We start from the raw sequence: 57,671 nt of genomic DNA, 5'->3' as shown, positions 1-57,671 counted from the left end.
ATCGTTTCTACAAGGCTGCCCAGAAAGTACTGCAGAATTCGGGGAATAATCAGCTGACAGCTCCTGAACCTGCCCAGGTTCAAAACAGCCATGACTTTATCTTTGTAAAGACCGAACATAAGATTCAGAAGATATACCTTAATGATATTTTATACATTGAGGGGCTAAAGGATTATATTTCAATTTTCACCAGAACCGAACGGATTATCACCCTTCAGAATATGAAAAAGATGGAGGAGTCTTTGCCTTCAAAGTCCTTCATCCGGGTTCATAAATCTTATATTATAGCTTTGGGTAAAATTGAAAGTATCGAAAGAAGCCGAATTCAGATTGGTGATAAAATCATTCCAATCGGTGATACTTACCGCGAGTATTTCTTCAAGCAGATTGAGGATAAAAATATAGGTTAAGCCTCAATCAATAGCTTTTTTAATAGCCTGCTCAGCAATTGAAACCAAATCTTCAATAGACTTTCCCGGGGGTTCAATGGGTTCCAGCACTTCCCAGCTCATTTTTTCGCCAAAACTTAGGGGGAAAGAGCCGTATTGTACAAATTTCCAGGAGCCTTTGATGGCAATCGGTACAATTAATGCGTGCGGTACTTTTTTAAGGATGGTCGCAATTCCACCTATTGCAAATGGCTTAAGCTTTCCGTTTCTGGAGCGTGTTCCTTCCGGAAAAATTACTGCCGACCAATTGTTGACCTTCATCCGCTCGGACAGTCTTAATATTTCTGCAACTGCCTGCTTACTGTCCTTCCTGTCAATATTAGCTCCGCCGCCATATTTCAAATTGAATGATACGCTTGGTATTCCTTTTGTAAGCTCTATTTTTGAGATAAACTTTGCATGATTCCTTCTCAAAAACCAGATCAGCGGAGGTATATCGTACATACTCTGATGATTGGATATGAAAATTATCGGCCGGTTCTCGGGCAACTGAAAAGGGTTTTTGAAACTGATCCTGCTACCCATAGCGTAATAAGTACTCAGGAGAAGTAAATTCATTAAATCAACAGACTTCTTATGTGCTTTATATCCGCCAAGTTTTAAAGAGAGCCATTGAACCGGATGGAAAACACATAATATCAAACCAAATAATAAGTAGTGTAGCGGACTGAAAATATAGCCTAAAATTTTATTCATTGATTCTTTGTTGAATAGGTTCAAAATTAAAGTTTAACCTTTAATTAGCATCAGCTTAAGTTTCAAAATTGCAGCAACACTTATTGAGTCTGTAATTTCACCATTCATGACCATTTGAAACGCTGTTTCGAAAGGCATTTTTCTAACTGAAAGTTCCTCACTTTCTTCAGGGCTTGATTCGCCGAAGCTGAGCTCCCGGGCGAGATAGATAATCCCCAGTTCATCACTTACTGAATTGGAGAGATGGATTCTTTGAATTTCAGTCCAGGAATTTGCAGTAATTCCTGTTTCTTCAAGTAGTTCTCTCCTTGCTGATTCAAGCGGATCGGTTCCTTCCGGACAGCCTCCTTCCGGTATTTCCCAGCTATATTTTTTAAGAGGAAACCTGTATTGCCCAACAAGCCAGGTATTGTTATTCTCATCGAGCGCAATGATGCCTATCGCAAGGTTTTTAAAATGCACTTCTCCGTAAATACCTTTGCCTCCCCCGGGATTGATTACCTGATGTTCAGTGAGACTGATCCATGGATTTTCATAGATTTTTTCACTTGAAAGTATTTGCCATGGATTAATATCGAATTCATTCATCAATACAATGTTAAATAAAAAAGCCTTCTCTCCGGTAAAGGAAACAAGGCTCTTTTGATATTTTTTGGCAGATTAAGCCAGATTGAACGCTTTTTTCACCTGATCTGTATAATCTAATTTTTCCCAGGTAAACAATTCAACTTCAACAGTTTTGCTTTCGCCGTTTGTTCCTGCGAAAGTTTTGCTTACCACTTCACTCTGACGGCCCATGTGTCCATAAGCAGCAGTTTCAGAATAAATCGGATTACGCAGTTTTAAGCGGGTCTCAATTCCGTAAGGAGTCATGTCAAAAATTGCAGAGATCTTTTGAGCAATCTCTCCGTCATTTAAACCAACTTTAGCAGTTCCGTAAGTATCTACAAAAATTCCCATCGGATCTTTTACACCAATAGCATATGAAACCTGTACAAGAATTTCATCGCATACTCCGGCAGCAACAAGGTTTTTGGCAATGTGACGGGTTGCATAAGCAGCTGAACGATCCACTTTGGAAGGATCTTTACCTGAAAATGCTCCACCTCCATGCGCACCTTTACCCCCATAAGTATCAACTATGATCTTACGGCCGGTTAATCCTGTGTCGCCATGCGGTCCGCCAATAACGAATTTACCGGTTGGATTGATATGATATTTGATAGCATCTGTAAATAATGCCTGAAGTTCAGGTTTTAACTGAGCCTTAACTCTTGGAATCAGAATTGAGATGATATCATCCTGAATCTTCTTTTGCATGTTTGCTTCAGTATCGAAGTCGTCGTGCTGGGTCGATACTACAATTGCATCAATACGAACCGGCTTATGGTCATCACTGTATTCAATAGTTACCTGTGATTTAGCATCCGGACGAAGATATTTGATTGATGAGTTTTCTCTGCGAAGTGCAGCAAGCTCAACTAAGATCTTATGGGCAAGATCAAGAGCCAGCGGCATATAATTCTCAGTTTCGTTTGTTGCATAACCAAACATCATACCCTGGTCACCTGCACCCTGATCCTGCTTCTTAACACGGTCAACACCCTGATTAATATCTGCAGACTGCTCGTGAATTGCTGAGATAACACCGCATGAATCGGCTTCAAACATATATTCAGACTTGGTGTAACCAATTTTACGGATTACATCACGGGCAATTCTCTGAACATCAAGATAAGTCTGCGACTTTACCTCACCAGCTAAAACTGCAAGTCCTGTTGTTACTAAAGTTTCGCAGGCAACTTTGGAATCGGGATCCCAGGCTAAGAAATTATCAATTAATGCGTCCGAAATTTGATCAGCCACCTTATCCGGGTGTCCTTCTGATACTGATTCTGATGTGAATAAATATGGCATAGTGATTTAATTAATTATTTAAAAAAGTAATGACCAGTAATTTAAAGCAGAATGAAGTGGAAAGAAGATTGATCGGAGTAAAAATCGGCAAATTGTTTTAGCACTTTTTTTTACGTGGTTGCAATCAACGCAAATCGATCCACTTTTTTGCATGGCAAAAGTAGGATAAATTTTAAGTTCTAAAAAAAAATAAGAGTATTTTTGGAGCCAAAATCTAAATTTAGTTGAAAAGAAAAATTTTATTCGTTATCAATCCAATTTCAGGCGGGAAGACCAAATATAATTTCCCGGAAAAGGTTAATAAATATCTGGATAACAGCAAATTTGACTCTGAATGTGTCTTTACAGAATATCATGGTCACGGATCTGTTATTGCAAATGAGGCGCTCAGAAATGGGGTCGATATTCTTGTTGCAGTAGGAGGCGATGGAACAATAAATGAAGTGGCATCTGTAGTGGAAGGAACCGATAAAATAATGGGGATAATACCATTTGGATCAGGGAATGGGCTGGCCAGATCTTTAGGGATCCCGCTTGGCGATGTGCAGGCTATAAAAAGAATAAATGAGCTTCATACCAGTAAAATTGATTCAGGCACATTTAACGGCAGGAAATTCTTTAATATGGCTGGTATCGGATTTGATGCACAGATCAGTGCACGTTTTGCTGAAAATGTTAAGCGCGGTCTCAGTAGCTACGTTAAAATAGCTTTCTCAGAAGTTTCCAATTATCGTTCCCAGCATTATCGTCTTTTGATAGACGGGAAAGAATATAAGCATCAGGCCTTTATGATTAGTGTTGCCAACTCATCGCAATACGGTAATAATGCACATATTTCTCCTTTCGCCTCCCTGAATGATGGAATGCTGGATATTTGCATCTTAAAACCATTCCCTCTGTATAAATTTCCTGCATTAGCGCTTAGAATGTTCAGAAAGAATACACATAGATCAAACTATCTGGAGATCATTCAGGGCAGTAAAATTACTATTATCAGAGAGATTGCTGCAGCAGTTCACCTTGATGGTGATCCCTTTAATATGGGAACCGAGTTGAGTATTGGAATCAACCCTAATTCATTAACTATACTTAATTAATTCTATGTCTAAAAAAAACAAGGGCCTTCAGGGAGTTGTATATTCTACAGATCCTGATTTTGAATATATCTCTGATGATTCCGCAACAATGGAAACTTTGGAGCCCCGTTTTCAGGATTTGAGGGTGCAGCTTGACAGAAAACAACGGGGCGGTAAAGCTGTGACTCTGGTTACCGGATTTATAGGTACTTCAGATGACCTTGAAATTCTGGGAAAAAAATTGAAACAAAAATGTGGTGTAGGTGGATCGGCAAAAGATGCTGAGATTATTATACAGGGGGACTTTCGTGAGAAGGTTATGAATATACTCATCGCAGACGGGTACAAAGTAAAAAAAATTGGTTCCTGAATATTTAACAATTTATCATTATACCCCTATAATATGGCTTAAACTACATTTTCTATCAAAAATGTAGTCTTTTTACCTGTTAGTTATTAAGCCTTTTTCTTTGACTTATGTTAGAAATTCTGATTCTGAAATTTTAAGCAATCAATTAAAATCAGGAAAAATTCTGATACCTGATCTCTGGCATTGCAATTGTATCAAATTTTAAACATTATGTAAAAAGTACTGATAATTAATTAGTTATGAATAAAATTGACAATGCTTCGGCTGATTAAACATTAAAATAACATTGGAAATTTGCAATTGCAATAAAAAATAGTTTTCATTGTAAAATGATTGCCTGGTTTGAGAGCAATCTTCTTTTAGAACAGCATGTTTCTTGCTTAATTCTAGGGATGGCTTTGACAGGATTGAATTAATAGAATTAATAAATTCACAAATAATTTTTTATTAAGTCGAAAATTTTATTTTTGTTATCCCGATTAAATCGGGAGACACAAAATTGTATTTAAATTAATTTAGAGTAATATTTACTAACAATACCAAACAAAATCAATTAACTTATATTTTTCAACAACTAAAAACTAAAATTTAAAAAAATGGCGAACGCACCAAAACCAACAACAGCTAAAAAGGAAAGCTCTGGTTCAAGCATTTTTGCAAGTATGTCTATCGTGATGTGTATTCTTGTTGGAATACTATTATGGAAATTCGTAATGGGAGATCCTGCAAACTTTGAAGGTGGAGATCCTGAGAATGGTCACCCGCTACCTGGTAACTATTTCGGAATGGTTTACAAAGGAGGATATATCGTTCCTCTTCTGATGGGATTATTATTAATGGTTGTTGTGTTTTCTTTCGAGCGTTTCTTTGTTATTGGAAAAGCTACCGGAAAAGGAAACGTAGACACTTTTGTTAAGAAGATTCAGTCTCTTATCGGAGCTGGTAATGTTGATTCAGCAATTGCAGAATGCGATAAGCAGGAAGGTTCAGTTGCTAACGTAATCAAGTCTGGCCTTAAGAAATACAAGGAAATGGAAGTTGAGGCTAAAATGGATACTGAGCAAAAATGTTTGGCTATTCAGAAAGACATCGAAGAAGCAACTGCTTTGGAAATGCCGATGTTAGAGCAAAACTTAACAGTAATTGCAACTTTGGTATCAATTGGTACATTGATGGGTCTGTTAGGTACAGTAACAGGTATGATCAAGGCATTCGCGGCATTGTCAAGTGCAGGTTCTCCTGACCAGGCAGCTCTTGCAAACGGTATCTCTGAAGCGCTGATCAATACTGCAACAGGTATTGCTACTTCAGCTATTGCAATCGTTATGTATAACGTATTTACTTCTAAAATTGATAAATTGACGTATGCTATCGATGAGGCAGGTTTCTCAATCGTTCAAACATACGCAAGTACTCATAAATAATAGGTTTTGAAAAATATATTCCGGGTTTATGGAAAACCCGGTTTTTTTTCATCTCTATAGTAAATAGTTTATAATTTAAAAAGAAGCAATGCCTAGAATTAAAGTTGCCAGAAAAAGTACAGCTATCGACATGACAGCTATGTGTGATGTGGCGTTTTTGTTGCTTACCTTCTTTATCCTGACAGCAACAGCTCGTCAGCCAGAAGCACTCCCTGTTGATACTCCGGCATCAACAGTAAAGTTCAAGCTGCCTGATTTGGATATAGCAACACTGACTGTTGGTCAGAAAAAGGTGTTTTTTGGAGTACCGGGTCAACCGATCCGTATCCGCACCCTGGAATTGATGGGCGAAAAATACCAGATTCAGTTCTCTGACGAAGAGAAAAAGCGTTTCTCACTAATTGAGAGTTTCGGAGTACCAATTGGTAATCTGAAGCAGATCATCATGATGAAAGGTGATGAGCGTAATAAAGCCGGATTACAGCCAGGTATTCCTACTGATTCTGTAGGCCAGCGTCCATCTGAATTGCACGATTGGTTGTTATCAGCCCGTTATGCCACTAAAGAGCTTAACAATGTTGATATGCGTGTCAGTATTAAGGGTGATGCAAGGGAAGAATACCCTTCAATCAAGAAAATATTGGGAATCCTTCAGGATCAGAATATTAACAAATTTAGTCTGATTACCTCTCTGAGGGCAGGCGAAGAATAAATCGTATAATTAATATAAAACACGATGGCAGAATTAGACACCTCCGGCGGGGGTAAGGGTAAAGGCGGGAAAGTTAGAAGTAAGAAGCAATCAACACGTGTGGATTTAACCGCAATGGTGGATTTGGCTTTCCTTTTGATTACCTTCTTCATGCTTACCACTACACTGGCTAAACCTCAGGCAATGGATTTGGCCATGCCTGATAAGGAAAAACAAGATCAGCAGGAATTGACGATTGCTGATAACAGAACAATGACCATTTTACTCGGTGCGAATAATCGTATTGAGTGGTATATGGGACTTGTTGATAAACCCCTAACTCCTCCCCAGGTTGATAATTATGGAAGGAATGGAATCAGAAAGGCTTTAATTGAAAATGCTAAGAAAGTTATAGCTACTACTGGTGATCCAAGTAAAGGATTAATCGTTTTGATCAAACCGAGTGATCAGTCAAATTACAGAAATTTTGTGGATATCCTTGATGAAATGAAGGTTACCAATATTGACAGATATGCGATCGTTGAGATCTCTGATCCGGATATTGCTTTGTTGAAGCGTGATGGAATCTACAAGTAATAGTTTAAAACAAGTATTAACCCTTTAAAAAAGTATAGTATGTTAGGGTCTAAAATAGATTTATTCAACCCGCAATGGCTGGATGTTGTATTCGCAGGGAGAAATAAAAGCTATGGGGCGTATGAGTTGAGGAAATCAAATTCCAAAACTACAAGCCGCGCAGTGATTATTGGTTCTATACTCTTTATTTTAGTGGTTTCATTACCGCTGATTATAAGATATATCTCCGGAATCATGCCAGAAGAAGAAAAGGTGAAAATCACCGAAGTGGTTCTTCAACCTCCACCTCCAATTAACAAAGAAGAGTTGCCTCCGCCTCCACCGGAGCCACCAAAGCCTAAAATTGATCAGATTAAGTTCCCTCCTCCTGTAGTTGTTCCGGCAGCTGAAGTTAGGGATGAAGAGCCTCCTACAGTTGAAGAGCTGAAAGTTGCTGACCCTGGTCAGAAAACTATTGAAGGTGATCCAAACGCTGATATCGTAATTGATGAGCCTGTTGGTGAAGCTCCGAAAGAAGCTGAAGTTGTTGAGGATAACAATATCCGCGATTTTGCGAGTGTTGAGGTTCTTCCTGAATTCCAGGGTGGAATGGCAGGATGGGGTAAGTATCTTCAGAAAAACCTGAAATATCCTCCAATGGCTCGTGAAAATAATATCACAGGTCGTGTTATTATGAGTTTCGTTGTAGAGAAAAATGGCCAGTTAACTGATATCAAAGTTCTAAGAGGTATCGGTGGTGGTTGCGACGAAGAAGCTATCCGTGTATTGAAAAATGCACCAGCATGGAAACCAGGTATACAAAATGGTCGCCCGGTAAGGGTTGCCTATACAATGCCTATATTCTTCCAGTTGGCAGGACAATAGTATTGATGTCATCTTTTAATAAAGAGCAGAAAAAACAGAAATCGCCCGCAAAGCGATTTCTGTTTATTTTAGGGCTGGGGATGTTCTCCCTTTACTTTGCATTAGGGATTGCGATTATTTTTTGGAAAGATTTTCCATTAAATCTTGAATTTAAGTACAGAATTGCTTTTGCAGTTCTTCTGGTAGTTTATTCTTTTATCAGATTTGTAAGATTACTTCGTTCTAATACCTGATATGAAAAATTTAAAGCCAATATTTTTTACGGTATTAACCCTTATACTTCTTTCGTGCAGAAATGAAAAAGAAGTAAAAGAGCAATCTTATACCAGCGGTAAGGAAAGCATTCTTGTTGATGAATCTTTTGCTCCTATACTCGAAGATGAAGAATATATATTTGAAAGTGCTTATCCCGATGCCAGTCTTGATCTGATCATGAAATCTGAAAATGAATTATTAAATTTGTTTTTAAGCGATAGTGCTCAGGTTGCGGTGTTGTCAAGGCTGCTTACAAAGGAAGAAAGTAAATATTTTGAGTCTAAGAACATTAAAATCCGGATTAATCGTTTTGCGATCGACGGAATAGCACTTATTTCGCATAAGTCATCCATTGATTCTACTGTTGATGTAGCTGATATTATCAGTAGACTGAAGGGACAAAACTCAGCAATTAAAAGTCTGGTTTTTGATAATGCGAATTCAAGTACAATCAGATATTTTAAAGATCTGGCAGGAGTTAAGGAAATACCTTCAACAGGTATTTATGCTCTTAAATCCAATAGTGATGTACTTAAGTATATCAATGATAACCCGGGGGCTATTGGAGTGGTTGGTGTCAACTGGATAGTACAGCCACCGGTTGAACTTGAAGGTATAGTTGAGAATTTAAAAATATTAAGTGTTAGGAATGTAAAGGGTAAACCGGGATCGGATGCTTATTATAAACCTAATCAAAATGACATTGCTTTGGGACTTTATCCATTGACACGGTCATTATATATTATTAATTGCGAGGGAGGAGCTGGTTTAGGCACAGGTTTTGCTTCGTTTCTTGCAGGAGATCGCGGACAGAGAATTGTACTTAAATCAGGATTGTTGCCTGATAGTATTCCTTCCCGTGAAATAAATATTGTAAATTAAACTAAAAATTGAATAAGATGAACAAGGCAGTTAAGATAACCCTGGGTTTGATATTAGTTGGTTCAGCAGTTTTTGCTCAGAGTTTAACTGATGCCAGGAAGGCTATTGATGCAGAACAGTATCAAAAAGGTAAGGCTATTTTAAATTCATTAACCAGTTCTCAGCCAACAAATGCTGAAAACTTTTTCTATTTAGGTAACCTTTACCTCACTACATCATCAATATATATCAGACCTGATTATATTGATTCAGCTAAAACCGCATTCAGCAAAGGGATTACAGCTAATGCAGAATATGCATTAAACTATGTTGGATTGGGTGCAGTTGAGCTTGCTAAAAAAGGAAGCCCAAAGGCAAACTTTGATAAGGCTATTTCTCTGACAAAGAAAAAGGATCACATGACTGACCTTTACATTGGAAGAGCTTATGTTAATGCCCCAACTCCTATGATTTCAGAGGGTTTGGTGCATCTTGAAAAAGCCAAAGCTTTAAATGACAAAGACGCTCAGCTATATTTAGTGCTTGGTGATGCATACCGCACGCTGCAAAAAAATGGTGAAGCATTCAGTGCATACAGAAGTGCATTTGATCTGGATAAGACTTTCCTGAGATCTAAGGTAGAGTTAGGAAAGATTAATAAAATGTCTAAAGCATTCCCTGAAGCAAATGAGGAGTTTAACAGTGTAATAGCACTTGATGCTAATTATGCTCCGGCATATCGCGAATTGGCTGAGACTTATTATTTATGGGCATGGGAGTCTAAAAAGGAATATGCTGATCGTATGCAGAAAGCATTACAGTTTTATGAGAAGTATATGGATCTTACTGACCGTTCATTAGATTCCCGCTTACGTCATGCAGACTTCCTTTTCTTAGCGAAGGATTTTAAATCTCTGGAAAGAGAAGCTAATGAAATGGCAAAACTTGATAAAGTAAATCCAAGAGTATTACGTTATCTGGCTTATTCTGCTTTTGAAAATGGAAATTTTGCTTCAACTGCACAGGCCCTGAAAGAATTCATTTCTAAAGTAGAGCCTTCACGTATAATTCCTCAGGATTATCTTTACCTGGGAAGAGCCCAGATGAAAGATACTACCATGTTTACAGAAGGTATGGCTAATATTACTAAGGCGGTTGAACTTGATTCAAGTAATGCAGTTGTAATGAGTGAGATTGGTCAGAGCTTATATAAAGCCAAAAAATATGTTGAAGCTGCTAAGGCTTACGAAATAGCTATTAAGAATCCTGAAAGAGCGCTTCTTGACTACTATTGGTTAGGTATGTCATACTACTTTACCTACGGTGCTCAGAAAGCAGCTAACCTTAATCCTCCTAAAGATCTTCTTGTAAAGGCAGATACAGCTTTCAGTTATCTTGTTCAGCGTTCTCCAACAACTCAGGCTGGCTGGCAGTATCGTGGCCGCATTAATCGCTTAATGGACGATGAGAACGATAGTCAGGGTTTGGCAGTGCCATTCTATGAAAGATATGTAAATCTTGTTACTGTTGAAAAACCTGAACTTGCAGCTAAGAGTTCGGTTGGTCTGATTGAAGCATATAATTATTTGGGCTCTGTTGCCGCAAGAAAGGATGGCAATAATGTTAAGGCTAAAGAATACTTTGATAAAGTTCTTGCATTAGATCCTGCCAACGTTACTGCTACACAGGCTGTAAAGGCGATTGACGGAAGTAAATAAAATTAAAAAATATAAATAAGAGAAGCCTCTGAACATTGTTTAGGGGCTTCTTTTTTTTATATTTGCGTCGTAAAACTTAAAAATGGAAGCACAAAGTACCTCCCTTAATTATTTGCCTATAATTTTTCAGATTCTCGTGGCATTAGGTTTTGTTGTTATGACGATGTCTATTACGCACTTAATCGGGCCTAAACGTAAGACTTCTGATAAACTTGTTGCTTTTGAATCAGGAATTAAGTCAGTTGGTAATGCACGTCAGCCATTTTCTATTAAGTATTTCTTAGTAGCCATTTTATTTGTCCTTTTTGATATTGAGGTAATTTTCATGTATCCATGGGCCGTCAATTTCAGGGAATTTGGTGTAAATGGGTTGATTGAGATGTTTGTATTTATGGGAACGCTTCTCCTGGGCTTTATTTACATCATTAAGAAGAAAGCACTGGACTGGGAATAGCATTTAGACTGTTTCTAAATAATGGTTTAAGGAATTGAAAGCATTTAAATTCATAAATTTGGGCTCATTTCAGACTAGTTTGAATTGGGCTTTTTCTTTAGAGAGACTATGAGTGAAGTAAAATTAGTAGAAGCGCCTCCGGGTATTGAAGGATCGGGTTTCTTTGCAACATCTTTGGATAAGGTAGTGGGGCTGGCAAGATCACATTCCATGTGGCCTTTGCCTTTTGCAACTTCCTGCTGTGGAATTGAATTCATGGCAACCATGGGATCGCACTATGATTTTGCTCGTTTTGGTTCTGAAAGACCAAGCTTCTCGCCCCGTCAGGCAGATCTTTTGATGGTTATGGGAACCATTGCCAAGAAAATGGGACCAGTATTGAAGCAGGTTTATCTTCAAATGGCCGAACCCCGTTGGGTTATAGCTGTTGGTGCCTGTGCAAGCAGCGGTGGTATATTTGATACATATTCAGTAATGCAGGGGATAGACGAAATTATTCCTGTTGATGTTTATGTGCCGGGTTGCCCTCCACGTCCTGAAGCAATTATTGATGGCTTCAATAAAATACAGGAACTCGTAAAGAATGAATCACTTCGCAGAAGGGATTCTCCTGAATATAAAGAATTACTAAGTAGATACGGAATCCAGTAATGGGCAAGCTCAGCAATCAACAGGTCATACAAAGTATAACTTCAGCATTTGGAGACAGAATTTCTGTTCCTGCTGAACCTTTTGGCTTACTTACATTTGAAACAAGTGCTGAGAATATCAGCGAAGTGCTCCGTTTCCTCAAAGAGGATAAGGACCTGAAGTTTAATTATCTGACCGATATTACAGGAATTCATTTTCCTGAGCAGGAACTGTCAATTGGTGTAATTTATCACCTTCACAGCCTTTATAATAATGTTCGTGTCAGAGTTAAAGTGTTTATTGACGGTAAGAACCCGCATATACCAAGTGCCACCCCTTTATGGAATGGCGCTAACTGGATGGAACGTGAGACCTATGATTTCTTCGGAATTATGTTTGACGGACATCCGGATTTGAAAAGAATATTAAATGTAGATGAGATGGAGGTTTTTCCAATGCGCAGAGAGCATCCGCTTGAAGACCCGAATCGTGTTGATAAAAAGGATTATTTCTTCGGAAGATGACGAATCACCCTATATTCACAGATAACGACCCTCAGAAGGAAACAATCACTCTGAATCTTGGTCCTACTCACCCTGCAACTCATGGTGTATTCCAGAACGTACTGGAAATGGATGGCGAGCGGATTGTAAGTGGTGTTTCTACTATCGGTTATATTCACCGTGCATTTGAAAAAATTGCAGAGCACCGTCCTTTTTACCAGATTACTCCTCTTACTGATCGTCTGAATTATTGTTCGTCTCCTATCAACAATATGGGATGGCATATGACGGTTGAAAAGCTATTGGGCATTGAAACACCAAAGCGTGTAGATTACCTGAGGGTGATAGTAATGGAACTTGCCCGTATTTCTGATCATCTGATCTGTAATGGTATTTTGGGTGTAGATACCGGTGCATACTCTGGCTTCCTTTATCTGATGGAAGAAAGAGAACATATCTATGAGATTTATGAAGAAATCTGTGGTGCACGTCTGACAACAAATATCGGACGTATTGGCGGATTTGAACGTGATTTCAACGACATTGCCTTTGCCAAGATCAACAGATTTCTGGAAAAATTCCCTCCGATTCTGAAGGAGTTTGAAACATTGTTTAACCGAAACAGAATCTTCATTGAACGTACCTCAGGTGTAGCTACTGTAGATCCTGAAACCGCTTTGAATTACAGCTGGAGCGGACCGATTCTGCGCGCAACCGGTGTTGATTATGATGTCAGGGTCAATGAACCTTATTCTTCCTATCAGGATTTTGATTTTGAAATTCCGGTAGGCACCAGCGGTGATGTTTATGATCGTTTTATTGTTAGAAACGAGGAAATGTGGCAGAGTCTGAGTATTATCAGACAGGCTATGCAAAAACTTCAGAACGAGCCTAAGGGTGTTTTTCATGCGGATGTTCCTGAGTTTTACCTGCCTCCGAAAGAACAGGTATATAATAATATGGAAGCCCTGATCTACCATTTTAAAATTGTAATGGGCGAGATCGATACTCCCAAAACTGAAGTTTATCATGCAGTGGAGGGTGGTAACGGTGAATTAGGTTTTTACCTTGTAAATGACGGGGGCAGATCGCCGTATCGTTTGCATTTCAGAAGACCAAGTTTCATCAACTACCAGATGTATGCCCCGATGAGCGCAGGTATGTTATTATCTGATGCCATCATCAATATGAGTAGCTTGAACGTAATTGCAGGAGAATTAGATGCTTAGTGTAACTGAACATAAGGAAATTGAATTTTCATCAGACCTGATTAAACAGTTTGATGAGATTGTAAGTCGTTATCCTCAGGGAAAACAAAAATCAGCATTACTGCCGGTACTTCATTTGGTGCAGGCTGAATACGGCTGGGTTAGTCCCGAGGCCATGGATAAAGTTGCTGCTTACCTTCAGATCAACCCGATCGAAGTTTATGAGGTGGCTACTTTTTATACCATGTTCTTTCTTCGTCCGCAGGGTAAATATGTACTCGAAGTCTGCCGTACAGGCCCGTGTTGTCTGGTAGGTGCAGAAAAGATCATGAACCATATTGAAAAAACTCTGGGTGTAAAAGAGGGAGAGGTTACTCCTGATGGTAAATTTAGCTGGAGAGGTGTTGAATGTCTTGCTGCCTGTGGAATGGCTCCTGTATTGCAAATCGGTCCGGAATACACTTTTTATGAGAATCTTACCGAAGAGAGCGTTGATAAACTGATAGAAAATTTAAAAAATAAGATATGAGATATCAGATGAGGGAAATGATTTTATATCAAATCTGTTCCCCAATCTTAAATCTCAGTTTCATATCTAAATAAGCATGGCGCGCAAGTTATTATTTGAGAATATTAATGTACCGGGTATCCATACTCTGGAGGTTTATCGTCAGCATGGCGGATACCGGTCGGTAGAGAAGGCTTTAAAGACCATGACCCCCGAGGCTGTGGTTGAGGAGGTTAAGACCTCGGGCTTACGCGGTCGCGGAGGTGCGGGTTTTCCTACCGGCATGAAGTGGAGCTTTCTGGCAAAGCCTGAAGGGAAAGAGCGTTACCTGGTATGTAATGGTGATGAGTCTGAACCGGGAACGTTTAAAGATCGTTATCTGATGACCCATATTCCTCACTTACTGATTGAGGGAATGATTGTTGCCAGCTATGCACTTGGGGCTAAAACATCTTATATCTATGTGCGGGGCGAGATGATGCCACAGATCCGTATTCTTGAAAGAGCAATTGCTGAAGCAAAGAATGCAGGATTATTAGGAAAAAATATACTGGGATCGGGTTACGACCTTGAGTTATATGTACAGCCGGGTGGTGGAGCTTATATCTGCGGTGAGGAAACTGCATTAATTGAATCTCTGGAAGGTAAGCGTGGTAATCCAAGGATTAAACCACCATTTCCTGCTATTTCAGGTTTATATGCATGTCCTACAGTAGTAAATAACGTGGAAACCATCGCAGCAGTTGTTCCGATCATTAATGACGGTGGTGAAGAATACGCCAAGTTTGGTGTTGGAAGAAGTACAGGTACTAAACTGATTTCTGCTTCAGGTAATCTGAAGAAGCCCGGAGTATATGAGATTGAACTCGGACTTCCTGTTGAAGAATTTATTTACTCAGAAGAATATTGTGGTGGTATTGCAAATGGCAAAAGATTAAAGGCGGTTGTTGCGGGGGGATCTTCTGTACCAATTCTTCCGGCTAATCTGATCCTCAATACCATTAATGGCCAGCCGCGTTTAATGACGTATGAATCACTATCCGATGGCGGATTCCAAACCGGAACTATGCTTGGTTCAGGTGGTTTTATTGCTTTTGATGAAGATCAGTGTATTGTAAGAAATACCTGGAACTTCTCAAGATTTTATCACCATGAGAGCTGTGGTCAGTGTTCTCCATGTCGTGAGGGTACCGGATGGATGGAGAAAGTGCTTCACCGCCTGGAATATGGTCATGGCAAAATGAGCGATATCGACCTGCTGGTTGATGTATCGAAAAAGATTGAAGGAAATACAATTTGCCCTTTGGGTGACGCAGCTGCCTGGCCTGTTGCCAGTGCAATCCGTCATTTCAGGGATGAATTTGAATGGCATGTAAACAATCCAAAGGAAGCGATGGAGCGGAATTATGGATTGGCAAAGTATGCAGATCCATTGCCAAAACTGGAAGAGGTTGCAAGTCAAAATTAAAAATTAAAAAGTCAAAAATTTGGACGGAAAGCCCTTTGATATTAAGCACAGGTGTTATCATTTTTCAAAAGATATCATTTCAATTATATCTGAGGCACAAATAGAAAAAATACATTTTTCAATATTTGACCAGCTTTTAAGGAGAGGAGTGCTACATCAATTGGAGCCGATGTTGTTGAAGGAAAGTCCGGTAGTTCAAGAAAGGATTTTAAGAATTTTTATACAATAGCCTTAAAATCTGCAAATGAAACAAAATATTGGATTTGTCTTATTAGAGATATAGGATTATCAAAGGTTGATAAAGAAGAATTAGATAGTTTATTAAAAGAAGCTGACGAGATTTCAAAAATTATAGCTGCAATTATTATTAATCTTAATAAGTAGTTTTGACTTTTTGAATTTTGACTTTTGAATTTTAAACAATGAGCGAAAAAGTTAAAGTTACAATAGATGGAATAACGGTCGAAGTAGAACCGGGAACAAGTATTCTCAATGCTGCACGTCAGATTGGAGGAGATATTGTTCCTCCAGCTATGTGCTATTATTCTAAACTTGAAGGAAGCGGTGGTAAGTGCCGTACCTGTCTGGTGAAAGTGAGTAAGGGGTCTGAAAAAGACCCGCGTCCCATGCCAAAATTGGTTGCATCCTGCCGTACAGGTGTAATGGACGGCATGGAGGTGCAAAATATTACTTCGCCTGAAGTGATTGAGGCAAGAAAGGGTGTTGTCGAGATTCTTTTGATCAATCATCCCCTGGATTGCCCTGTTTGCGATCAGGCCGGTGAATGTCATTTACAGGATCTTTCCTTTGAACATGGTGTTGCTGATACCCGTTATGAGTTTGAACGCCGTACTTTTGAAAGAATTGATATTGGCGACAAGATCCAGCTTCACATGAACCGCTGTATTTTATGTTACAGATGTGTTTACACTGCAGATCAGATCACGGAAGGACGCGTGCATGGAGTTTTAGGCCGTGGTGACGCTTCTGAAATTTCAACCTATATCGAAAAGGCAATTGATAATGACTTCTCCGGAAACGTAATTGATGTTTGTCCGGTGGGAGCTTTAACAGATAAAACTTTCCGCTTTAAGAACCGTGTTTGGTTTACAAAGCCGGTAGATGCACACAGAGATTGTCCGAAATGTAAAGGAAAAGTAACCTTATGGTATAAAGGAGAAGAGGTTTTGCGTGTTACCGGCCGTAAGGATCAGTTTGGCGAGGTTGAAGATTTTATCTGCAATACCTGCCGTTTTGAAACAAAAAATACAAGTGATTGGGTAATTGAGGGGCCGCGTCATATTGCGCATACTTCTGTAATTTCCGCTAATCATTATGAAATAGCTCCGACTCCTGTGATCAAAAAGAATCAGGTATTGATCGAAGCCAATAAAATAGAATTTGACAGAGCAACTAAGGTCTGATGGAACTAGCATTTATAATAGAAAAATTTATTTTAATTACGGTCATATTTTTGATCACCCTGACTATTGCAGCCTATTCAACACTTGCTGAGAGGAAAATTGCAGGGTTCCTTCAGGACAGGGTTGGACCTAACAGAGCTGGACCGGGGGGGATGTTTCAGCCGCTTGCCGATGGTTTAAAGATGTTTTTTAAGGAAGAAATTATTCCGGCAGAGTCAAGTACTACTCTGTTTATTCTCGGACCTTCTCTTGCTTTGTTAACGGCATTAATTGGTAGTGCGGTTATTCCATGGGGAGAAAGTGTTCAGATTGCCGGTACTCTGGTTAGTTTGCAGGTAACGGATATCAATGTGGGGATTCTTTATATTTTTGGTGTTGTATCCCTTGGTGTTTACGGTATTATGATTGGTGGATGGGCATCTAATAATAAATTCTCTTTGATGGGTGCAATACGTGCAGCATCTCAGAGTATCAGTTATGAGATTCCGATGGGCTTATCTATAATTGCATTGCTGATGACCACAAATACCTTAAGTATGAAGGAAATTGCTGAGCAGCAGCATGGCATCAACTGGAATATTTTCTATCAGCCGCTTGGATTTCTGATTTTCCTGGTTTGTTCATTTGCAGAAACTAACCGTACTCCGTTTGACCTTCCGGAATGTGAAACTGAGCTGGTTGGAGGGTATCATACCGAATATTCCGGATTCAAAATGGGAGCATTCATGTTTTCAGAATACATCAATATGTTTGTTTCATCAGCGGTAATGTCTACTCTTTATTTCGGCGGTTATAATTATCCCGGAATGGATTGGGTAAACAGTATGGCTGGTCCATTGTTCGGCCCGCTTGTTGGAATGGCTGTACTGATTCTGAAAATATTTGCATTTATATTCTTCTTTATGTGGGTGAGGTGGACTGTTCCGCGTTTCAGATATGATCAGTTGATGAATCTTGGATGGAAAGTACTGATCCCTCTGGCAATTGCTAATATTGTAATTACCGGTATTGTGATCACGATTATTGATAAACTATAAAAGCTTGTCCTGAAGAGGAAAGAAAAAAATTATAAATAAAAACCCCTTTTAGGAGGATTTAGGGTCTATGGAACCATTAAGTAACAGGAAAAAAGTTTTAGAACAGAAACCGATGAATTTCTGGGAGCGTTTATATCTCCCTGCAATTTTTCAGGGTATGGGAATTACTTTCAGGCATATGTTCAAGAAAAAAGAAACTGTTTTTTATCCTGAAGTTCAGCGTGAGTTTTCCGAGAATTGGAGAGGCATGCATTCGCTGAAAAGGGATGAGCAGGGTCGCGAGCGTTGTACTGCCTGCGGATTATGTGCACTTTCATGTCCGGCTGAAGCTATTACCATGATAGCCGCTGAAAGGCAAAAAGGTGAAGAACAGCTGTACCGCGAAGAGAAATATGCAGCAGTATATGAGATCAACATGCTGAGGTGTATTTTCTGCGGACTTTGTGAGGAGGCATGTCCTAAGGAGGCTATTTATCTGGATGGACCTATTGTTCCTGCTGATTACTTAAGAAAAGACTTTATTTACGGTAAGGATAAATTGGTTGAAGAACCAATGAAGTTATCATAAGCATTTTCTGACCTGATAAAATAATATTTGGGAAAGCCGGATCCTGTTAAAATTTCGGCAGAAATTATACCTTTGCCCCGATTCGGAGTGAAGATTAAAATATAGTATAAATGAGTATATCTCTTTTTTATTTAGTTGCTTTATTATCCATATTCTTCGCCCTTATGGTGATTTTTTCGAAGAATCCGGTACATAGCGTGCTTTATCTTATTGTCACATTCTTCACCTTTACCATTCATTATATTTTATTGAATGCACAGTTTCTGGCAATAGTTAACTTCATAGTTTATATGGGTGCGATCATGGTTCTTTTCCTGTTTGTGCTCATGTTGCTTAATCTCAATGAATCTTCTACTGAATACAGATCCAACATCATGAAAATGGTTGGATTAATAGCCGGGATGTGTCTGGTGATTACACTGGTTGGATCTGTTAAGGCATTAAATGCTTCTGATCCATTGGTGCTTCAGACTCAGGATCTCGGATTGGTTAAAAATCTTGGTAAAGTTTTGTTCAGCAAATTCTTATTGCCATTTGAAATTTCATCTATACTCCTGCTTTCAGCAATGGTTGGAGCGGTTTTATTAGCTAAAAAGGATATTAAACAGGTATAATAATGGAAAATTTAACTCAGACACTTCAGGGCGTTCCTTTAAATCATTATATCCTGCTTAGTTCAATCATCTTTACCATAGGGGTTATTGGTGTTTTGATCCGTCGTAATGCGATCGTAATTTTCATGTCAGTTGAGCTGATGCTTAATGCAGTTAATTTATTGCTTACAGCATTTTCAGTTCATCATAATGATCCTTCAGGACAGGTATTTGTATTTTTTATTATGGCATTGGCCGCAGCAGAGGTGGCGGTAGGTTTGGCGATCATTGTGATGATCTACAGAAATACTAATTCTACTGATGTAAATATTTTGAATAAACTTAAGTGGTAATAGCGAATTCTGAGTCAGGCGAAGATTTTTTGAATCTAAATCTGATCAGGACAAATAGAATATAAGAATGATAAATTTAGTCTGGTTAGTTCCATTATTTCCACTTTTAGGATTCCTTATTAACGGTTTAGGGCGTAATACGCTTTCGAAAACCATTATTGGTTTTACGGGATGTCTTGCAGTACTTGCTTCATTTGCTGTGAGTCTGGGGATATTCTTTGAACTGAACTCTTCAGAGGCAAAATCTTTTCTGATCCCGGTATTTGACTGGATCAGTGCGGGTAATGTAAAAGTACCGTTTTCATTTCTGGTAGACCCTCTGAGCGCATTAATGTTGCTTATTGTAACAGGTATAGGCTTTTTGATCCATGTTTATTCAACCGGGTATATGCATCATGACGCAGGTTTCGGGAAGTTTTTCTCATACCTGAATCTGTTTATATTCTTTATGCTTCTTCTGGTACTTGGATCTAACTACGTTGTTATGTTCATAGGCTGGGAAGGCGTAGGACTATGCTCTTATCTTCTTATTGGATTTTGGTTTACCAATTCATCTTATGCAAGTGCTGCAAAAAAGGCATTTGTGATGAACCGTATCGGAGATCTTGGATTCCTTATTGCAGTATTCCTGATTTTTACAACGTTTAACAGTGTAGAATTCGCTAATGTATTTCCGCAGGCAGCTGCCATGGCTTCCGGCGATTCAATGTTGATTCTGATTACCACCCTGCTCTTTGTTGGAGCAGTAGGTAAATCTGCACAAATTCCATTATTCACCTGGTTGCCTGATGCAATGGCAGGACCAACTCCTGTTTCAGCTCTTATTCACGCTGCAACCATGGTAACTGCGGGTATTTATATGATCGCCCGTTCAAACATTCTGTTTACTCTTGCACCTTCAACATTGGGGTTAATCTCAGTTATTGGTTTGGCTACTTTATTCCTTGCAGCTTCAATTGCGCTTTCTCAAACTGATATTAAAAAGGTTCTGGCTTATTCAACAGTGTCTCAGCTGGGGTATATGTTTTTAGGTTTGGGTGTAGGCGCTTATACAGGAGCTTTCTTCCATGTAATTACTCATGCATTTTTTAAAGCATTATTGTTCCTTGGAGCAGGTTCTGTTATTCATGCAATGAGCAATGAGCAGGATATGAGAAATATGGGCGGACTAAAAAAGAAACTTCCGGTCACTTTCCTGACTATGATGATCGGCACGATCGCTATTGCAGGTTTGCCGCCTTTCTCAGGCTTCTTTTCAAAAGATGAGATTCTTGCGCATGTTTACGAGCATAACAAAGTATTCTGGGTAATAGCGGTTGTTGGTGCCATGTTCACCTCGTTCTATATGTTCAGAATGATGTATCTGACTTTTAACGGCAGTTTCCGTGGTACCTCAGATCAGGAACACCATTTACATGAATCACCTTCCTCAATGACTATCCCTCTGATTGTTCTGGCAGTTTTATCTGCAGCAGGAGGTTTAATTGGTATTCCTGCCGTTTTAGGTGGTGGTCACTGGCTGGCTTCATTTCTGGCTCCGGTATTTGAAGCTTCGAATGCCAAAGCCGGTCACCTTACTTTAGATCATACAACTGAATATATCCTGATGGCTGTTTCAGTTACTGCCGCACTTATTTCTATGCTTTATGCTTACAGCCGTTACGTAAAGCAGGGGCATGTTCCTGCTGATGACAGAACAGAACGTGGTACGCTTTCCCGTTTATCATACCATAAATTTTATATCGATGAGATTTATGATTCATTAATCAGCCGCCCTTTGGATTCATTATCTGCCTTCTTCTACAGAACAGTGGATAAGCTGGGTATCGATGGAATAGTAAACGGCTTTGGTAAGGGTGCGGTTGAGGCTAGTAAGGGTTTCAGACTGCTTCAATCGGGTATGGTAGGCTTCTATATTTTGATGATGGTTGCCGGAATTATAGCATTACTGGTTTATAGTATGTACAAACTTTAATATTAAGGAGTAGAACGAATTAAATGGAAATTTTACTATTACAGCTTTTTATTCCGCTGATTGCTGCACTAATCATACTTGTGGCGGGTAAATCCGCAGCAAGAGGTCTTGCTGGTGCCTTCTCTTTAGTATCACTGCTTATCACGGTTTATCTTTATCTGAATTTTATTCCCGATGCAAGTACTCAGTTTCTTGTAAATATGGCATGGATACCTCAGTTCGGCATACACTTTAAAGCCGGAGTTGATGGTATCAGTATGGTGCTGCTGCTGTTAACTAATATTCTTATTCCGCTGATAATTTTATCGAGCTATAAACAGGATATCAAAGATCAGAGTGCATTTTATGCATTGATATTATTCATGCAAAGTGGCTTATTGCTTGTATTTACCGCTCTGGATGCATTTCTTTTCTATGTTGGATGGGAAATTGCCCTGATCCCGGTTTACTTTATTTGCGCATTATGGGGTGGAGAAAATCGTATACGTGTAAACCTTAAGTTCTTTGTCTATACTATAGCAGGTAGTCTTTTGATGCTGCTTGCAATTATCTATCTGCATTTACAGACTCCGGGTAACAGCTACGATATAGCTGAATTCTACAAACTGGAGCTTGATGCTGCTACGCAGTCATGGATATTCTGGGCTTTCTTTATTGCCTTTGCAATAAAGATGCCTGTCTTTCCTTTCCATACCTGGCAGCCTGATACGTATACTGAAGCACCTACCGCCGGTACGATGCTGCTTTCAGGTATCATGCTTAAAATGGGTATTTACGGAGTAATCCGCTGGTTAATTCCGGTTGCACCGCTTGGTTTCAATGCCTGGGGCGAAACAGCATTAATTCTTTCCATTATCGGTGTTGTTTATGCTTCAATAATTGCCTTTACCCAGAATGATATTAAGCGTTTAATAGCTTATTCCTCAATAGCGCACGTTGGACTCATTTCAGCGGGTATTTTTGCCTGGAATGTTCAGGGTGTTCAGGGAGCAATGATACAGATGCTCAATCACGGGATCAACGTAGTTGGTATGTTTTTCATCGCTGATATTATTATACGCAGAATGAACACCAGAGAACTCAGTGATATGGGTGGTATTGCCAAACCCGCACCTGTACTAGCGATTACATTTCTGATTGTACTTCTGGGAACAGTAGCATTGCCATTAACCAATGGTTTTGTTGGCGAGTTTCTCCTGCTGATGGGGATATTTAATTATAATATCGGATACTCTGCCATAGCCGGTTTAACCATTATACTTGGTGCGGTATATATGCTCAGAATGTATCAAAAAGTAATGCTTGGCGGGGTAAACATCAGAACTTCTGCCTTCAGCGATCTCGACACGACTGAAAAGTCAGTGCTGATCATCATTTCAATTCTTATCCTATTCATCGGGGTTTACCCCCAGCCGGTTCTGAATATTTCAGAATCAGCTGTTATTAACCTGTTAGATCAGGTCAACCAAAAGATTTTAGTTAAATAAAAGCATGAACGCATTAATAACCCTATCTGTTTTAGCCATTCTGGTTCTTTACTTAGGCTTGTATAAGGCAAAAAATGCTTTGTTACCGGTTACTTTGCTCGGACTGGCAGCTGCACTGGCATTCAGTGTCATTGAATGGAATTCAGGATCTGCCCCAATTTTTAGTGGAATGATGTTGTTTGATAATTTTGCTGTCGCATTTACTTCGATTTGCATTATTTCAACAATGTTGATCCTTCTTATCTCTAAAGATTACTTTGAACATATTTCAGAGCATGTAGCTGAATATTATACAATTATATTGTTTGCCCTGATTGGTATACTGGTTATGGTTTCGTTCCATAATCTTTCAATGCTGTTCATCGGTATAGAGATTATGTCTGTGAGTTTATATATTCTTGCGGGCATCCGTAAAAATGATTTTAAGTCGAATGAAGCCGCCCTTAAATATTTTCTGATGGGTGCTTTCTCAACAGGTTTTTTATTGCTGGGCATTGCCTTCCTGTATGGTGCAACAGCCAGCTTTGACCTTGCAGCAATTAAAGAATACGTAGTAGCCAATCCATCGGGTATTTCTCCTTTGTTTTATAGCGGACTGGTACTGATGATTATCGGACTCAGCTTCAAGATTGGTGCAGCTCCTTTTCATTTCTGGACTCCCGATGTGTATGAAGGCTCGCCAACACTTATTACTGCTTTTATGAGCACTGTTGTCAAAACTGCAGGTTTTGCTGCATTTCTCAGACTGTTCATGATGTGTTTTGCGCCATTGCATGATTACTGGATGCCAGTGCTTTTAGTGATTTCAGTTCTTACGCTTTTCATCGGAAACGTAACTGCGTTATATCAGCAAAGCTTTAAGAGAATGCTTGCATTCAGCAGTATCTCACATGCAGGCTATATGCTTTTTGCATTGGTGGCTTTAGGCCCTCTTTCAGGCAATGCCGTCTTTGTTTATGCCAGTGCATATTCCATAGCTTCAATTATTGCTTTTGCAGTGCTTATCCTTGTTAAACGTCAGACCGGATCTGATACATTTGACAGTTTTAATGGTTTGGCACGGAAAAATCCATTTATTGCATTTACTCTTACCGTTTCGATGCTTTCACTGGCTGGTATTCCTTTAACTGCCGGATTTATCGGAAAATTCATGATGTTCTCTACAGCACTTACTGAATATCATATCGTTTTGGTTGTTCTAGCAGTTGTTAATGCCGTAATTGGTATTTTCTATTATCTGAGAGTAATTGTAGCGATGTATTTTAAATCTGCTGAGCGTAACGAGGTTCAATCATCCTCTTATTTCAACTTTGTACTTGGTTTGTCGGCAGTGCTTACAATTCTTGCAGGAGTATATCCTGCTCTGATATCCAACCTTTTCTAAGTTATTTCAGCTTAAAATATTGTAGCTTTACGCATATATAAATTATGCACGAGATCTGGGATTACCTTCAACATCTTATTGATCCGGTAAAACTACTGCGGGAAGGAGGATTTTACCTTCTCCTTTTTGTTGTTTTTGCTGAGACGGGGTTGTTTTTCGGCTTTTTTCTTCCCGGAGATTATTTGCTGTTTCTGGCGGGGATGTTCGTAGCTACAGATAAGCTGGATGTTTCTATCTATGTGCTGTTAGCCGGTTTGATGACTGCTGCAATATGTGGTAATTTTGTCGGATATTGGTTTGGAAAGAAGACTGGTCCGGTACTTTATCAGAGGAAGGATACCTTGTTTTTCAAAAAAAAATATCTAAGGTCAGCCGAAATCTATTATAAAAAGCAGGGAGCTTTTGCATTAATCATGGGTAGATTTATACCTATTGTCAGAACTTTTGCGCCAATTATTGCAGGAATCGTTAGGCTTGATTTTAATAAATTTGCATTTTATAATGTAACAGGTGCTTTTCTGTGGGTTACATCCTTAACTTTGCTTGGGTTCTTTCTTGGCAGAAGTTTTGAAAAGGAGATCAATGATTATCTGCTTTACATTATCGTAGGTTTTATATTGATTACTGCAATCCCGCTTATTGTAACCTATTTAAAGCGAAAGATAGGAAAAGATTCAGGTGAAGAAGAAGAGTTAAATCCTTAATAAAATGAATAAAGATCACCCCTGGCATAGTGTTTCTCCCGGAGATAATATCCCCTCCATCGTTAATGCGATTATAGAAATCCCTAAAGGTTCTAAAGCAAAGTATGAGATAGATAAAGATTCAGGACTTATTCGTCTTGACCGTGTGTTGTTCTCTTCTGTAATGTATCCTGCAAATTATGGGTTTATACCACAAACTTATTGTGATGATAAAGATCCATTGGATATATTAGTTTTATGTTCAGTTGATGTGTATCCGATGGCAATTGTTGAGGCAAAAGTTGTAGGTGTAATGCACATGGTAGATAATGGTGAGCAGGATGATAAGATCATTGCTGTTGCCAAAAATGATATGTCTGTGAATTATATTGAAGATCTGAAGGAACTACCTCCGCATACCATGACGGAAATCGTCAGATTTTTTCAGGACTATAAAGCACTTGAACACAAGAACGTCAGTATTGAGCATTTGCTGGGTAAGAACTATGCATATAAGGTTATCAAAGAAAGTCTTGAATTGTATAAGTCTACTTTTGTAAATTTATAATCACTATGGGCCTCGCACTGTTTTTTACATTTTTCCTTGTTTTTTTAAACGGTTTTTTTGTTGCTGCAGAATTTGCTTTGGTGAAGGTTCGTGCCTCACAGATTGAGATTAAGGCAAAATCAGGTAGTCGTGTAGCTAAAATTGCTAAACACATGACCCAGCATCTTGATGGGTATCTGGCCGCCACTCAGCTGGGAATTACCTTGGCATCTCTTGGCTTAGGTTGGGTAGGTGAAGCCGTAATGACAGACATTGTTACACGTTTCTTTCATCTGCTGAATGTAGATATGTCGACAGGGGTAGCCACTAATATAGGTCATGTACTTGCATTTGCCACAATAACAGTGATGCATATTGTATTTGGAGAACTTGCACCAAAATCACTTGCCATTCAGAGACCGATAGGAACAACAATGAGTATTGCCCTGCCACTTCATTTTTTCTATTTGATATTCAGACCATTCATCTGGTTGCTTAACGGATTTGCCAATTTTATCCTTCGCTTATTGGGTATCAGCACAATCGGTGGGCATGAAGCGCATCATAGTTCCGAAGAATTGCAATACCTGTTGGATCAGGGTAAAGAAAGCGGCGCTCTTGAAACTAATGAGCATGAACTGATTAAAAATGTATTTGACTTTAATGAGCGAGTGGTTAAGAATATCATGGTTCCCCGAACCAAAATTTCAGGAATTGAAATTGGGACACCACATAAAGAATTATTGGATGTCATTATTCGCGAAGGTTATTCCAGAATCCCTGTCTATGATGAAACAATAGACAAAATTGTAGGTATTGTTCATGCAAAGGATATTCTTCCATTGCTGGCAGAAAATAAGGAATGTATTCTTAAGGATATTATCCGTAAGCCATATTTTATTCCTGAAACCAAAAAGATTAATGATCTGTTAAGTGAGCTTCAGCTGAAGCGCATTCAAATTGCTATTGTTCTTGATGAATTTGGAGGAACGGCAGGTATGGTTACTCTTGAGGATATTGTTGAAGAGCTGGTAGGTGAAATTCAGGATGAATATGACGAAGAAAAACCTATCGTAGAGAAAGTTTCAGATACTGAATTTATTATTGATGCTACTGCCTCAATTTACGATGTAAATGAATACCTGCCTCATGATCTTCCGGAAGATGGTGATTATGATACAGTAGCAGGTTTGGTAAGTGAAATTTTCGGAAAGATTCCTGAGGTTGGTGAAGCGAGCGATTTTAACGGGTATATCATTACTATTCTTAAGAAAGCAGATCAGAATGTTGAATCTGTTAAGCTTGAGATGGTCATTAATAGTTCAGACGCTGTAGATATTCATTAACACTGACCCCGGCTTATGCATATTTTCTATACGCCAGATATTCAGTCGGAAAAATATACTCTGAGCGAAGAAGAAAGCAAGCATTGCATCAAAGTACTCAGACTTGATACCGGATCAAAGTTGAATCTGGTAGACGGTAAAGGGGGTTTCTATGAAGCTGTAATTGTGGATCCTCATCCCAAAAGAACAGGTCTGAAAGTAATTTCTCATTTGAAAAATTATGGGAAGCGAAATCATTATCTGCATATCGCAGTTGCCCCCACTAAAAATATTGAACGGATTGAGTGGTTTCTTGAAAAAGCAACTGAGATTGGGATTGATGAAATCACCCTGGTCATTTGCGATCGTTCTGAACGCCGGGATGTTAAAACTGAACGTTTGAATAAGGTAATTGTTTCGGCAGTTAAACAATCTATTAAAGCCTATTGTCCTAAATTAAATGAGCCTGTTCGTTTTTCAGAATTAGTTTCGAAGAACCCCTCATCACAGAAGTTCATTGCACATTGTATCCCTGCTAAGAAAAACTCATTGAAAGAGGAGATCAGCTTAAATTCTGATTATCTTGTATTGATCGGGCCGGAAGGTGATTTTAGTCAGGAAGAAATTAATCTGGCATTAAAGAATAATTTTATTCCGGTCAGCCTTGGAGATTCAAGGCTTCGAACTGAAACCGCAGCCCTTGAAGCTTGTTTTGAGATCAATTTTTTAAACCGATGAAACTATCATGATTTTGCCAAAACCCGCAGAGGGTATGATTATTAAATCATGATCGCCATGCCTGCCGGTAGGCAGGCCTGCATACCGGCAGGTAGGTTCATCACCTTTTAAAAACAAAAAATAAACGGATGAAAAGTCTGAAGAGTAGTTACTTTTTTCTTTCTGTGTTTGTTCTCTCAGGGATATTCCTTTCATTTTATGCCCCATCTTATAAGATTGCCAAGTTAAAATACAATGGAGGTGGCGACTGGTATGCAAACAGGACGGCATTGCCAAATCTGATAAGCTTTTGCAATTCAAATCTCGGGACTAATTTTGATAAGGAGGAAGCAGTTGTTGAGGCAGGAAGTGCAGAACTATTCAATTATCCTTTTATTTATCTTACGGGGCATGGGAATATTGTTTTTTCTGATGCAGAAGCACAGAATTTGAGGAAATACCTGATCGGGGGTGGATTTTTGCATATTGATGATAACTATGGGCTGGATAAATTTATCCGTCCTCAGATGAAACGCGTTTTTCCGGAGCTTGACTTTGTTGAACTTCCGGTAAATCACCTCCTCTACAATCAAAAATTCAAATTTCCGAACGGCCTTCCCAAAATTCATGAGCATGATGCCAGGAGGCCGCAAGGTTTTGCTTTAATATATCAAGGCCGGATTGTTTGTTATTATACATTTGAATCGGATCTTGGAAATGGCTGGGAGGATGCCGGTACTTATCCCGGTGATTCGGCTGAGACAAGGCAAAAAGCACTTAGAATGGGTGCAAATTTAATTCAGTATGCATTAACACAGTAAATTATGTATAAGGTAAAGGTTAACGATAAATACAACTTTGAGATTACTTCTGAGAAGGAGCATCATTATATTAATGGTATTTCTGTTGAAGCAGATTTCTTGAAAGTGAATTCAGGAACCTTTCATATACTTCATAACAATAAGTCGTATAATGCCGAACTTATTGAAATCGACAGATCTGAAAAGACCTGTTCGATAAAAGTAGGTTCATCTGTTTACACAATGAAACTTACTGACAGTCACGATGAACTTTTACATCAGTTGGGGATGGATAATCTGAGTTCGGCTAAGGTATCTGAGCTCAGGGCGCCTATGCCCGGGCTTGTTCTAAGGGTTCTGACTACTGATGGAGAATCTGTACCTAAAGGAGGAAATCTTCTGGTTCTGGAAGCCATGAAAATGGAAAATATCATTAAGGCACCGGCAGATGTTGTGGTTAAAATGATAAAGGTTAAAGCAGGTGATAAGGTTGAAAAGAATCAGGTGATGATGATCTTTTCCTGAGTTTTTGCAGTTAGAATTCAAGCTGCAGTTTTTTCATTAAATTATATTTCTTCAGGCAATTAAATATTGTTTATTTTCAAGAAAATTTGTTGGAAAGTAACGCAATATTTATCTGATGGCAATAGAAATTAAAACTAAGGGCGAGTTATACGATGTATGTATTGTTGGGTCAGGTGCAGGTGGGGGTATGGCTGCGAAAGTACTTACAGAGGCAGGTCTTAAGGTGGCTCTGCTTGAGGCAGGTCCTGATTATGATCCAGCAAATCCGGAGCAACAAACGCAACTTAAATGGTCTTATGAATCGCCGCGAAGAGGTGCTTCAACAAACCGTGCATTTGGCGACTTTGATGCCGCTTATGGCGGTTGGGAGATTGATGGTGAACCTTATACGAGGAAGAATGGTACAGAATTCGACTGGTTCCGTTCGCGTATGCTTGGTGGCCGTACTAATCATTGGGGCAGGATATCGTTAAGATTTGGCCCAAATGATTTTAAGCGCAGGGATTTTGATGGTTTAGGCGATAACTGGCCAATTGGCTATGATGATGTAAAGCCATATTACGACCGGATCGATAAAATGATAGGGATTTTTGGAACCAAAGAGGGCATCTATAATGAACCGGATGGACATTTTCTTCCTCCTCCAAAGCCCAGATTGCATGAGCTGATGGTCAAGCAGGCAGCAAACAAAATTGGAATCCCGGTTATACCTTCAAGGCTTTCCATTTTAACCAGACCGGTTAATAAAGATCGCGGATCCTGTTTTTTCTGTAATCAGTGTAATCGTGGGTGTTCTGTACATGCCGATTTTTCTTCATCGACCTGTCTTGTAAAACCTGCAAGAAAAACGGGGAATGCTGATGTATATGTAAATGCAATGGCAAGAGAGGTGCTGACCAATAGTGAAGGCCTTGCTACCGGTGTTTCTTATGTTGATAAGACAGATATGCAGGAATATCAGGTAAATGCAAAAGTGGTTGTTCTGGCAGCAAGTGCTTGTGAGTCTGCCCGTTTATTGCTAAACTCCAGGTCTTCAGCTCATCCAAACGGTCTCGCTAATTCAAGCGGAATGGTTGGCAAATATCTTCATGACTCAACTGGCTCTTCACGCGGTGCATTTATTCCACAGTTGATGGACAGAAAGCGCTATAATGAAGATGGTGTTGGAGGACTACACCTGTATATTCCCTGGTGGCTTGATAATAAAAAACTTGATTTTGCCCGTGGTTATCATATTGAATTCTGGGGTGGACTGGGAATGCCGGCATATGGATTCGGTTTCGGTATGGAAAATAACAATGGAAAATTCCCGGGGAAAGATGGCAAGATGAAAGCAGCAGGCGGCTATGGCGCTTCACTGAAAGACGATTACCGGAGATACTATGGCTCTACGGTAGGTTTTGCCGGTCGCGGTGAGAGTATTCCACGTATTGATAATTACTGCGAAATAGATCCCGGTGTTGTTGATAAATATGGAATTCCTGTTTTAAGATTTAATTATAACTGGACAGATCAGGAGATCAAACAGGCCAAACATATGCAGGATACCTTTGAAGAGATTATTCATTCAATGGGTGGAATTGCAAATGGCGAAAAACCGGGTGAAGACAGGAAATATGGATTGGAAGCGCCGGGAAGGATTATTCATGAGGTTGGAACTACCCGTATGGGGAATGACCGTAACAAATCGGTTTTAAATAAATACAATCAGGCACATGATGTTAAAAATCTTTTTGTGGTTGATGGCGGATCATTTGTATCTCAGGCAGATAAAAATCCTACCTGGACTATTCTTGCCCTGTCATTGAGAGCATCAGAGTATATTGTAGATCAGTTAAAAAAGCGTAATATTTAACAGATGAATAGAAGAGATTCACTAAAGGCACTGGCAGTAGGAACTGTAAGCGTCGGAACTATATTAACTTCATGTGATAAAAAAGATGGAAGCAAATCTGCCGGAAGCGGGAAGGCCGGGGTCTATGGCCGTACTCCTGAAGAAAAGCTGATCGATGAAAAACTGATGTCGGAAACTTTTTTTACGGCAGCCGAGATGGGAACCATTACAATCCTTGCAGATATCATTATTCCGAAGGATGACCATTCAGGAAGTGCCAGCGATGCTAAAGTTCCTGAGTTTATTGAATTTATAGCAAAAGATCAGCCCAGATATCAATTACCCCTTAGGGGTGGCCTGAAATGGCTGGATGTAAAATCTTTAAAACTGTTTAAAAAATCTTTTGCTGAGGCATCCAAAGCGCAGCAAATCGAGCTTGTAGATCTGATCGCATATCCCCAAAAGGCTGCTCCGGAGAATGCCGCTGGTGTAAGCTTTTTCAATACTATGCGTAACCTGACAGCAACTGGATTTTTTACCAGTAAAATAGGAATTGAAGATATGGGATATAAGGGAAATCAGCCAAATGAGTGGGATGGGGTGCCGGATGATGTACTGAAGCAGTACGGACTTGAATATGATCAGAAAACCCTTGATCAGTGTTTGAAAAAGGAAGACAGAGGAAAGATGATGACCTGGGAAAGCTGAGTCTTGCCGTAAACACAGATCTGAATTTGTACCATATTGAATAGATAGGTACAAATAGTATATTCTGTTTATTGATATTTTATTAATGAAGAATTAATATGGAAAGGCCTCTTTTGTATAAAGCAGAGCCTTTCTTGCTTTTAGTATTTATAATCTTAATTAATTTTCTTCAATGAATTTTTTTAAAAGCTTAAGGATTGCCGGATCCATTGTTCCGCTAATTGCATTTGTACTGGCAACGATAAGTACATCAGCTCAGAATATTTCTAATAATACTAAACCTGCCAGATTAACGCTGCCCAATGGCTGGTCATTAAATCCGGCCGGCCGCTCATTGCCACTGGGAGATTTGCCTTTGAATATTCAGATCTCCGGATCGCAAAAGCTATTGGCCGTTACAAATAACGGGCAGAGCAAGCATAGCATTCAGCTGATAGACCCTCAGTCTGAAAAGGTATTGCATGAGCAGCCCATCGCAAAGGCATGGTATGGTTTAAAATTTAGTGCTGATGAGAAGAAGTTATATGCTTCAGGTGCGAATGATAATATTATTCTGGCTTATCCTATAGTCAATAAAAAGCTTGGGAAGGCTGATACCCTGGTTCTTGGAAAAGCCTGGCCAACAGAAAAGATCGGTCCGACGGGTATTGAGCTCGACGATGCAGCAAACCGTTTATATACTGTAACAAAGGAGAATAATTCCCTGTATGTTTTTGATCTGCTCAGTAAGAAAATTCTGAATAAAGTTGATCTGAGTGCTGAGGCTTATGACTGCCTTCTCTCAGCAGATAAAAGTAAACTATATATCTCTTTATGGGGAGCAGATAAGGTTGCTGTTTATGATATAAAGGCAAATCGTATCACATCAGAGATAGCCACTGAAAGTCATCCGAATGAGCTTATTCAGAATAAAAGTGGAAAATATCTGTTTGTAGCAAATGCCAATGATAATTCAGTATCTGTCATTGATACAAAGTCTCATAAAGTAATTGAAGTTATTTCTACCTCTCTCTACCCGACCAGATTAACCGGTTCAACCACTAACGGATTGGCATTGTCTGAAGATGAAAAGACACTTTTTGTGGCAAATGCAGATAATAATTGTCTGGCTGTTTTCAATGTTTTAACTCCGGGAAAGAGCAGTTCAAAGGGTTTTATCCCTACCGGATGGTATCCTACCAATGTACGTGTAGCAGGTAAAAAGATATTTGTTTCTAACGGAAAGGGCTTTACTTCTCTGGCTAATCCCAATGGACCGCAGCCGGTTAAGAAGACAGATAACAGTGGGGTGCATCAGGGAATCACTGAGCAGAAAGAAGTTCAGTATATCGGAGGATTATTTAAGGGCTCATTATCTATCATTGATCAGCCCGGCGATGCGCAGCTTGAGGTTTTCTCAAAGCAGGTTTATGCCAACACTCCCTACAATAAGGAAAAAGAGACCAAATCCAAAGGCGCAGTTAATAATCCCGTCCCCAATATCCAGGGAGGGAAATCACCAATTAAATATGTGTTCTATGTGATCAAGGAAAACCGTACTTATGATCAGGTCTTTGGAGATATTAAAGAAGGCAATGGTGATCCGAATTTATGTATTTTCCCTGAAAAGGTAACACCGAACCATCATGCTCTGGCAAGAGAGTTTGTTCTGCTTGATAATTTTTATGTAGATGCTGAGGTAAGTGCTGATGGGCATAACTGGAGTATGGCTGCATATGCCAATGATTATGTAGAAAAGTCATGGCCTACCAGTTATGGGAGCCGTGGTGGTACTTATGATTATGAAGGAAGCAGAAAGATTGCTTATCCGCGCGATGGGTTTATCTGGGATTATTGCAAACGTGCTGGTATAAGCTATCGCAGCTATGGTGAATTTACAACCAAAGACGGAGCAACATTGAAATCACTCGTCGGGCATATTGCTCCGAAGTTCCCGAGTTATAATCTGGATATTAAGGACATAGACAGAATAGCGGCATTTAAGGAAGATTTTGACTCATTACTTTCTAAAAATGCGGTTCCGCGCTTTAATACGATCAGGATTGGGAATGACCATACCAGCGGACAAAGGATTGGTAAAATAACACCAACCGCTGCAGTTGCTGATAATGATCTGGCTCTCGGGCAGTTGGTAGAAATAATTTCCAATAGCAGTATCTGGAAGGAATCTGCAATTTTTGTACTTGAGGATGATGCTCAGAACGGTCCGGATCATATTGATGCCCACCGTTCGCCGGCCTTTGTAATTAGTCCTTATGTAAAAAGGAATTCAGTGAACAGTAATATGTATTCAACCTCAGGGATGCTCAGAACCATTGAACTGATACTTGGATTACCTCCAATGAGTCAGTATGATGCTGCAGCTATTCCGATGTCTGATTGTTTCACCTCAAACCCTGATTTCAAACCGTATAAAGTTAAACCTGCAAACATTGATCTTGAACAGCGTAACACTGCATGGAATAAGAGTGCTGAACGTTCACAGGAATGGAATTTTGCAAGAGAGGACGCAGCACCCGACCTTGATCTGAATGAAGTGGTCTGGAAATCTGTCAGGGGTGAAGGTTCTGTTATGCCTGCTCCGCGCAGAAGCGCATTTTTGAAGCTTGAACAAAAGAGGAAAGACGATGACGATTAAATTCGTTCCGGTTTTTGATTTTTAATATTAATATGAAAAGGTATTTTATTCTACTCTCTGCTATTTTACTTTCTGTAACTCTGTCCGCTCAGACTATAAAAGGAACTGTTTATAATCAGCTGAACAGGAATGTAATCAGGGGAGTGAGTATCAGTCTGGAGGGCCCTGTATCGGCAAGTTCGGGTACCGGGATTAATGGAGATTTTAGTTTTAAGAATATTCAGCCCGGAGTCTATCAGTTAAAAGTTAGCCACCTTAGTTTTGAATCCTATCAAACCACTGTTGAGCTGGGGCAGAAGGATCTTGATCTGGAGATATTTTTAGTACCTCAGGCAGGCTCACTTCCTGAGGTAGAGGTGATTTCAGCTTCCCGCAGAAACAGCCCATCACTTAATTTACCCTTTGCTTCGGGCGTTTTGAATTTGCCTGCACAGTCAGAGAATATTCCCCGTACAACACCAGAATCTTTAAGCATCATTCCCGGAGTTTTTGTTCAAAAAACCAATCATGGCGGAGGATCGCCATTTATCAGGGGCCTGACCGGTAATCAGACGCTGATCCTGATTGATGGGATCAGATTGAACAACTCTACTTTCAGGTATGGGCCCAATCAGTATATGAACACCGTAGACCCCTTTTCAGTCAGTAAAATCGAGGTCTTGAGAGGAAGCGGTTCAGTCCAGTATGGTTCTGATGCCATGGGAGGTGTGATACAGGTATTTACTAAAGAGCCTTCTTATTCATCTGCCAAGACTTTTAAAGGGAGTTTAAGCGGAAGATATGGTAGCGGTAATATGGAACGCTCAGGAAGTACTGAATTTGAATATTCAACCTCAAAAATGGCTTTTTCAGGAATTTTGGGAATGAAGGATTTCGGTGATCTGATAGGTGGAGATACTACCGGAAGGCAATCGCCTTCCGGATATACTGAATCAGATGCCAGCTTAAAATTAAAATTGAAGATCTCCGGTAAATCGGAATTGATTATTGCAAACCAGTTTGTTCAGCAAAAGGATGTAGATGTTTTTCATAAAGTAAGGCTTGAGAATTTTAAAGTCAATAAGATGGGGGTTCAGGGCAGAAATCTCAGTTATCTGAAGTATAGTATTGATCAAAATTCTGCTGTTTTAAACAGGATTCAATTTACAGGCTCATTGAATTCTACTATTGAAGAGAGAAATAGTCAGAAGAACAGCAGTCAGGTTCGCGGACTTGAGCGGGACAAGATACAAACCTCAAATTTAGCAGTAGAAGTGTTCTCTGATCTGAGCCGCTTCTGGACTGCGAACAGTGGTATTGAGTATTATAAAGATGAGGTAAGCAGTATCCGGAATAATATCAATATTCAGGATGGATCTGTAACAGTACTTCGGGGATTGTATCCTGACAAGTCGAGCTATTTGAATACTTCGGTTTATTCGCTTCAGCATATTCGTTTTGGTTCATTTAATGCAGAGGCTGGTTTAAGATACAACTGGCTGCAGGCATCCATAAAAGATACGAATCTGGGACAGCTTAAAATATCGCCTAATGCTTTTGTATGGAATGCGGGGATAAACTATTCTATTGATCAGCATCATTTTTATACCTCATTCAACAGCGGGTACCGTGCTCCTAATATTGATGATATGGGAACACTTGGAATAGTTGATTTCCGGTATGAACTGCCATCCTATGACCTCAGACCTGAGAAAAGTAATAATTCTGAACTTGGCTATAAGTTTGCTTCACACAGATGGAGCTTTGGTACTGCAGTATATCAAAACAGGATGAATGATCTGATCAACAGAGTTCAGACCGGTCAGATGATCAGCGGGTATAAAGTTTACAGGAAAGAAAATACGGAGGAGGCTGTTATTAAAGGAGTGGAAGGATTTGTTGAGTGGCAAGCCTCAGAAAACTTCTTCTTTGATATGTTTGCTTCATTCAATCACGGGCAGAATATTTCAAAGGCAGAGCCATTGAGAAGAGTGCCTCCTTTTAATGGTAATTTCTCACTTAAATATAAGCTGAATAAGTTTTATGTAAAGAGTGAGCTTTCCTGGGCTGATAAACAAAGTCGTTTGGCTCAGGGCGACAAGGATGATAACAGGATACCTTTAAACGGTACTCCCGGATGGAAAGTGTTGAATATTTATACGGGTTATTCTCTTGGATCTGTTCAGTTACGTATTAGTGCTCAGAATTTATTTAATGAAGATTACAGAACACATGGAAGCGGAATTAATGCGGTTGGAAGAAGTTTGTGGATGAGTCTTCATTATAATCTATAACATTCCTGTTTCTCGTTAGGGGGCATAAACAGAGAAGGCCTTTATATCACTGATATAAAGGCCTTCTCTGTTTATGGAATTAAGAATTTCTTATTTCGTTTTTCCTGTTGCTTTTGATTTTGGCTGTGTAAACTGTGGCTTTCCTTTTGAGATGATCTCAGGAGAACCAACAAGTGTCATGGCAGCACGGAAACCCATTTCGGCACTGGTTTCGTCCTGTTGCATATGTCTTCTTGTAGCAGGGTTTAACCAGTAAGCCCTGTCGTTCCATGAACCTCCCTTATAAACGCGTGAGCGGTCATTAACCAGAGTCGTAGTACCGTAAAGATTTGCCCTTACAGTATCAAGGTGCCCTCTGAAATCAGGGTTGTATGGTTTACCGGCAATTGATGAGTCGGCAGCTGCGGCATTGCCCTGTAACTCAGACCATTTTTGTTTTTTCCCGGTTTTTGCAGAATCTTTGATCGGACGGCCATATTTATCCTTAGCATAAACTCCTTTATCACGGTCAGAAAGACGCTTATTGACAAATTCATTTCCACGAAATGGATTGAAGTCTGAAAAATCTTCAAAGCTTAACTTTCTGTAAACATCAGCAGTCCATTCGTTTACGTTTCCTGCCATATTAAATAATCCAAAGTCGTTTGGAGTATAGCTTCTTACAGGAGCAGTGATATCAGCCTTATCATTAAGGTATCCACCTGTACCCATATTATCACCTTCGCCACGTTTAAAGTTAGCAAGGATCATACCCTGGGTACGTTTCTTCGGAGAACGAACACCAAGGCCGTTCCATGGATATATTCTGCCGTCGGCGATATTTTCATATTCAGTATTTCCGGCTAATGCCAGTGCTGCATATTCCCACTCGGCTTCGGTTGGTAAGCGGTAAGGCTGTTTCAATACGCCGTCTTCAAGTCTTACCGGTCTTACAGCTCCTTTTGATCCTGAATTTGTTCCGGCAGCTGCAGCATTAGGATTAAGGTCTTTCTTCATCTTTTTACCGTCAATTCCCTCTCCGCGGTATTGTCCGTTCAGATAGATATCTGTATTGAAAGGGTCTGAAGAGCTTGAAACACTTGTTGCTCCGCCTGATTTGCCCGTACCTGCAGTTAAAGTTTTATAATCGAGTAAAAAACCTCTGCTTCTTAGAATTTCTTCGTTTACCCGATCAGTACGCCATTCACAATAAGCATTGGCCTGCTCCCAGGTTACTCCTACAACAGGATAATCCTGAAATGCCGGATGACGCAGATAGTTATTTACATAAGGCTCATTGTAAGAAAGAGGCTGTCTCCATACCAGAGTGTCAGGAAGAGCATTATAATAATATTCAGCATCATTCGGGAAATTTCGTTTAATCCAGTGCAGGTATTCCAGCCAGTCAACATTCGCAACTTCGGTTTCATCCATATAAAAAGATGCAACAGTTACTCTGCGTCTTACATTATCAAATTCATAACCTAAGTCCTGGTTCAAGCTTCCTCCCATTACGAATGTACCACCTTCAATTGCAATAAGCCCCGGACCAGGTCCCGGTTTTACTTTAGAGTTCACTTCAAAACCACCATTATACTTATCGTTATAAGCCATCCCGGTTTTTGAAGATTTGCCTGTTTGCTTGTTGCAGGAGGTGAAAATACCCAACAACAAAAGGCTTGTGGTAAAATATATAGAAATTCGTTTCATTACTTTCGGTGTAATTGGAGCATTAATTTTTTAAAAATACAAAATTGCTTAATAACGCCAATGCTTTTTTTAACCATGCAGCGTTCTGAACAAGCTTTTTATTCAAACGGAAAAGATAAAATAAGGTTTCAAAGAATATACGTGAAATTGAATTTGAGACGTTATTTAAGTTTAAATATTACAATGATTGTTATCATCAGGGATTGCCGGATAATTTTGAAGTGATCCTAAGCGGTATTATTTCAGTTGTTTATCTTTACTTACAATCAGATTTAATTTATAATTTTATCAATATCGGTTTTTTCTTGTGGAAGAAAGCCGTTGGTATTCTGAGTATTTAAAATATATCCTTATAATTACTTATATTTAGTTATAGGAAAGTATAGATTTGGGTTGATTTATTTGATTAATGATTAACAAACTATCGTTTTGCAATTATTTAGCTTTTCTTTTTGTCGGGATACCTGTCCTGACTATGGCGCAGGCTACGCAAAGCGACGGAAAGCGTAGCAATACTATACAAACTGCCGCACCGTTTTTATTGATTACTCCCGATGCCCGTTCAGGGGCAATGGGAGATGTGGGGGTCGCAATTTCGCCTGATGCAAACTCATTGCACTGGAATCCGGCTAAGCTTGCATTTCTTGATAAACCAACCGGGCTTTCGGCTTCATATACTCCATGGTTAAGAAACCTTGTTCCCGATGTTGATCTTGGCTATTTAACTTTTTACCATCGTTTGGATGAAAGAAATACTATAGGAGCCGCGCTTCGTTATTTTTCTTATGGATCCATTCAGTTAACTGATAACAGCCAGAATGATATTGGAGTCTATAGTCCGAATGAGTTTTCGCTGGAGGGAACTTTTTCCAGAAAGCTCGGAGATGGATTCTCACTGGGCTCAGCAATCAGATATATCCGGTCGAGTTTAAGTAACGGGCAGTTTAACGGACAGGATATTCAGCCTGCAACGGCATTGGCAGCAGACGTTTCTGCTTATTTTAAACAGGGAACTATTTTACTGGGTAAAGATGCCGAGCTGGCTTTTGGGGTTAATATTTCCAATATCGGAACAAAGATGAGTTATTCAGAAGGTGGGTCTAAATCATTTTTACCGACAAACCTGAAGCTGGGAACCGCAAGTACCTTTATACTGGATGATCTGAATACTTTTACCGTAGCGCTTGATTTGAATAAGCTGATGGTTCCAACCAGTCCGGTACGCGATGCAAACGGAGAAATTATTGATGGAAAAGATCCTGACCGTTCTGTACCGGCAGCAATTTTTGGTTCATTTATTGATGCACCCGGAGGTTTTTCTGAAGAGTTTAATGAAATCAGTTATTCTGTTGGTGCTGAATACTGGTATAACAAGCAGTTCGCTGTGCGTTCAGGATATTTTTATGAGGCTCCAACTAAGGGCGACAGAAGGTATTTTACGGTTGGCGCCGGGGTAAAATACAGCGTGTTTAATCTTGACTTTGCATATCTCCTTGCGAATCAGCAAACCAGTCCGCTGGCTCAAACCCTGCGCTTTTCACTGGTATTTAATTTCGAGAAATAATTTAATGAAAATCAGAGTTGGTTTTGGGTTTGATGTTCACCAGTTAGTCGAAAATCATCCATTTATTCTGGGCGGAGTAAAACTTGAACATCATTCAGGGGCCTATGGTCATTCGGATGCGGACGTGCTTGTACATGCTATCTGCGATGCATTATTAGGGGCCGCTAATTTACGTGATATTGGTTTTCACTTTTCGAATACAGATGAGCGCTGGCGGGGAATCAGTAGTTTGATACTTTTGAGGGAATGTGTTAAACTCCTCAATCAAAAGGGATGGAATGTGGGCAATATTGATGCAATGTTATGTCTTGAGGCTCCCAGGGTCAATCCGCATGTCCCCCGGATGAAATTGAATATTGCAGAGGCCGCAGGGATTTCAGAAGATGATATTTCGATAAAGGCAACAACTAATGAAACGATGGGTTTTATAGGCCGCCAGGAAGGCCTGGTTGCCTATGCAGTATGCCTGATTGAGAAGTCTGCCTGAGCTGATCCTTATTTTGTATCCGACGGTTTAATATCGCTGAAATCTGCAGTGCATTTCCCGCAATTACTTGCACATCCTTTTTTGCTGTTCAGACTTCTGTAAAACATACGTCCGAGATATAATACAGCCAGAAGGAATACAATTAATACCAATATAAGCTGGATATCCATGACGTAAAATTATCAAAATTTAATTGCCTGAAGGTCAGTTTCCTGTAAATTAATATGAATTAAATCTATTCAATAATATTCGCTGAAGTATCTCAGAGGCCGGATTTCATCAAACTGCTGCAGCTTAATCGTCTCCGATTAATGATTTTGCATTATTCTCCTTATTAAATCGTACCTTTGCAAAAAATTTAAGAATAATTTTTTAATGCAAAAAATAAGGAATATAGCGATCATCGCTCACGTTGACCACGGTAAGACTACACTGGTTGATAAAATTTTACACCAGACTAATCTGTTCCGCGACAATCAGGAAACCGGTGATTTAATACTGGATAATAATGATCTTGAACGTGAACGTGGTATAACCATCGTTTCCAAGAACGTTTCAGTAAACTACAAAGGTATTAAGATCAATATTATTGATACTCCCGGGCACGCCGATTTTGGTGGTGAGGTAGAGCGTGTTTTGAAAATGGCTGATGGGGTAATCCTGCTTGTGGATGCATTTGAAGGTGCAATGCCTCAGACTCGTTTCGTAACACAGAAAGCTCTTTCACTCGGATTGAAACCGGTAGTTGTAGTCAATAAAGTTGATAAGGAGAACTGTCGCCCGGAAGAAGTTTATGAGTCGATCTTTGAACTCTTCTTTAACCTTGAAGCAACAGAAGATCAGTTGGATTTCCCAGTATTGTACGGATCTTCAAAACAAGGCTGGATGAATACCGACTGGAAAGTGCAAACTGAAGATATTACTCCATTGCTGGATACCATTCTCGAGCATATTCCTGCTGCGCCAAGTGCTGATGGAACTTTGCAGATGCAGATCACTTCACTTGATTATTCATCTTTCGTTGGTCGTATTGCCATTGGCCGTGTGGCGCGTGGTGTGATCAAAGAAAATCAGCCGGTTTCCCTGGTGAAGCGCGACGGAACGATTCAGAAATCAAGAATTAAGGAATTATACACTTTTGAAGGCCTTGGAAAGATTAAAGTAACCGAGGTCTCTTCAGGAGATATTTGTGCTGTAGTAGGTATTGAAGGTTTTGATATCGGTGATACCATTGCTGATTTTGAAAAGCCTGAGCAACTGGAAGTTATTAAGATCGATGAGCCAACAATGAATATGTTGTTCACGATTAACAACTCACCGATGTTTGGTAAGGAAGGTAAGTTCGTAACCTCACAGCGTTTACGTGAGCGTCTTTACAAAGAGATGGAAAAGAATCTTGCTTTGAAAGTTGTTGAGACTGAATCACCGGATTCTTACCTTGTTTACGGTCGTGGAATTCTCCATTTGTCTGTACTTATCGAGACCATGCGCCGCGAAGGTTATGAGTTACAGGTAGGTCAGCCTCAGGTAATTATCAAAGAAATTGATGGTATGAAGTGTGAGCCGGTTGAGACACTGATCGTTGATGTTCCTGCAGAAGTATCCGGAAAGGTTATTGAACTTGTAACCCAGCGTAAAGGTGAATTGCTGATTATGGAGCCTAAAGGTGATCTTCAGCATCTTGAATTCGAAATCCCTGCCCGTGGTATTATCGGATTAAGAAATAACGTACTTACTGCAACTGCAGGTGAAGCTATCATGGCACATCGCTTTAAGGCATATGAGCCATGGAAGGGAACCATTCCCGGTCGTTTGAACGGTGTTCTTGTATCGATGGAAAAAGGTACTACCACTGCATATTCAATTGATAAGCTTCAGGATCGCGGACGTTTCTTTATTGAGCCTGGTGTTGACGTTTATGAAGGACAGATCATGGGTGAGCACATTCGTGATAATGACCTGGTTGTAAACGTGGTTAAAGGAAAAGCATTAACCAATATGCGTGCTTCCGGTACTGATGATAACGTTCGTATTGCAACTGCAGTGAAATTCTCGCTGGAAGAAGCAATGGAATATATACAGGCAGATGAATACATTGAAATTACTCCTAAGAGTATGCGTTTACGTAAGATTTATCTTACAGAGAATGAACGTAAGATCAATGCAAAGAAGTTTGTGAATCAATAAGAGCACGAACGTATTTTAAAATAATAGGTGAACGGCCCCGGATTTAATCCGGGGCTTTTCTTTTATATTTGTTTTAATGAAGTTTCCAGCGGTACCCGGTTTCGACCAGCAAGCTTTTGATAAATACCTGAAGAACACCGGCTGGCTGTTCCTTGCCAGGGTGGGAAGTTTGGGTATTAAGATACTTGCCGGAATTGCCGTTGCGAATTATCTCGGAAAAACCGCCAATGGCCTCCTGAACTATCCGCTGGTTTTCGTCACTTTTTTTATTGCAGCGGCTGCACTTGGGCTCGATGGTTTTATCACCCGCGAACTGCTTGCCGGGCCGGAAAAGAAGAATAAATTACTGGGGACAGCCTTTTTTATGCGTTTTTTCGCCGGAATTCTGATTATTCCTCTTGCCGGACTAAGCTATATTCTGCTGAAAGGTAATCAGGGAGATATTCCGCTTTCTTACATTCTCATTGCCTCCGGGGTGGGAATTGCACAATCCCTGAATATTATTGACAGTTATTTTCAGTCGAAGGTACAGGGTAAATATGTGATGATGGTTCAGGTTGCAGCTAACCTGATTTCTGCCGGGGTTAAGCTTATCCTGATTTATATTTCTGCCCCCTTGTACTGGTTTGTCTGGACAATACTGGCCGATGCAGTTTTACTTGCGGCAGGATACCTTATTACTTACACACACAGAGGCAACCGGATTACAGAATGGTCTTACGAATCAGGTCTGGCCCGGAATCTGCTGAAGCATTCCTGGCCTCTTGCTTTTTCAGCTATCCTGGTTACGGTTTATATGAAGATCGGACAGTTAATGGTTGAGAGCTTCCTTGGTGCAGGTGCTTTGGGCATTTACTCTACGGTAGTTAACTGGAGTGAGAGCTGGTATTTCATACCCGTGGCTATTGTAACCTCTGTTTTTCCGGCAATTATGAATGCCCGAAGAGATGATCCGGCCAGATATCAGAAAAGATTGGTGGATATGTACGATCTGATGGTGATCATCAGTCTGAGTATTGCGGTATTCATGACTTTTGCTTCAAACTATATCTACAGGTATTTTTATTCTGCTGAATTTGCTGATGGTGCTTCTATCCTGTCTATTCATATCTGGGCAGGGGTTTTTGTGTTTCTGGGCAGCGCAAGCGGACAATATCTGATTGCTGAAGGGCATACGAGGTATTCTTTATATCGTACAGGTGCCGGTGCTGTAATTAATGTTATACTGGGATATTTCTGGATTCCGGTATATGGACTTCAGGGTGCAGCTTTTGCTACATTGATCGCGTATTTCTCGGCAACTTTTTTTATTCTTGTTTTCCCGGAGACCCGGAAACAGGGACTTAATATGCTTAAATCCTTATTTTTAATTTCTATTATTCAAAAAATCGCAAAACGTTGAAAAAGACGGAATCATATACAAGCCTGTTAAGTCCGGCGAGAATCAGAACCTTATTGTCTTTCGGCATTAAAGGATATTTAGCAGAAATAGGATGGTTCAGATCATTCGATAGTAAATCTCCTGTTGATGGTCATTCAGAGCCTATTCCATGGGTAACTTACTCTTTTATTGATTTTATTTCTGACCGGATAAAGAAGGAACACAGGGTTTTCGAATTTGGTTCAGGTAATTCTACATTTTATTATGCTAAGCGAGCATTAAAAGTAGTTTCAGTTGAGCATGATAAGGCATGGTTCGATAAAATCTCCTCGGGTAAACCTTCAAACTCAGAAATGATATTCTGCGAATTACAGACAGCGGGAGATTACAGCAGGATGCCTGCAAGCATGGGACAAAAATTTGATATAATTATTGTTGATGGCAGAGACCGTGTGAATTGCTGCTATCAGTCGCTGGCTGCTCTAAGTGAAAATGGTGTAGTTGTTCTGGATGATTCTGAACGTGAGAATTATGCTGACGCGATTACTTTCTTTAAAAATGAAGGGTTTAAGGAGCTTTCGTTCAGCGGGATTTCGCCGGGCTTATTTTACCGTAAATCTACTTCTGTATTTTATAAAGCAAATAATTGTCTGGGAATTTAAGATGAGCGAAGAAATTATCAGTGCAGATGTTAAGCAGGCCTATGATGAATTTTATGCAGGGCGGGATGAGCAGTGGAGAATGCTGGGTGCGAAATATAAGGCAAAAAATATAGTTGATGTTTGTTTCGGGCAGACGTTTACTAAAGTGCTGGAAGTGGGTGCCGGAGATGGGAGTATTCTGCACTACCTTTCAGAATGGAATACATTTCCTGAAATGCATGCACTGGAAATATCGCAAAGCGGACTTGAGCAAATCAATAAACGGGCACTTAAAAATGTAAAATCTGCCGGCGTTTTTAATGGTTACCACATTCCTTTTGATGACAATGAATTTGATCTGGTTATTCTTGCTCATGTACTTGAACATGTAGAGTTCGAGCGTATGTTACTGCGCGAGATCAGAAGGGTATCCAAGTATCTAATAATCGAAGTCCCCTGCGACTACCGTTATGGAGTTGATCTGAGGATGAAACATTTTCTGGATTACGGTCATATTAACATGTATACCCCAACGTCATTACGTTTTTTGGTCCAATCTGAGGGCTTTGAGATATTGAACGATAAGGTATCTATGATTGAACCTGAAGTAAGCAAATTCAATGCCTTTGTTAATCAGAAGAAGAGCAAAAGCTTTTTTCGCCAATTCAGGATTGATGCGGAATATTTCATTAAGCAGTTGATTATTATCTTCAGTGGCCGAAAACGACTGGAATCTTTTGCCAATGCTTATACTATTCTGCTTCGGAAAAAGGGTGATCTTGATATTTTTTGAACTTAATACTCTTGGCTGAACAGCAATGAACCCAACGAGATTAAAATAATCATTAAGCATACTGGGCAATGATTATTTAATCATCAAAGGCTCCATCCCGCACGTGCGGGATTAAAAAACAAAAAATAAACGGATGAAAACTTTATATCTTTCGATTCCCCTTCTTCTGATCATGTTTGCCGGTTTTTTCCTTGGTGAAAGAAACTCTGATCATTATCAGTTTGCTTTAGACACGATCAAGCTCGAAAAGCCCTTTACCGAATCGCCGGTGCTTTCGGCCGGAGAGTCGCTGAAAGCCATGAAAATTGAACCCGGCTTCAGCATACAGATCGTCGCTGAAGAGCCGCTGGTTAATTCACCGGTTTCTGTATTATTTGATAAAAAGGGACGTATCTGGGTAGTTGAAATGGAGAATTATATGCCGGATACGGTTGGTACCGGTGAAGATCAGCCTACAGGTAAAGTAGTAATTTTAAGCGACAGGAACGGGGATGGCAGGATGGATCACCGGCAGGTATTTTTAGATTCACTGGTATTACCAAGGGCAATTTGTCTGATTGAAAACGGGCTGCTGCTTGCTGAATCTCCGAAGCTTTGGTATTACGAAATTCAGAATGATAAGCCGGTTAAAAGAACGCTGGTTGACCCGGAATATGCAGAGGGTGGTAATGTTGAGCATCAGCCAAATGGCTTATTCAGGGCGATAGATAACTGGATATATAATGCAAAATCATCAAAGCGATATAGAAAAGTGGGTGATAAATGGCTGATCGAAAGAACTCATTTCCGTGGACAGTGGGGGATCAGTCAGGATGATCAGGGACGATTGTTTTATAATAATAATTCTGAGAATCTTCAGGGCGACTTCTTTAGTCCGGGTTTGGGAGCATCAAATGATAATCAGCAAAGGCTGAGAGGTTTTTCAGAGAACATCATTAAGAATAATCGTGTATATCCAATCAGGCCAACCCCCGGAGTGAACAGAGGTTACATGAAGGATATTCTGGATGATAGTCTGAGACTGGTGAATTTCACGGCAGCCTGTGGTCCGGTTATTTTCAACAGCATACTCTTTGGGAAGGAATATTATGGAAATGCATTTGTTGCAGAGCCTTCTGCAAATCTGATCAAAAGAAATATTATTAGCGAAAAAGGTTATCAGGTTGCCGGTCGACAGGCCTACACAGAACGTGAATTTCTGGCAAGTACAGATGAGCGTTTCCGGCCTGTAAATCTGAATGTTGGTCCGGATGGGGCTTTGTACATCGTAGATATGTATCGGGGGATTATTCAGCACAAGACTTACTTAACCCCATATCTGAAGAATCAGATAAAAGCCAGAAACCTGACTGAACCCTTATCCTTTGGCAGGATTTATAAAATAGTTCCTGCGGGGAAAAAAGTCAGGTCACAGACTCTTCCTTCGGCAAGGGCTCAACTGCTGCCTTTATTAAATCATTCAAATGGATGGGTACGTAATCAGGTTCAGCAGATATTGGTCGACAGCAAGAATAAGAGCCTGGAAAGTACATTGAGGACCATGCTTCATAATAGAGTTAAAACCCAGTCTGCTATTCATGCCTTATGGACGATGGAGGGTCTGGGCGTCTTAAGAAAGACAGATGTTTTGCCGCTTTTGAATGAAAAAAACTGGACTTTAAGAGCGCAGGCCTTGAGTGTCAGCCCTTCAGTAATCAATAAAGAAAACTACAGGGAGTTCTTAGGTAAGTTCAACAGAATGCTTTCTTCCAATGATACATTGTCAGCACCTTATCTCGCTTTTCTTGCCGGTAAAATCCATACGTTTAATCCAGCTGCTGCCAGAAGTTTACTGATCTCAGTTTCAAAAAAATATCCGGATAATATTTTTATTGCAGATGCTGTAATCAGTAATCTGAAAAATCAGGAGGCCGGTTTTTATGATGAGCTGAAGGCTGATACCTCACATGCAATCAGCAGGCAGCTGAAAAAAGTAATGGATGATCTGAAAAAGAAGAGTGCCGGTTCTCCCGATCTGTCAAAAGAATACCCTAAAGGACTGGCTTTATACCGGTCAGTTTGCCAGACCTGCCACGGGCCTGAGGGAAACGGGATCACAGGGCTTGCCCCGCCACTGAATGGTTCTGACTGGGTAAAGGGAGATAAAAGCAGACTTGCTAAAGTTGTGTTGTATGGCTTAAGCGGACCAATTACGGTATCATCCAAATTGTATAAAGCTCCGGAAATTAGTGGTGAAATGCCGGGAATTGCAGCCAACTCCAATTTCTCTGATGAAGAAATCACTCAGGTTTTAAACTATATCCGTAATGCCTGGACTAATAAGGCTGATAAAATAACTAAAGAGGAACTTGCCGGTATTCGCTTGAAATACAAGGGAAGACAGCAGGCCTTTACCGAAGAAGAACTTAAATGATTGACCGTTTCATAATAACATTAACAACAATCGTTCCGTACGCTAATTACTAACCACTGCTAATGCAAAACCTTGCTCCCATAGCCTTGTTCGTTTATAACCGTCCGGATCATACCAGACGAACACTTCAGTATCTGAAACAGAACAGATTGGCTAAACAATCACTTTTATTCATTTTTTCTGATGCGGCAAAAGATGAGAGCCAGAAGGAGATGGTTGAGGAGGTAAGGGATATAATCAGCAGTGTGGATGGCTTTAAGCATGTTGAAATTGTAAAAAGAAGGAAAAACTTAGGATTAGCAAACTCCATTATTGACGGAGTTACACGACTGACGGAGGAATTTGGGAATGTAATTGTATTTGAAGATGACCTGATCAGTTCTGAACATACCCTGAAATATTTTAATGATGCCCTGAAACGCTATGAGAAGGAGGAAAAAGTGATGCATATCGGAGCTTATATGTATCCTTTGAAGAATGAAAACCTGCCTCAAACTTTTTTCTACAGGGCAGCAACCAGCTGGGGATGGGCTACCTGGGACAGGGCCTGGAAGAATTTCGAACCGGATATAGATAAACTTATCTCACAATTCGACACTCAAAAAATACATCAGTTTTCGATTGAAGGAAGCATGAATTTCTGGAAGCAGATTGTTGAATTTAAGAACGGAAAGAATAATTCCTGGGCGATTCGCTGGTATGCTTCAATTTTTCTTAAGGATGGTTTAACACTTAATCCTTCACAGTCACTGATCAATAATATAGGGCATGATGGAACAGGAATTCATTCTGGAATAAACGATATCTATAATGTGATCATCAATCCTTTGCCTGTTACTTATTTCCCGGATAAGCTTGAAGAAAATCATGAGGCCTATCTCGCAATAAAGCAATTTCTTAAAAAGAGAAAGGGCAATTTGTGGCAAAGAGGACTGCGCTTCCTGAAAGAGAAGCTTAAATTAAATCGCTAAACTATTTTTTCTCTCGTCCGCGTTTGCAACTTTCTCTCATCCGCGTTTGCAAACTACCGTGTACCCACATCTTCTCAGTTCAAATATTTGAGGATTTTTATTGACACTGAAAGGGTCAGATGTATATAGCAATAGTTGACATACAATCCCGATCCCGAAGGCGATCGCATGTGTATAAGCTCTTTCACATACGATCGCCTTCGGCGTCGGAGCCTGGTTGTCATCACATTTCTATAAATTTTCGACAACCTTCGGTGTCGGGCCATCAAATTTATCCTGATTATTTGTGGGTACACAGTAGGTTTCAAACGAGGACGACGATTATGGGACGATATGGTGAAGCTCAAACAAAAGCAGTAAACTATTGCTTTTTTCTCGCTTCTAAAACAATATAAGGTGATAATGTTCTTGACTCAACGGGAATTAATTTGGTGATAACCTTACCAATGATCCAGATACTTTTGATGAAAGCTTTAGTCAGAGCAGATTTCTGATCCTTGTTTTCCAGCCATACACTATACCGGCCCCAGTAACCTGCCTGAGATACCTCCAGATTCAGATCTTTTAATATGCCTTCCAGATAAACGGTATCCATACAGTCGATATAATGTTTCAGGTAGTTATCCTTATCAAATGTCTTTTGAACCCAGCCATTTACACTTCTGAAATTAGGAAGGGTAATAAACAGGGTGCCCCCCGGATTTAAAAACTCAAGATGCCGTTCAATAATATCTTTTGTATCCTTAAAATGCTCAATCAGTCCGCAGGAAAGTACAAGGTCATACTTCTGCTCCGGTTTGTATTGAAATATATCATTTTCTATCACGGTGATATCGCTTTCCTGAAGGCCGTTTTTGTTCAGCACCTTTTTTAAGATACCCGGATGGATAAAGTAATCAAAAAGAGTTGTTTTGACACCCAGATATTTGGTCAGAAATATGGAATAATAGCCCGGAAAACCACCCAGTTCAATGGCAGTTTTAATCTGCTGTTTTTTAACGATCTCTTCAAGCTGCTGATGGAACAGATAGTTTTTATCTATGCTGATGGCCAGATCGGGTTTTGACTCCCAGTAATTGGTCCAGAATTTCCGGTCAGTTAGTTGATTCTCCATTCAGAAGCAAAGAAAACAAAATTTTAGATATGCTGGTGCTATTATATGTAATGCCTGTATTGGTTATCTGAAACTATAACCAACAGAGGCTCCAAACCAGACATATTGGTGTGATTTAAGGCTGCTGATATAAGGAGTCCAGGTTGCTCTGAATAGCAGACCATCTTTCAGAGGTTGATACCTGTAACCCATATTAAGAAAACTTAAAGGCCTGACCTGAGGTGAATCTCCGATATCTACAAGGGCGATTTGAGGAGTTATCCCAAGACCCGTTTCAAAGCCATGTCTTTGTTTGCCCAGGATGTAATTTATTGTTAAAGGAATTGAGATATAACGGTCAAATTCAGCGAAACTGTTATCAAACAATTGGCCTAACCCAAGCCCTGCTCTAAAGCCAAATCCATCGTTTTTGAATCGTTGTATCCGCATATCGTAGTTTAAGGACAGTAAGGGGCCATTTCCAAGCGCCTCAGCGAACACTGCTCTTCTGAAACCCTGTCTGTCTGAGGGGATTGGTTCTGCACGACTATATTTAACTTCCGGCTTTTTTGTTGCATACCTCAATTGAAGGTCTAATCCAATATAGTTTGATCTTGTAGCATAGCCGCCATGATAAGTTTGATCATACATTTGGACAAATAGGGTACCATCCGCAATTGGTTTTATTCCCCAGCTTTTCCGGATACCAAAAACGAGATCGACCTGGTCGGATACTCTCCGTTCTATACCAAGAGAAATGCTGACATCTGTATGCAACTGAGGACTGATGGGAGGTAAGTTGATCTCAATGTCCGGCGGACCGGCATTTGGATCATTGAGATTCCAGGGTATAGCTCTATTAGCGGTGTAGTAGGTTATATCACTTTCCCTGCCCCGATGGTAAAACCGGATATTTGGTCCCGCTGATAAACGGAACATATTTTGGTTCCGCTTAAAACGATATACCGGCTGAAATGAAAGTCCATAATAAAAGTAATTTTCACCCATTGAATTTATGGAAATATTGCCTGATCCCTGCCTGGTTCCAAAGGCATTTAATGGTGCTTCAATAGACTGATTACATGCCACAACTCCCAAATCGATACCGGTACTTATAGCCCAGTTTTTCTTCAGTTGGTGAGAATAATCAATTCCGGAGTCGAAGGAAAGCGTTCTTTCTCCGTATATCCTGGCTGGAGAGGGATTATCAACTTTAGGGTTCGAAATCATGTTAGGAGTGAATCGCAAACCTATTGTATTCTGGGCTTTTCCTGTCTCTGATATTAAAAGAAGGAGCATTGTGGCCATCAGGCCGCAATGCCTTAGAACTTTAAAATTCATATTAGTCCAAATACTTTGTAAAGGAGGTTCCATCAACTGTAAATATAGCCTTACCTTCACATGATCTGATATACGTAGATTGATTCCACTTAATTTTTTGGTTTAGATAGATATTGATTTTCAGACGAATTCTATTCAAATGGAGTAAAAAAAAATCACAATTGTAAATTCTTACACCAACAGTTAATTGCCCTATATGAACGGGCTTTTACTCTATTTTACTTAGAATAAAGCGACCTTTATAGCTTTATTCTAAGTATAGTCCGGAGGTTAGAATCAGGATAATGCTTATCTCCTTACTAAGGGAAATAAAAAAACAATCATGGCAAGTTTATATGAGTAAAAGGTGAAAGGGAATGAGTAAACGGTATGTTTTATTTCGTTGATCTTTTTATTGCTTTTGAAAATCCTCATAAGGAAATGTTATGAAAGATTTTCTGAGACATATTAGAATCTATCCCTGCAATTAATGATATGAATTGTACTTTTGGGATAGTGAGAATTATCCATTTGAATACCTATGCCGGAAACGGTGGCGCCGGGAGGGCATCTCAGAGGTTGAATAAAGCTTTGAAGGCTCAGGGTATAGACTCTGTACTGGCTGTTAATTTTCTTTTCAGGCCCGACCGCGGGGTGGAGAATCTCTCTAAAGGCTTTTTTGCAAAATGGATCACTGCGGCAGGAATAATCATTGAGAGGATTCTCGCAAAGATTTTTACCAAACCTGTCCCAATTCCCTTTTCTTTTCCGGTATGGGGGAGGGATGTTTCAACAAACAGCTTATTGAAATCTGCTGATATTATTCATCTGCACTGGATAAATCATGCTTTTCTAAGACCGGAGGATATAGCCGCTTTGAAACAACTGAATAAGCCGATTGTCTGGACCTTTCATGATATTAATGCATTTACCGGTGGCTGTCATGTAAAATATGAATGCGATCATTATCTCAGGGAATGCGGGAATTGCCCTGTTTTAAAATATTCAGGTGACGAGGACAGTTCGCACCGGATCTGGATCCGTAAAGCAAAGGCTTATCAGAATCTGAAATTTACCATTATTGCTCCCGGAAGCTGGATGGCAGAAACAGTCCGCAAGAGTAATATGCTTGGGAATCATGCAGTTCTTAATATTCCGAACACGCTGGATTTGAAGATATTCAGTCCGGAAGATAAAACTGCTGCCAGATTAGCTTTGGGTTTAAGTCCGGATCGTTTCATACTGATGAGCGGATTTATGCCTTCGCGCAAGGATATGCATAAGGGAACTTCTTATCTGATTGAGGCACTCGAAATCCTGCAGAGAGATCATAAAATATCTCCGGATAAAATTGAGCTGGTGGTGTTTGGTAACCGTGACGAAAAAAATGTTCCTGATTTCGGAGTTTCAACCACTTTTCTGGGAACCATCAATGATGATAAAAAACTAAGTTTATGCTATAGTGCGGCAGATGTTTTCCTGGCGCCATCACTGGAAGATAATCTTCCGAATACGGTAATGGAAAGCCTGGCTTGCGGAACTCCTGTTGTTGCTTTCACTACCGGAGGTATTCCGGATATGGTAAAACATAAAGAGAATGGTTATCTGGCAGCGTATCGTTCTGCTGAGGATCTTGCGGCCGGCATTGTCTGGGTTTATGAATATCCCGACAGGATGGAACTGAATCTTAACTCACGGAAAATCGTTGAAGAAAAATTCTCTGAGCAAATCGTTGCCAAACAGCATATTGAATTGTACGAATCACTGTTAAATGAGTATGTTCCAGCCTAAATTAAGCGTCATCACAATTGTTTACAATAATGTTCGTGATATTGAGCGAACGGTACTTTCTGTGCTGAATCAAACCTATCCGAATATTGAATACCTGATTATCGACGGAGCTTCAAACGATGGCACCCTGGATGTACTGAAGAAGTATGAAATCAGATTCAGTAAAATGATTTCAGAGAAAGATAAGGGAATTTATGATGCGATGAATAAGGGACTTGCTCTGGCGAGTGGTGATTATGTTTTGTTTATGAACTCAGGGGATGAGATTTATGCCCCCGATACGGTTGAGAGGATTTTTAGTCTTTCTCCCGATGCGGATATTTATTACGGTGAAACAGAAATGTATGATGAGGACTGGAACAGTCTGGGTCGCCGTCGCCATCAGGTACCTGAGCATTTTACCTGGAAGGACTTTAAATATGGAATGAGTATCAGCCATCAGGCAATTTATATCAGGAAGAGCCTTACTGAATCCTATGACCTGAATTATAAACTGAGCTCAGATATCGACTGGATAATAAAAGCCGCAAAGAAAGCCCGGAAAATTGTCAACGCGCGTATGTATGTTGCGAAATATCTGGTTGGCGGCATGTCAAAGAAAAGGCATCGCCAAAGTTTGATCGAGCGCTTCCATATTTTCTCAAAACATTATGGCCTGATTCCTAATTTATTTAACCATGCTGTTATTGCAGGTAAACTTGGCTTTTATTACCTGAAGCACAGGAAGACGAATGATTAGGGGAGTTTTACGTAATACGTGATAAGTTTTATGTAATAAGTTGTACGTAATACGTGATAAGTTTTACGTAATACGTAATAAGTTGTACGTTTCGAGCATGCCGGCAGTATTTTCTTCTTAAGATTGTAATTCCCGGTATAAAGAAATCTGTTGATTCAGGCAGAGCTTTTAACGAAGAGAAATGAAGGAAAATATTGATCGGATGAATCATTCACCCGATCAATAAAATAAATCAGGCTTTTACAGCTTCCTGATTATTCTTTTTGCTTTCAGCATAGATCGCATAAGCTAATCCAAGTACCAGAAGAATTGAAGCAATCAAAGAAATAGTTTCTCCTGTGTAATATGAAGCAGGTTCGAATTTGAATTCAAGCTTATGGTTTCCAACGGGTAGCTGAGCGGCACGAAGCAGATAATCAGCCCTGAAATAAGGGATCTTTTCTCCGTCAACATAAGCATTCCATCCTTTATCATACCATATTTCAGAGAAAACAGCCAGTGCATCCCGACCTGAAGAATATTCGTACACCATATGGTCAGGATGGTAATTGGTGAGTCTGATGAAAGCATTTTCATCATAACCAACTTTTTTTACATCAATCAAAGGTTTGAATTCTTCATGTACAACCATAACCTTTTTAGGGTCAAAGCTGTTGATTGCCAGCATCTCCTCATCTGCATTTTTAACGTACTCAACATTTGAAACGAACCATGCATGTCCGGCGGCAGTCGAACGGTTTTTCATGGTTTCTTTTTGCCCGTTCTGATCTGCGGTGATTACATATTTGGTGTTAAGCATGTCCAGGACATCCTCATTGATCGCTCCATTAAATTGCTTATCAAGAACTTCCTGATATCTTTTCAGTTTAGCTGCATGATAACCACCTAAGCTTTTATGGAAGAAAGAAGGAGTTGAATTGGAAAAGGGATTCCCCTGACTTAAATCCAGTACTCTGTAATAAGATTGATCGCGCATAATAAGCTGATCAACATCTCTTGGCTTGAATTGCTGAGCAAGAACACTCTTATCTACGAATTTTTCGTTGTTAAGATAGCGTCTGTCAATATTCCACATGTCTATCAGCACAGCTGCAAACAGAATGATAAAAGTAACCTGGGGGTTTAATTTTTGTTTGATCAATGCCCAGATCAATCCCGCTCCAATCAGTACAAAGAATAATGAACGCAATGCATCCATACGCGCTAAACTTATTCTGTCTTCAACCAGTGCATTTGCAATTGATTCAGCAAAAGCTTTATCACCATTTGTAATCTGAGTTAACTGATCAATAAGCAGTCCATGTGTTTGTGCTTTAAAACTCAGGAAAGCTGTCGGCACAGCGATCAGGACAAGCAGCAAACCTCCTGTAATGCACAGGCTGTATAATAACCCCTTGTTTAAGCTTTTAGGGTCTTCTTTATGAAATGCAACCTCTTTTACTGCAAGAATTGCTAGTACCGGAACCAGGAATGCGGTGATAACCAAAATTGATTCAACCGCTCTGAATTTGTTGTATAATGGAAAATAGTTAAAGAACAGATCTGAAAGGAACGGTAAATGTCTGCCGAATGAAAGCAGAAGACATAATGCACTTGCACTGACAATCCACCATTTAAACCTTCCTTTAACGATGAAGAGGCTCAATACAAACAGGAAGCAGATAATAGCTCCAAAGTACCATGGACCGGCGGTAAATTGTTTATCGCCCCAGTAAGTGCTTAGTCCGACCTGGCTTAATTGCTGCATTGCCGGTACTACCTGTTCAGCAGGGATTCCCTTAGCCGCAAGAGTTTTGGCAACCTCAGAATTCTCGTCAAGGTTAGCACCTGAAGCACCTCCATACAGGTTCGGAACAAGGAAGGTAAGACTTTCGCCTAATCCCTGACTCCATTGATAGGCATATTCTTTGTCGAGGCCATTATTAGGTTCAGCTTTATCGATAGTTAAATTTGATTTACCCCTGATCGTTTCTTTGCCGTACTCATAGGTAGTCCATAGCATACCGGCATTTACAGCAACAGCCAATAAGGCCGCAGCTGCCAGATAGCCGGCAGACTTAATAAAATCCTTTGTTGTTTTATCTTTTACTGCATGATAGAGTTCAATACCCAGATAAATCAGAATCGCAATGAACAGATAATAGGTCATCTGTATGTGATTTGTTCTGATCTCAATAGCAAGGAACAGAGCGGTCAAAGCTGCACCGGTAAGGTATTGTTTTCTGAATGCAAGTATAATTCCGGCAAGAATAGGCGGGAAAAATGCGATTGCCATGGCCTTATTGCTATGGCCTGCGTCAATGATCTGAAAGTTATAGGATGAAAACGCGAAGGCAATAGCACCTGCAGCTGCCAGCCATGGGTTCATTCTTAATACACAGAACAGAAAGTATGCTCCTAAAAGATAAAGAAGAACAGTATCAATAGGATTCGGAAAAACAGTCTTAAAGAAAGAGATCACATAGGTGGTCACATTATTTGGATACTGAACCCAGATCTGAAAAGCGGGCATTCCCCCAAACATGGAATTGGTCCATAATGGCCCTTTGCCATCTTTTGCTTTAAAATCCATGATTTCTTTTTGCATTCCCTGAGCCATGAGAACATCGCTCTGATAGAGGGCTTTACCCTGTAATGCCGGACTGAAATACACAAAACATAAGGCGATAAATATTCCTATAATGGCCAGATGTATAGCATTGCGCTTAAACCAGTTATTCATTCTGTTTAATTTAGTTGAATGCCAAAAATAGAAAAAAGCTTAAACCTGCAATGCCTGTTATTAAGCTTTATGAAAATAAATCACACAGAAAAACAAATTGCCTGTGATTTTACAGGAAGAGAAATAGAGAATTAAATAAAATGCCTGATTACAGATCAGTTTTTGATCTCTTCATATTCCACAAAATCACCGGCATGATCCCCACGGTTCTTAGTCTTTGGAGGCATATAATCAACCCTGATTTTCCCATCGGGATCAGATTGTCTTTGTTGTTGCTGATACCTTTGATTAGCCTGATTCTGAGCCTTATTCATCATAGATTGAAAAAGTGCAGGCAATAGCAGACGGACGATCATTCTGATCAGCCATAAAATGCAGATGGTTATGAATAAAAATTTTAATAAACCCATTTTAATAAATTCTGGTCGTCAAATATAGATGATAATTTTTTGAATATGTTTCAGACAAATTAAATGTTACACTTGAATTACTCTGGAGAAGTTTATTACCGGGAAGATTTCTCCCCGAAATAGCAATAAATTTTAATCAATGATTTGCTCATTCTCTAATCACTAGTGTCCGGGGAAAGTATTTATTAAGGTTTAGCCCGGCAGCAGAATTGAAACTCTTGCCATATTTAGGAAATAGGGTATTTTATTAATGATTGAATTATTTTAATCTGGGGTATAGACGTATCGCTCAATAGGGCCTGCCTTTAGGCGGGTTGTAATCGGCGTGATTCAATTCGGGCTTCAGCCCCACATATAGCAGGTTAGAAAATAACGTAAACCGGTGCTTCAGCGCCGACAACATTTAATCGTGCTGAAGCCCGATGCGGGTGTTCCGGTATAAACGGATTATTTTGGGCTGAAGCCCGAAATATCCCACTTGTATACCCCCGCTTAAAAGCGGGGCCTATTGAGCGAGTGCGCTAATAGTGGGGCTTGCTTTTTGAAATCAGGAAATAAAATCGTTCACGATACTTTTTAAAAGGATATTTTTAAACATTTTATTTTTACCGGACAACAATAATTCTCGAATTTGCTAATTTCCTTCCATTGGCAACCCGATAGGCTATCGGGTCAACTAATCATCATATTGACAAATTGCACTTTTTTTACGTCATCTCGAAGGATGTAAGACTGAGAGATCTCCTGCTTAAAGGCACTCACTCCCATTCATCAGCAGATTTCTCCTTGCGTCAAGTATATTTTTAGGGTAAGAATTTCGTTCGCTCGTACGACCTGCCTGCGGTAGCTACCCTGTATACACAAATATAATGAGAATAAACACGCATCTTAGCTGAAAAAATACCATGGA

Annotated in this window: 52 protein-coding genes (1 of these 52 running past the window's edge); 43 read left to right on the top strand and 9 right to left on the bottom strand. The window is 39.8% G+C overall.

The window, feature by feature from the left end; all coding sequences use genetic code 11:
- Positions 1-410, top strand: partial view of a LytTR family DNA-binding domain-containing protein gene (locus tag P2W72_RS05785; RefSeq protein WP_276359970.1) — the 3' portion only. Its footprint begins 310 nt before the window's first position; 410 of the gene's 720 nt are visible here — the last part of the coding sequence; its start codon lies off the left edge, out of view; the stop codon is at positions 408-410.
- 3 nt (positions 411-413) lie between these two features.
- Here P2W72_RS05785 and P2W72_RS05780 read toward each other — a convergent pair whose 3' ends face one another.
- From P2W72_RS05780 to metK, 3 genes are all read right to left on the bottom strand, one after another.
- Positions 414-1,145 (bottom strand): lysophospholipid acyltransferase family protein, encoded by a 732-nt coding sequence (locus P2W72_RS05780; RefSeq protein WP_276359969.1) that lies wholly within the window; start codon positions 1,143-1,145, stop codon positions 414-416.
- A 33-nt stretch (positions 1,146-1,178) separates the two neighbouring features.
- The gene (locus P2W72_RS05775) at positions 1,179-1,733 is read right to left on the bottom strand and encodes an NUDIX hydrolase (protein ID WP_276359968.1); all 555 of its coding nucleotides are present in this window, start codon (positions 1,731-1,733) and stop codon (positions 1,179-1,181) included.
- 72 nt (positions 1,734-1,805) lie between these two features.
- Entirely contained in the window at positions 1,806-3,062 is a 1,257-nt protein-coding gene (gene metK, locus P2W72_RS05770; RefSeq protein ID WP_276359967.1) for a methionine adenosyltransferase, read from the bottom strand.
- A 224-nt stretch (positions 3,063-3,286) separates the two neighbouring features.
- Here metK and P2W72_RS05765 point away from each other — a divergent pair, with 224 nt between their 5' ends.
- The 32 genes from P2W72_RS05765 to P2W72_RS05610 all read left to right on the top strand — a co-directional run bounded on the left by P2W72_RS05765 (position 3,287) and on the right by P2W72_RS05610 (position 36,560).
- Entirely contained in the window at positions 3,287-4,159 is an 873-nt protein-coding gene (locus tag P2W72_RS05765; RefSeq protein ID WP_276359966.1) for a diacylglycerol kinase family protein, read from the top strand.
- A gap of 4 nt (positions 4,160-4,163) precedes the next feature.
- Positions 4,164-4,508: a translation initiation factor gene (locus P2W72_RS05760; protein ID WP_276359965.1), complete on the top strand. Its 345-nt coding sequence runs from the start codon at positions 4,164-4,166 to the stop codon at positions 4,506-4,508.
- Between the two features lie 596 nt (positions 4,509-5,104).
- A complete protein-coding gene (locus P2W72_RS05755; protein WP_276359963.1) occupies positions 5,105-5,932 on the top strand; it encodes a MotA/TolQ/ExbB proton channel family protein in 828 nt (275 codons plus the stop codon).
- Positions 5,933-6,020: 88 nt separating this feature from the next.
- Entirely contained in the window at positions 6,021-6,644 is a 624-nt protein-coding gene (locus P2W72_RS05750) for a biopolymer transporter ExbD (RefSeq protein ID WP_276359962.1), read from the top strand.
- Positions 6,645-6,668: 24 nt separating this feature from the next.
- Positions 6,669-7,220: a biopolymer transporter ExbD gene (locus P2W72_RS05745; protein ID WP_276359961.1), complete on the top strand. Its 552-nt coding sequence runs from the start codon at positions 6,669-6,671 to the stop codon at positions 7,218-7,220.
- A gap of 39 nt (positions 7,221-7,259) precedes the next feature.
- Entirely contained in the window at positions 7,260-8,084 is an 825-nt protein-coding gene (locus P2W72_RS05740; protein ID WP_276359960.1) for an energy transducer TonB, read from the top strand.
- A 234-nt stretch (positions 8,085-8,318) separates the two neighbouring features.
- Positions 8,319-9,221 (top strand): substrate-binding domain-containing protein, encoded by a 903-nt coding sequence (locus tag P2W72_RS05735; protein WP_276359959.1) that lies wholly within the window; start codon positions 8,319-8,321, stop codon positions 9,219-9,221.
- Positions 9,222-9,238: 17 nt separating this feature from the next.
- On the top strand, positions 9,239-10,918 hold the full coding sequence (locus tag P2W72_RS05730; RefSeq protein WP_276359958.1) for a hypothetical protein: 1,680 nt from the start codon (positions 9,239-9,241) through the stop codon (positions 10,916-10,918).
- Positions 10,919-11,000: 82 nt separating this feature from the next.
- Positions 11,001-11,372, top strand: coding sequence for an NADH-quinone oxidoreductase subunit A (locus P2W72_RS05725; RefSeq protein WP_276359957.1), 372 nt, complete (start codon positions 11,001-11,003; stop codon positions 11,370-11,372).
- A gap of 108 nt (positions 11,373-11,480) precedes the next feature.
- Positions 11,481-12,023, top strand: coding sequence for an NADH-quinone oxidoreductase subunit B (locus tag P2W72_RS05720; RefSeq protein WP_276359956.1), 543 nt, complete (start codon positions 11,481-11,483; stop codon positions 12,021-12,023).
- A complete protein-coding gene (locus tag P2W72_RS05715; RefSeq protein ID WP_276359955.1) occupies positions 12,023-12,526 on the top strand; it encodes an NADH-quinone oxidoreductase subunit C in 504 nt (167 codons plus the stop codon). The genes P2W72_RS05720 and P2W72_RS05715 overlap by 1 nt, the downstream gene beginning before the upstream one ends.
- On the top strand, positions 12,523-13,734 hold the full coding sequence (locus P2W72_RS05710; RefSeq protein WP_276359953.1) for an NADH-quinone oxidoreductase subunit D: 1,212 nt from the start codon (positions 12,523-12,525) through the stop codon (positions 13,732-13,734). Before P2W72_RS05715 ends, P2W72_RS05710 begins: the two co-directional genes overlap by 4 nt.
- Positions 13,727-14,242 carry an NAD(P)H-dependent oxidoreductase subunit E gene (locus P2W72_RS05705; RefSeq protein WP_276359951.1) on the top strand — a complete coding sequence of 172 codons (516 nt, stop codon included), beginning with the start codon at positions 13,727-13,729 and terminating at the stop codon, positions 14,240-14,242. Before P2W72_RS05710 ends, P2W72_RS05705 begins: the two co-directional genes overlap by 8 nt.
- A 76-nt stretch (positions 14,243-14,318) precedes the next feature.
- Positions 14,319-15,689, top strand: coding sequence for an NADH-quinone oxidoreductase subunit NuoF (gene nuoF / locus P2W72_RS05700; protein WP_276359950.1), 1,371 nt, complete (start codon positions 14,319-14,321; stop codon positions 15,687-15,689).
- Positions 15,690-16,111: 422 nt separating this feature from the next.
- Positions 16,112-17,113, top strand: coding sequence for a 2Fe-2S iron-sulfur cluster-binding protein (locus P2W72_RS05695; protein ID WP_276359949.1), 1,002 nt, complete (start codon positions 16,112-16,114; stop codon positions 17,111-17,113).
- On the top strand, positions 17,113-18,150 hold the full coding sequence (nuoH, locus tag P2W72_RS05690) for an NADH-quinone oxidoreductase subunit NuoH (RefSeq protein WP_276359948.1): 1,038 nt from the start codon (positions 17,113-17,115) through the stop codon (positions 18,148-18,150). The genes P2W72_RS05695 and nuoH overlap by 1 nt, the downstream gene beginning before the upstream one ends.
- 67 nt (positions 18,151-18,217) lie before the next feature.
- Positions 18,218-18,718, top strand: coding sequence for an NADH-quinone oxidoreductase subunit I (locus P2W72_RS05685; protein ID WP_276359947.1), 501 nt, complete (start codon positions 18,218-18,220; stop codon positions 18,716-18,718).
- A 110-nt stretch (positions 18,719-18,828) separates the two neighbouring features.
- A complete protein-coding gene (locus tag P2W72_RS05680) occupies positions 18,829-19,332 on the top strand; it encodes an NADH-quinone oxidoreductase subunit J (RefSeq protein ID WP_276359946.1) in 504 nt (167 codons plus the stop codon).
- A 2-nt stretch (positions 19,333-19,334) separates the two neighbouring features.
- Entirely contained in the window at positions 19,335-19,664 is a 330-nt protein-coding gene (gene nuoK / locus P2W72_RS05675) for an NADH-quinone oxidoreductase subunit NuoK (protein ID WP_276359945.1), read from the top strand.
- 67 nt (positions 19,665-19,731) lie between these two features.
- The gene (gene nuoL / locus P2W72_RS05670) at positions 19,732-21,639 is read left to right on the top strand and encodes an NADH-quinone oxidoreductase subunit L (RefSeq protein ID WP_276359943.1); all 1,908 of its coding nucleotides are present in this window, start codon (positions 19,732-19,734) and stop codon (positions 21,637-21,639) included.
- A gap of 23 nt (positions 21,640-21,662) precedes the next feature.
- Positions 21,663-23,126: an NADH-quinone oxidoreductase subunit M gene (locus P2W72_RS05665; RefSeq protein WP_276359942.1), complete on the top strand. Its 1,464-nt coding sequence runs from the start codon at positions 21,663-21,665 to the stop codon at positions 23,124-23,126.
- A 4-nt stretch (positions 23,127-23,130) separates the two neighbouring features.
- Positions 23,131-24,510, top strand: a complete 1,380-nt coding sequence (locus P2W72_RS05660) for an NADH-quinone oxidoreductase subunit N (protein WP_276359941.1) — start codon at positions 23,131-23,133, stop codon at positions 24,508-24,510.
- Positions 24,511-24,554: 44 nt separating this feature from the next.
- Positions 24,555-25,214, top strand: coding sequence for a DedA family protein (locus P2W72_RS05655; protein ID WP_276359939.1), 660 nt, complete (start codon positions 24,555-24,557; stop codon positions 25,212-25,214).
- Positions 25,215-25,218: 4 nt separating this feature from the next.
- On the top strand, positions 25,219-25,761 hold the full coding sequence (locus tag P2W72_RS05650) for an inorganic diphosphatase (RefSeq protein WP_276359938.1): 543 nt from the start codon (positions 25,219-25,221) through the stop codon (positions 25,759-25,761).
- A gap of 5 nt (positions 25,762-25,766) precedes the next feature.
- Positions 25,767-27,086, top strand: a complete 1,320-nt coding sequence (locus P2W72_RS05645) for a hemolysin family protein (protein ID WP_276359936.1) — start codon at positions 25,767-25,769, stop codon at positions 27,084-27,086.
- 15 nt (positions 27,087-27,101) lie between these two features.
- Entirely contained in the window at positions 27,102-27,803 is a 702-nt protein-coding gene (locus P2W72_RS05640) for a 16S rRNA (uracil(1498)-N(3))-methyltransferase (protein WP_276359935.1), read from the top strand.
- 128 nt (positions 27,804-27,931) lie between these two features.
- A complete protein-coding gene (locus P2W72_RS05635) occupies positions 27,932-28,603 on the top strand; it encodes a DUF4159 domain-containing protein (protein WP_276359934.1) in 672 nt (223 codons plus the stop codon).
- Positions 28,604-28,606: 3 nt separating this feature from the next.
- Positions 28,607-29,107, top strand: coding sequence for a biotin/lipoyl-containing protein (locus P2W72_RS05630; RefSeq protein ID WP_276359933.1), 501 nt, complete (start codon positions 28,607-28,609; stop codon positions 29,105-29,107).
- A gap of 115 nt (positions 29,108-29,222) precedes the next feature.
- Positions 29,223-30,962 (top strand): GMC family oxidoreductase, encoded by a 1,740-nt coding sequence (locus P2W72_RS05625; protein WP_276359932.1) that lies wholly within the window; start codon positions 29,223-29,225, stop codon positions 30,960-30,962.
- A gap of 3 nt (positions 30,963-30,965) precedes the next feature.
- On the top strand, positions 30,966-31,649 hold the full coding sequence (locus P2W72_RS05620) for a gluconate 2-dehydrogenase subunit 3 family protein (RefSeq protein ID WP_276359931.1): 684 nt from the start codon (positions 30,966-30,968) through the stop codon (positions 31,647-31,649).
- A 172-nt stretch (positions 31,650-31,821) separates the two neighbouring features.
- Positions 31,822-34,287, top strand: a complete 2,466-nt coding sequence (locus P2W72_RS05615; protein ID WP_276359930.1) for a beta-propeller fold lactonase family protein — start codon at positions 31,822-31,824, stop codon at positions 34,285-34,287.
- Between the two features lie 32 nt (positions 34,288-34,319).
- Positions 34,320-36,560, top strand: coding sequence for a TonB-dependent receptor (locus P2W72_RS05610; protein ID WP_276359929.1), 2,241 nt, complete (start codon positions 34,320-34,322; stop codon positions 36,558-36,560).
- A 90-nt stretch (positions 36,561-36,650) separates the two neighbouring features.
- On the opposite strand, the gene P2W72_RS05605 is transcribed toward P2W72_RS05610, so the two are convergent.
- Positions 36,651-38,249 carry an SUMF1/EgtB/PvdO family nonheme iron enzyme gene (locus P2W72_RS05605; protein ID WP_276359928.1) on the bottom strand — a complete coding sequence of 533 codons (1,599 nt, stop codon included), beginning with the start codon at positions 38,247-38,249 and terminating at the stop codon, positions 36,651-36,653.
- Between the two features lie 409 nt (positions 38,250-38,658).
- Here P2W72_RS05605 and porV point away from each other — a divergent pair, with 409 nt between their 5' ends.
- Both porV and ispF read left to right on the top strand, forming a co-directional pair.
- Entirely contained in the window at positions 38,659-39,813 is a 1,155-nt protein-coding gene (gene porV / locus P2W72_RS05600) for a type IX secretion system outer membrane channel protein PorV (RefSeq protein ID WP_276359927.1), read from the top strand.
- Between the two features lie 4 nt (positions 39,814-39,817).
- Positions 39,818-40,300: a 2-C-methyl-D-erythritol 2,4-cyclodiphosphate synthase gene (ispF, locus tag P2W72_RS05595; protein WP_276359926.1), complete on the top strand. Its 483-nt coding sequence runs from the start codon at positions 39,818-39,820 to the stop codon at positions 40,298-40,300.
- 8 nt (positions 40,301-40,308) lie between these two features.
- Here ispF and P2W72_RS05590 read toward each other — a convergent pair whose 3' ends face one another.
- The gene (locus P2W72_RS05590) at positions 40,309-40,470 is read right to left on the bottom strand and encodes a FeoB-associated Cys-rich membrane protein (protein WP_276359925.1); all 162 of its coding nucleotides are present in this window, start codon (positions 40,468-40,470) and stop codon (positions 40,309-40,311) included.
- A gap of 205 nt (positions 40,471-40,675) precedes the next feature.
- On the opposite strand from P2W72_RS05590, the gene typA reads away from it, so the two are divergent.
- The 6 genes from typA (at position 40,676) to P2W72_RS05560 (ending at position 48,686) form a co-directional block, all read left to right on the top strand.
- Positions 40,676-42,487 carry a translational GTPase TypA gene (typA, locus tag P2W72_RS05585; protein ID WP_276359924.1) on the top strand — a complete coding sequence of 604 codons (1,812 nt, stop codon included), beginning with the start codon at positions 40,676-40,678 and terminating at the stop codon, positions 42,485-42,487.
- A gap of 76 nt (positions 42,488-42,563) precedes the next feature.
- A complete protein-coding gene (locus tag P2W72_RS05580; RefSeq protein WP_276359923.1) occupies positions 42,564-43,889 on the top strand; it encodes a flippase in 1,326 nt (441 codons plus the stop codon).
- Positions 43,886-44,530, top strand: a complete 645-nt coding sequence (locus P2W72_RS05575) for an FkbM family methyltransferase (protein ID WP_276359922.1) — start codon at positions 43,886-43,888, stop codon at positions 44,528-44,530. The genes P2W72_RS05580 and P2W72_RS05575 overlap by 4 nt, the downstream gene beginning before the upstream one ends.
- Before the next feature lies 1 nt (position 44,531).
- A complete protein-coding gene (locus P2W72_RS05570; RefSeq protein ID WP_276359921.1) occupies positions 44,532-45,302 on the top strand; it encodes a class I SAM-dependent methyltransferase in 771 nt (256 codons plus the stop codon).
- Between the two features lie 133 nt (positions 45,303-45,435).
- A complete protein-coding gene (locus P2W72_RS05565) occupies positions 45,436-47,715 on the top strand; it encodes a c-type cytochrome (RefSeq protein WP_276359920.1) in 2,280 nt (759 codons plus the stop codon).
- 62 nt (positions 47,716-47,777) lie between these two features.
- On the top strand, positions 47,778-48,686 hold the full coding sequence (locus tag P2W72_RS05560; RefSeq protein WP_276359919.1) for a glycosyltransferase: 909 nt from the start codon (positions 47,778-47,780) through the stop codon (positions 48,684-48,686).
- Positions 48,687-49,047: 361 nt separating this feature from the next.
- On the opposite strand, the gene P2W72_RS05555 is transcribed toward P2W72_RS05560, so the two are convergent.
- Both P2W72_RS05555 and P2W72_RS05550 read right to left on the bottom strand, forming a co-directional pair.
- The gene (locus tag P2W72_RS05555; RefSeq protein ID WP_276359918.1) at positions 49,048-49,800 is read right to left on the bottom strand and encodes a class I SAM-dependent methyltransferase; all 753 of its coding nucleotides are present in this window, start codon (positions 49,798-49,800) and stop codon (positions 49,048-49,050) included.
- Positions 49,801-49,863: 63 nt separating this feature from the next.
- A complete protein-coding gene (locus P2W72_RS05550; RefSeq protein WP_276359917.1) occupies positions 49,864-51,120 on the bottom strand; it encodes a hypothetical protein in 1,257 nt (418 codons plus the stop codon).
- 474 nt (positions 51,121-51,594) lie between these two features.
- Between P2W72_RS05550 and P2W72_RS05545 the strand changes: the two genes are divergently transcribed.
- Positions 51,595-52,890: a glycosyltransferase gene (locus P2W72_RS05545; RefSeq protein WP_276359916.1), complete on the top strand. Its 1,296-nt coding sequence runs from the start codon at positions 51,595-51,597 to the stop codon at positions 52,888-52,890.
- Complete coding sequence (locus tag P2W72_RS05540; RefSeq protein ID WP_276359915.1) at positions 52,871-53,629, top strand: glycosyltransferase family 2 protein; 759 nt, start codon at positions 52,871-52,873, stop codon at positions 53,627-53,629. Before P2W72_RS05545 ends, P2W72_RS05540 begins: the two co-directional genes overlap by 20 nt.
- Before the next feature lie 232 nt (positions 53,630-53,861).
- Here P2W72_RS05540 and P2W72_RS05535 read toward each other — a convergent pair whose 3' ends face one another.
- Both P2W72_RS05535 and P2W72_RS05530 read right to left on the bottom strand, forming a co-directional pair.
- The gene (locus P2W72_RS05535) at positions 53,862-56,351 is read right to left on the bottom strand and encodes a YfhO family protein (protein ID WP_276359914.1); all 2,490 of its coding nucleotides are present in this window, start codon (positions 56,349-56,351) and stop codon (positions 53,862-53,864) included.
- Between the two features lie 155 nt (positions 56,352-56,506).
- Positions 56,507-56,761, bottom strand: a complete 255-nt coding sequence (locus P2W72_RS05530; RefSeq protein ID WP_276359913.1) for a DUF4834 family protein — start codon at positions 56,759-56,761, stop codon at positions 56,507-56,509.
- Between the last annotated feature and the right edge of the window lie 910 nt (positions 56,762-57,671).

The sequence above is a fragment of the Daejeonella sp. H1SJ63 genome, from assembly GCF_029360775.1.
GTDB lineage: Bacteria > Bacteroidota > Bacteroidia > Sphingobacteriales > Sphingobacteriaceae > Daejeonella.
This window is presented reverse-complemented; position numbering and strand designations above follow the sequence as displayed.

What these genes read in the sequence shown, in the direction of transcription:
- P2W72_RS05780 (WP_276359969.1), bottom strand. Translation starts at nt 1,145, where the DNA reads ATGAATAAAATTTTAGGCTATATTTTCAGTCCGCTACACTACTTATTA.
- P2W72_RS05775 (WP_276359968.1), bottom strand. Translation starts at nt 1,733, where the DNA reads ATGAATGAATTCGATATTAATCCATGGCAAATACTTTCAAGTGAAAAA.
- metK (WP_276359967.1), bottom strand. Translation starts at nt 3,062, where the DNA reads ATGCCATATTTATTCACATCAGAATCAGTATCAGAAGGACACCCGGAT.
- P2W72_RS05760 (WP_276359965.1), top strand. Translation starts at nt 4,164, where the DNA reads ATGTCTAAAAAAAACAAGGGCCTTCAGGGAGTTGTATATTCTACAGAT.
- P2W72_RS05755 (WP_276359963.1), top strand. Translation starts at nt 5,105, where the DNA reads ATGGCGAACGCACCAAAACCAACAACAGCTAAAAAGGAAAGCTCTGGT.
- P2W72_RS05750 (WP_276359962.1), top strand. Translation starts at nt 6,021, where the DNA reads ATGCCTAGAATTAAAGTTGCCAGAAAAAGTACAGCTATCGACATGACA.
- P2W72_RS05745 (WP_276359961.1), top strand. Translation starts at nt 6,669, where the DNA reads ATGGCAGAATTAGACACCTCCGGCGGGGGTAAGGGTAAAGGCGGGAAA.
- P2W72_RS05740 (WP_276359960.1), top strand. Translation starts at nt 7,260, where the DNA reads ATGTTAGGGTCTAAAATAGATTTATTCAACCCGCAATGGCTGGATGTT.
- P2W72_RS05735 (WP_276359959.1), top strand. Translation starts at nt 8,319, where the DNA reads ATGAAAAATTTAAAGCCAATATTTTTTACGGTATTAACCCTTATACTT.
- P2W72_RS05730 (WP_276359958.1), top strand. Translation starts at nt 9,239, where the DNA reads ATGAACAAGGCAGTTAAGATAACCCTGGGTTTGATATTAGTTGGTTCA.
- P2W72_RS05725 (WP_276359957.1), top strand. Translation starts at nt 11,001, where the DNA reads ATGGAAGCACAAAGTACCTCCCTTAATTATTTGCCTATAATTTTTCAG.
- P2W72_RS05720 (WP_276359956.1), top strand. Translation starts at nt 11,481, where the DNA reads ATGAGTGAAGTAAAATTAGTAGAAGCGCCTCCGGGTATTGAAGGATCG.
- P2W72_RS05715 (WP_276359955.1), top strand. Translation starts at nt 12,023, where the DNA reads ATGGGCAAGCTCAGCAATCAACAGGTCATACAAAGTATAACTTCAGCA.
- P2W72_RS05710 (WP_276359953.1), top strand. Translation starts at nt 12,523, where the DNA reads ATGACGAATCACCCTATATTCACAGATAACGACCCTCAGAAGGAAACA.
- P2W72_RS05705 (WP_276359951.1), top strand. Translation starts at nt 13,727, where the DNA reads ATGCTTAGTGTAACTGAACATAAGGAAATTGAATTTTCATCAGACCTG.
- nuoF (WP_276359950.1), top strand. Translation starts at nt 14,319, where the DNA reads ATGGCGCGCAAGTTATTATTTGAGAATATTAATGTACCGGGTATCCAT.
- P2W72_RS05695 (WP_276359949.1), top strand. Translation starts at nt 16,112, where the DNA reads ATGAGCGAAAAAGTTAAAGTTACAATAGATGGAATAACGGTCGAAGTA.
- nuoH (WP_276359948.1), top strand. Translation starts at nt 17,113, where the DNA reads ATGGAACTAGCATTTATAATAGAAAAATTTATTTTAATTACGGTCATA.
- P2W72_RS05685 (WP_276359947.1), top strand. Translation starts at nt 18,218, where the DNA reads ATGGAACCATTAAGTAACAGGAAAAAAGTTTTAGAACAGAAACCGATG.
- P2W72_RS05680 (WP_276359946.1), top strand. Translation starts at nt 18,829, where the DNA reads ATGAGTATATCTCTTTTTTATTTAGTTGCTTTATTATCCATATTCTTC.
- nuoK (WP_276359945.1), top strand. Translation starts at nt 19,335, where the DNA reads ATGGAAAATTTAACTCAGACACTTCAGGGCGTTCCTTTAAATCATTAT.
- nuoL (WP_276359943.1), top strand. Translation starts at nt 19,732, where the DNA reads ATGATAAATTTAGTCTGGTTAGTTCCATTATTTCCACTTTTAGGATTC.
- P2W72_RS05665 (WP_276359942.1), top strand. Translation starts at nt 21,663, where the DNA reads ATGGAAATTTTACTATTACAGCTTTTTATTCCGCTGATTGCTGCACTA.
- P2W72_RS05660 (WP_276359941.1), top strand. Translation starts at nt 23,131, where the DNA reads ATGAACGCATTAATAACCCTATCTGTTTTAGCCATTCTGGTTCTTTAC.
- P2W72_RS05655 (WP_276359939.1), top strand. Translation starts at nt 24,555, where the DNA reads ATGCACGAGATCTGGGATTACCTTCAACATCTTATTGATCCGGTAAAA.
- P2W72_RS05650 (WP_276359938.1), top strand. Translation starts at nt 25,219, where the DNA reads ATGAATAAAGATCACCCCTGGCATAGTGTTTCTCCCGGAGATAATATC.
- P2W72_RS05645 (WP_276359936.1), top strand. Translation starts at nt 25,767, where the DNA reads ATGGGCCTCGCACTGTTTTTTACATTTTTCCTTGTTTTTTTAAACGGT.
- P2W72_RS05640 (WP_276359935.1), top strand. Translation starts at nt 27,102, where the DNA reads ATGCATATTTTCTATACGCCAGATATTCAGTCGGAAAAATATACTCTG.
- P2W72_RS05635 (WP_276359934.1), top strand. Translation starts at nt 27,932, where the DNA reads ATGAAAAGTCTGAAGAGTAGTTACTTTTTTCTTTCTGTGTTTGTTCTC.
- P2W72_RS05630 (WP_276359933.1), top strand. Translation starts at nt 28,607, where the DNA reads ATGTATAAGGTAAAGGTTAACGATAAATACAACTTTGAGATTACTTCT.
- P2W72_RS05625 (WP_276359932.1), top strand. Translation starts at nt 29,223, where the DNA reads ATGGCAATAGAAATTAAAACTAAGGGCGAGTTATACGATGTATGTATT.
- P2W72_RS05620 (WP_276359931.1), top strand. Translation starts at nt 30,966, where the DNA reads ATGAATAGAAGAGATTCACTAAAGGCACTGGCAGTAGGAACTGTAAGC.
- P2W72_RS05615 (WP_276359930.1), top strand. Translation starts at nt 31,822, where the DNA reads ATGAATTTTTTTAAAAGCTTAAGGATTGCCGGATCCATTGTTCCGCTA.
- P2W72_RS05610 (WP_276359929.1), top strand. Translation starts at nt 34,320, where the DNA reads ATGAAAAGGTATTTTATTCTACTCTCTGCTATTTTACTTTCTGTAACT.
- P2W72_RS05605 (WP_276359928.1), bottom strand. Translation starts at nt 38,249, where the DNA reads ATGAAACGAATTTCTATATATTTTACCACAAGCCTTTTGTTGTTGGGT.
- porV (WP_276359927.1), top strand. Translation starts at nt 38,659, where the DNA reads ATGATTAACAAACTATCGTTTTGCAATTATTTAGCTTTTCTTTTTGTC.
- ispF (WP_276359926.1), top strand. Translation starts at nt 39,818, where the DNA reads ATGAAAATCAGAGTTGGTTTTGGGTTTGATGTTCACCAGTTAGTCGAA.
- P2W72_RS05590 (WP_276359925.1), bottom strand. Translation starts at nt 40,470, where the DNA reads ATGGATATCCAGCTTATATTGGTATTAATTGTATTCCTTCTGGCTGTA.
- typA (WP_276359924.1), top strand. Translation starts at nt 40,676, where the DNA reads ATGCAAAAAATAAGGAATATAGCGATCATCGCTCACGTTGACCACGGT.
- P2W72_RS05580 (WP_276359923.1), top strand. Translation starts at nt 42,564, where the DNA reads ATGAAGTTTCCAGCGGTACCCGGTTTCGACCAGCAAGCTTTTGATAAA.
- P2W72_RS05570 (WP_276359921.1), top strand. Translation starts at nt 44,532, where the DNA reads ATGAGCGAAGAAATTATCAGTGCAGATGTTAAGCAGGCCTATGATGAA.
- P2W72_RS05565 (WP_276359920.1), top strand. Translation starts at nt 45,436, where the DNA reads ATGAAAACTTTATATCTTTCGATTCCCCTTCTTCTGATCATGTTTGCC.
- P2W72_RS05560 (WP_276359919.1), top strand. Translation starts at nt 47,778, where the DNA reads ATGCAAAACCTTGCTCCCATAGCCTTGTTCGTTTATAACCGTCCGGAT.
- P2W72_RS05555 (WP_276359918.1), bottom strand. Translation starts at nt 49,800, where the DNA reads ATGGAGAATCAACTAACTGACCGGAAATTCTGGACCAATTACTGGGAG.
- P2W72_RS05550 (WP_276359917.1), bottom strand. Translation starts at nt 51,120, where the DNA reads ATGAATTTTAAAGTTCTAAGGCATTGCGGCCTGATGGCCACAATGCTC.
- P2W72_RS05545 (WP_276359916.1), top strand. Translation starts at nt 51,595, where the DNA reads ATGAATTGTACTTTTGGGATAGTGAGAATTATCCATTTGAATACCTAT.
- P2W72_RS05540 (WP_276359915.1), top strand. Translation starts at nt 52,871, where the DNA reads ATGAGTATGTTCCAGCCTAAATTAAGCGTCATCACAATTGTTTACAAT.
- P2W72_RS05535 (WP_276359914.1), bottom strand. Translation starts at nt 56,351, where the DNA reads ATGAATAACTGGTTTAAGCGCAATGCTATACATCTGGCCATTATAGGA.
- P2W72_RS05530 (WP_276359913.1), bottom strand. Translation starts at nt 56,761, where the DNA reads ATGGGTTTATTAAAATTTTTATTCATAACCATCTGCATTTTATGGCTG.